General features: G+C 48.0%; 60 protein-coding genes, 2 pseudogenes and 1 riboswitch (2 of these 63 running past the window's edge). Of the genes and pseudogenes, 14 read left to right on the top strand and 48 right to left on the bottom strand.

Annotated features, from left to right (window positions below; all coding sequences use genetic code 11):
* The 7 genes from Q9R23_RS02635 to Q9R23_RS02605 form a co-directional block, all read right to left on the bottom strand.
* Positions 1 to 754 carry the 5' portion of a ThiF family adenylyltransferase gene (locus Q9R23_RS02635; RefSeq protein ID WP_311246368.1) on the bottom strand. The gene continues 254 nt to the left of window position 1, outside the view, so 754 of the gene's 1,008 nt are visible here — the first part of the coding sequence; its start codon is at positions 752 to 754; the stop codon falls past the left edge of the window.
* Positions 751 to 1,515 (bottom strand): thiazole synthase, encoded by a 765-nt coding sequence (locus Q9R23_RS02630; protein WP_311246367.1) that lies wholly within the window; start codon positions 1,513 to 1,515, stop codon positions 751 to 753. The genes Q9R23_RS02635 and Q9R23_RS02630 overlap by 4 nt, the downstream gene beginning before the upstream one ends.
* Positions 1,516 to 1,517: 2 nt before the next feature.
* Positions 1,518 to 1,718 (bottom strand): sulfur carrier protein ThiS, encoded by a 201-nt coding sequence (gene thiS / locus Q9R23_RS02625; RefSeq protein WP_056060674.1) that lies wholly within the window; start codon positions 1,716 to 1,718, stop codon positions 1,518 to 1,520.
* Positions 1,715 to 2,659 (bottom strand): FAD-dependent oxidoreductase, encoded by a 945-nt coding sequence (locus Q9R23_RS02620; RefSeq protein WP_311246366.1) that lies wholly within the window; start codon positions 2,657 to 2,659, stop codon positions 1,715 to 1,717. The genes thiS and Q9R23_RS02620 overlap by 4 nt, the downstream gene beginning before the upstream one ends.
* Positions 2,656 to 3,246: a thiamine phosphate synthase gene (locus tag Q9R23_RS02615; RefSeq protein ID WP_311246365.1), complete on the bottom strand. Its 591-nt coding sequence runs from the start codon at positions 3,244 to 3,246 to the stop codon at positions 2,656 to 2,658. The genes Q9R23_RS02620 and Q9R23_RS02615 overlap by 4 nt, the downstream gene beginning before the upstream one ends.
* Before the next feature lie 85 nt (positions 3,247 to 3,331).
* A riboswitch (TPP riboswitch) is annotated at positions 3,332 to 3,434 on the bottom strand.
* A 56-nt stretch (positions 3,435 to 3,490) separates the two neighbouring features.
* On the bottom strand, positions 3,491 to 4,711 hold the full coding sequence (gene nagZ / locus Q9R23_RS02610; RefSeq protein ID WP_311246364.1) for a beta-N-acetylhexosaminidase: 1,221 nt from the start codon (positions 4,709 to 4,711) through the stop codon (positions 3,491 to 3,493).
* Positions 4,708 to 5,133 (bottom strand): OsmC family protein, encoded by a 426-nt coding sequence (locus Q9R23_RS02605; RefSeq protein WP_023467853.1) that lies wholly within the window; start codon positions 5,131 to 5,133, stop codon positions 4,708 to 4,710. The genes nagZ and Q9R23_RS02605 overlap by 4 nt, the downstream gene beginning before the upstream one ends.
* Before the next feature lie 190 nt (positions 5,134 to 5,323).
* On the opposite strand from Q9R23_RS02605, the gene Q9R23_RS02600 reads away from it, so the two are divergent.
* Together Q9R23_RS02600 and Q9R23_RS02595 are read left to right on the top strand one after the other, a co-directional pair.
* Positions 5,324 to 6,508, top strand: a complete 1,185-nt coding sequence (locus Q9R23_RS02600; protein WP_311246363.1) for an MFS transporter — start codon at positions 5,324 to 5,326, stop codon at positions 6,506 to 6,508.
* 126 nt (positions 6,509 to 6,634) lie between these two features.
* Positions 6,635 to 7,123, top strand: coding sequence for a DoxX family membrane protein (locus Q9R23_RS02595; protein ID WP_311246362.1), 489 nt, complete (start codon positions 6,635 to 6,637; stop codon positions 7,121 to 7,123).
* A gap of 28 nt (positions 7,124 to 7,151) precedes the next feature.
* Here the strand turns inward: Q9R23_RS02595 and Q9R23_RS02590 are convergent, their stop codons facing one another.
* The 8 genes from Q9R23_RS02590 to Q9R23_RS02555 form a co-directional block, all read right to left on the bottom strand.
* Positions 7,152 to 7,445: a hypothetical protein gene (locus Q9R23_RS02590; RefSeq protein WP_311246361.1), complete on the bottom strand. Its 294-nt coding sequence runs from the start codon at positions 7,443 to 7,445 to the stop codon at positions 7,152 to 7,154.
* 78 nt (positions 7,446 to 7,523) lie between these two features.
* Entirely contained in the window at positions 7,524 to 8,615 is a 1,092-nt protein-coding gene (locus tag Q9R23_RS02585; RefSeq protein WP_311246360.1) for a hypothetical protein, read from the bottom strand.
* A gap of 10 nt (positions 8,616 to 8,625) precedes the next feature.
* On the bottom strand, positions 8,626 to 9,441 hold the full coding sequence (locus Q9R23_RS02580; RefSeq protein WP_311246359.1) for a hypothetical protein: 816 nt from the start codon (positions 9,439 to 9,441) through the stop codon (positions 8,626 to 8,628).
* Complete coding sequence (locus tag Q9R23_RS02575) at positions 9,438 to 10,115, bottom strand: ATP-binding cassette domain-containing protein (protein ID WP_311246358.1); 678 nt, start codon at positions 10,113 to 10,115, stop codon at positions 9,438 to 9,440. The genes Q9R23_RS02580 and Q9R23_RS02575 overlap by 4 nt, the downstream gene beginning before the upstream one ends.
* Positions 10,108 to 10,488 (bottom strand): GntR family transcriptional regulator, encoded by a 381-nt coding sequence (locus Q9R23_RS02570; RefSeq protein WP_290755595.1) that lies wholly within the window; start codon positions 10,486 to 10,488, stop codon positions 10,108 to 10,110. Before Q9R23_RS02570 ends, Q9R23_RS02575 begins: the two co-directional genes overlap by 8 nt.
* Before the next feature lie 155 nt (positions 10,489 to 10,643).
* Positions 10,644 to 10,835, bottom strand: a complete 192-nt coding sequence (locus tag Q9R23_RS02565; RefSeq protein WP_231496870.1) for a hypothetical protein — start codon at positions 10,833 to 10,835, stop codon at positions 10,644 to 10,646.
* A gap of 10 nt (positions 10,836 to 10,845) precedes the next feature.
* Positions 10,846 to 11,721, bottom strand: coding sequence for an SDR family oxidoreductase (locus tag Q9R23_RS02560; protein WP_035408573.1), 876 nt, complete (start codon positions 11,719 to 11,721; stop codon positions 10,846 to 10,848).
* Positions 11,722 to 11,808: 87 nt separating this feature from the next.
* Positions 11,809 to 12,270, bottom strand: coding sequence for an NUDIX hydrolase (locus Q9R23_RS02555; protein ID WP_311246357.1), 462 nt, complete (start codon positions 12,268 to 12,270; stop codon positions 11,809 to 11,811).
* A 334-nt stretch (positions 12,271 to 12,604) separates the two neighbouring features.
* On the opposite strand from Q9R23_RS02555, the gene Q9R23_RS02550 reads away from it, so the two are divergent.
* On the top strand, positions 12,605 to 13,345 hold the full coding sequence (locus tag Q9R23_RS02550) for a peptidoglycan DD-metalloendopeptidase family protein (protein WP_311246356.1): 741 nt from the start codon (positions 12,605 to 12,607) through the stop codon (positions 13,343 to 13,345).
* Positions 13,346 to 13,602: 257 nt separating this feature from the next.
* Positions 13,603 to 14,547 (top strand): peptidoglycan DD-metalloendopeptidase family protein, encoded by a 945-nt coding sequence (locus Q9R23_RS02545; protein ID WP_311246355.1) that lies wholly within the window; start codon positions 13,603 to 13,605, stop codon positions 14,545 to 14,547.
* Between the two features lie 42 nt (positions 14,548 to 14,589).
* Here Q9R23_RS02545 and Q9R23_RS02540 read toward each other — a convergent pair whose 3' ends face one another.
* Both Q9R23_RS02540 and brnQ read right to left on the bottom strand, forming a co-directional pair.
* Positions 14,590 to 15,699, bottom strand: a complete 1,110-nt coding sequence (locus Q9R23_RS02540; protein ID WP_311246354.1) for a glycerol dehydrogenase — start codon at positions 15,697 to 15,699, stop codon at positions 14,590 to 14,592.
* A gap of 154 nt (positions 15,700 to 15,853) precedes the next feature.
* Positions 15,854 to 17,194, bottom strand: a complete 1,341-nt coding sequence (gene brnQ, locus Q9R23_RS02535) for a branched-chain amino acid transport system II carrier protein (protein ID WP_311246353.1) — start codon at positions 17,192 to 17,194, stop codon at positions 15,854 to 15,856.
* A 279-nt stretch (positions 17,195 to 17,473) separates the two neighbouring features.
* Here brnQ and Q9R23_RS02530 point away from each other — a divergent pair, with 279 nt between their 5' ends.
* On the top strand, positions 17,474 to 18,406 hold the full coding sequence (locus tag Q9R23_RS02530; protein ID WP_311246352.1) for a DUF2268 domain-containing putative Zn-dependent protease: 933 nt from the start codon (positions 17,474 to 17,476) through the stop codon (positions 18,404 to 18,406).
* 57 nt (positions 18,407 to 18,463) lie between these two features.
* Here Q9R23_RS02530 and Q9R23_RS02525 read toward each other — a convergent pair whose 3' ends face one another.
* The 6 genes and pseudogenes from Q9R23_RS02525 to Q9R23_RS15890 form a co-directional block, all read right to left on the bottom strand.
* Positions 18,464 to 19,654 carry an acetyl-CoA C-acetyltransferase gene (locus Q9R23_RS02525; RefSeq protein ID WP_311246351.1) on the bottom strand — a complete coding sequence of 397 codons (1,191 nt, stop codon included), beginning with the start codon at positions 19,652 to 19,654 and terminating at the stop codon, positions 18,464 to 18,466.
* Positions 19,655 to 19,667: 13 nt separating this feature from the next.
* A complete protein-coding gene (locus Q9R23_RS02520; protein ID WP_311246350.1) occupies positions 19,668 to 20,444 on the bottom strand; it encodes a 3-hydroxybutyrate dehydrogenase in 777 nt (258 codons plus the stop codon).
* Positions 20,445 to 20,449: 5 nt separating this feature from the next.
* A complete protein-coding gene (locus Q9R23_RS02515; protein ID WP_058705089.1) occupies positions 20,450 to 21,112 on the bottom strand; it encodes a 3-oxoacid CoA-transferase subunit B in 663 nt (220 codons plus the stop codon).
* Positions 21,113 to 21,125: 13 nt separating this feature from the next.
* The gene (locus Q9R23_RS02510) at positions 21,126 to 21,827 is read right to left on the bottom strand and encodes a CoA transferase subunit A (RefSeq protein WP_029341303.1); all 702 of its coding nucleotides are present in this window, start codon (positions 21,825 to 21,827) and stop codon (positions 21,126 to 21,128) included.
* Positions 21,828 to 21,852: 25 nt separating this feature from the next.
* Positions 21,853 to 22,560: pseudogene (locus tag Q9R23_RS15895) on the bottom strand (GntP family permease); the annotation flags it as partial.
* 86 nt (positions 22,561 to 22,646) lie between these two features.
* A pseudogene (locus tag Q9R23_RS15890) lies at positions 22,647 to 23,292 on the bottom strand (GntP family permease); the annotation flags it as partial.
* A 239-nt stretch (positions 23,293 to 23,531) separates the two neighbouring features.
* On the opposite strand from Q9R23_RS15890, the gene Q9R23_RS02500 reads away from it, so the two are divergent.
* The 3 genes from Q9R23_RS02500 to Q9R23_RS02490 are packed head-to-tail and all read left to right on the top strand — an operon-like array spanning position 23,532 to position 25,288.
* Positions 23,532 to 24,647 (top strand): GGDEF domain-containing protein, encoded by a 1,116-nt coding sequence (locus Q9R23_RS02500; RefSeq protein ID WP_311246348.1) that lies wholly within the window; start codon positions 23,532 to 23,534, stop codon positions 24,645 to 24,647.
* A gap of 55 nt (positions 24,648 to 24,702) precedes the next feature.
* Positions 24,703 to 24,870: a hypothetical protein gene (locus tag Q9R23_RS02495; protein ID WP_023467823.1), complete on the top strand. Its 168-nt coding sequence runs from the start codon at positions 24,703 to 24,705 to the stop codon at positions 24,868 to 24,870.
* 13 nt (positions 24,871 to 24,883) lie between these two features.
* Positions 24,884 to 25,288 carry a DUF350 domain-containing protein gene (locus tag Q9R23_RS02490; RefSeq protein WP_023467822.1) on the top strand — a complete coding sequence of 135 codons (405 nt, stop codon included), beginning with the start codon at positions 24,884 to 24,886 and terminating at the stop codon, positions 25,286 to 25,288.
* Positions 25,289 to 25,900: 612 nt separating this feature from the next.
* Here Q9R23_RS02490 and Q9R23_RS15885 read toward each other — a convergent pair.
* The 5 genes from Q9R23_RS15885 to trhA all read right to left on the bottom strand — a co-directional run bounded on the left by Q9R23_RS15885 (position 25,901) and on the right by trhA (position 30,138).
* Positions 25,901 to 26,191, bottom strand: coding sequence for a DUF4306 domain-containing protein (locus Q9R23_RS15885; RefSeq protein ID WP_396136346.1), 291 nt, complete (start codon positions 26,189 to 26,191; stop codon positions 25,901 to 25,903).
* Positions 26,192 to 26,622: 431 nt separating this feature from the next.
* Positions 26,623 to 26,883, bottom strand: a complete 261-nt coding sequence (locus Q9R23_RS02485; RefSeq protein WP_311246347.1) for a hypothetical protein — start codon at positions 26,881 to 26,883, stop codon at positions 26,623 to 26,625.
* 21 nt (positions 26,884 to 26,904) lie between these two features.
* Positions 26,905 to 27,603, bottom strand: a complete 699-nt coding sequence (gene rpiA, locus Q9R23_RS02480) for a ribose-5-phosphate isomerase RpiA (RefSeq protein ID WP_311246346.1) — start codon at positions 27,601 to 27,603, stop codon at positions 26,905 to 26,907.
* Positions 27,604 to 27,645: 42 nt separating this feature from the next.
* Complete coding sequence (locus Q9R23_RS02475) at positions 27,646 to 29,370, bottom strand: M3 family oligoendopeptidase (RefSeq protein WP_311246345.1); 1,725 nt, start codon at positions 29,368 to 29,370, stop codon at positions 27,646 to 27,648.
* Positions 29,371 to 29,490: 120 nt separating this feature from the next.
* The gene (trhA, locus tag Q9R23_RS02470; RefSeq protein ID WP_053453003.1) at positions 29,491 to 30,138 is read right to left on the bottom strand and encodes a PAQR family membrane homeostasis protein TrhA; all 648 of its coding nucleotides are present in this window, start codon (positions 30,136 to 30,138) and stop codon (positions 29,491 to 29,493) included.
* Between the two features lie 112 nt (positions 30,139 to 30,250).
* Between trhA and Q9R23_RS02465 the strand changes: the two genes are divergently transcribed.
* Together Q9R23_RS02465 and Q9R23_RS02460 are read left to right on the top strand one after the other, a co-directional pair.
* Positions 30,251 to 30,766 (top strand): DUF1836 domain-containing protein, encoded by a 516-nt coding sequence (locus Q9R23_RS02465; RefSeq protein ID WP_214855441.1) that lies wholly within the window; start codon positions 30,251 to 30,253, stop codon positions 30,764 to 30,766.
* A gap of 54 nt (positions 30,767 to 30,820) precedes the next feature.
* Positions 30,821 to 31,786 (top strand): DUF4003 family protein, encoded by a 966-nt coding sequence (locus tag Q9R23_RS02460; RefSeq protein ID WP_311246344.1) that lies wholly within the window; start codon positions 30,821 to 30,823, stop codon positions 31,784 to 31,786.
* A 78-nt stretch (positions 31,787 to 31,864) separates the two neighbouring features.
* Here the strand turns inward: Q9R23_RS02460 and Q9R23_RS02455 are convergent, their stop codons facing one another.
* The 4 genes from Q9R23_RS02455 to Q9R23_RS02440 form a co-directional block, all read right to left on the bottom strand.
* Positions 31,865 to 32,134, bottom strand: coding sequence for a hypothetical protein (locus tag Q9R23_RS02455; protein WP_035408622.1), 270 nt, complete (start codon positions 32,132 to 32,134; stop codon positions 31,865 to 31,867).
* A gap of 61 nt (positions 32,135 to 32,195) precedes the next feature.
* Entirely contained in the window at positions 32,196 to 33,950 is a 1,755-nt protein-coding gene (locus tag Q9R23_RS02450) for an EAL domain-containing protein (protein ID WP_311246343.1), read from the bottom strand.
* A gap of 32 nt (positions 33,951 to 33,982) precedes the next feature.
* Positions 33,983 to 35,617, bottom strand: coding sequence for a sensor histidine kinase (locus Q9R23_RS02445; protein WP_311246342.1), 1,635 nt, complete (start codon positions 35,615 to 35,617; stop codon positions 33,983 to 33,985).
* An 83-nt stretch (positions 35,618 to 35,700) separates the two neighbouring features.
* Entirely contained in the window at positions 35,701 to 36,132 is a 432-nt protein-coding gene (locus Q9R23_RS02440; RefSeq protein ID WP_214855434.1) for a YaiI/YqxD family protein, read from the bottom strand.
* 124 nt (positions 36,133 to 36,256) lie between these two features.
* Here Q9R23_RS02440 and Q9R23_RS02435 point away from each other — a divergent pair, with 124 nt between their 5' ends.
* Together Q9R23_RS02435 and Q9R23_RS02430 are read left to right on the top strand one after the other, a co-directional pair.
* Complete coding sequence (locus tag Q9R23_RS02435) at positions 36,257 to 38,002, top strand: ABC transporter ATP-binding protein (protein ID WP_214855431.1); 1,746 nt, start codon at positions 36,257 to 36,259, stop codon at positions 38,000 to 38,002.
* Complete coding sequence (locus Q9R23_RS02430) at positions 37,999 to 38,880, top strand: NAD(P)-dependent oxidoreductase (protein WP_311246341.1); 882 nt, start codon at positions 37,999 to 38,001, stop codon at positions 38,878 to 38,880. Before Q9R23_RS02435 ends, Q9R23_RS02430 begins: the two co-directional genes overlap by 4 nt.
* A gap of 52 nt (positions 38,881 to 38,932) precedes the next feature.
* Here Q9R23_RS02430 and Q9R23_RS02425 read toward each other — a convergent pair whose 3' ends face one another.
* The 10 genes from Q9R23_RS02425 to acnA form a co-directional block, all read right to left on the bottom strand.
* Positions 38,933 to 39,562, bottom strand: a complete 630-nt coding sequence (locus Q9R23_RS02425; protein ID WP_035408632.1) for a DUF975 family protein — start codon at positions 39,560 to 39,562, stop codon at positions 38,933 to 38,935.
* A 186-nt stretch (positions 39,563 to 39,748) separates the two neighbouring features.
* A complete protein-coding gene (locus Q9R23_RS02420; protein WP_056060596.1) occupies positions 39,749 to 40,411 on the bottom strand; it encodes a copper homeostasis protein CutC in 663 nt (220 codons plus the stop codon).
* A 25-nt stretch (positions 40,412 to 40,436) separates the two neighbouring features.
* Positions 40,437 to 41,201, bottom strand: a complete 765-nt coding sequence (locus tag Q9R23_RS02415; protein ID WP_056060593.1) for a DeoR/GlpR family DNA-binding transcription regulator — start codon at positions 41,199 to 41,201, stop codon at positions 40,437 to 40,439.
* A 192-nt stretch (positions 41,202 to 41,393) separates the two neighbouring features.
* Positions 41,394 to 42,008 (bottom strand): glycerol-3-phosphate 1-O-acyltransferase PlsY, encoded by a 615-nt coding sequence (gene plsY / locus Q9R23_RS02410; protein ID WP_311246340.1) that lies wholly within the window; start codon positions 42,006 to 42,008, stop codon positions 41,394 to 41,396.
* Positions 42,009 to 42,025: 17 nt separating this feature from the next.
* A complete protein-coding gene (locus Q9R23_RS02405) occupies positions 42,026 to 43,075 on the bottom strand; it encodes a D-alanyl-D-alanine carboxypeptidase family protein (protein ID WP_311246339.1) in 1,050 nt (349 codons plus the stop codon).
* Positions 43,076 to 43,312: 237 nt separating this feature from the next.
* Positions 43,313 to 43,750 carry an acyl-CoA thioesterase gene (locus Q9R23_RS02400; RefSeq protein ID WP_035408645.1) on the bottom strand — a complete coding sequence of 146 codons (438 nt, stop codon included), beginning with the start codon at positions 43,748 to 43,750 and terminating at the stop codon, positions 43,313 to 43,315.
* 12 nt (positions 43,751 to 43,762) lie between these two features.
* A complete protein-coding gene (locus tag Q9R23_RS02395; protein ID WP_214855417.1) occupies positions 43,763 to 46,006 on the bottom strand; it encodes an AAA family ATPase in 2,244 nt (747 codons plus the stop codon).
* A gap of 76 nt (positions 46,007 to 46,082) precedes the next feature.
* Positions 46,083 to 46,790, bottom strand: a complete 708-nt coding sequence (locus tag Q9R23_RS02390; protein ID WP_214855415.1) for a hypothetical protein — start codon at positions 46,788 to 46,790, stop codon at positions 46,083 to 46,085.
* Between the two features lie 190 nt (positions 46,791 to 46,980).
* The gene (locus Q9R23_RS02385; RefSeq protein WP_311246338.1) at positions 46,981 to 47,445 is read right to left on the bottom strand and encodes a DUF3939 domain-containing protein; all 465 of its coding nucleotides are present in this window, start codon (positions 47,443 to 47,445) and stop codon (positions 46,981 to 46,983) included.
* A gap of 57 nt (positions 47,446 to 47,502) precedes the next feature.
* Positions 47,503 to 50,229 (bottom strand): aconitate hydratase AcnA, encoded by a 2,727-nt coding sequence (acnA, locus tag Q9R23_RS02380; protein ID WP_035408655.1) that lies wholly within the window; start codon positions 50,227 to 50,229, stop codon positions 47,503 to 47,505.
* A gap of 257 nt (positions 50,230 to 50,486) precedes the next feature.
* Between acnA and Q9R23_RS02375 the strand changes: the two genes are divergently transcribed.
* Positions 50,487 to 50,981: a hypothetical protein gene (locus Q9R23_RS02375; RefSeq protein WP_311246337.1), complete on the top strand. Its 495-nt coding sequence runs from the start codon at positions 50,487 to 50,489 to the stop codon at positions 50,979 to 50,981.
* A 33-nt stretch (positions 50,982 to 51,014) separates the two neighbouring features.
* Here Q9R23_RS02375 and Q9R23_RS02370 read toward each other — a convergent pair whose 3' ends face one another.
* The 4 genes from Q9R23_RS02370 to Q9R23_RS02355 form a co-directional block, all read right to left on the bottom strand.
* Positions 51,015 to 51,206: a hypothetical protein gene (locus tag Q9R23_RS02370; protein WP_290782093.1), complete on the bottom strand. Its 192-nt coding sequence runs from the start codon at positions 51,204 to 51,206 to the stop codon at positions 51,015 to 51,017.
* 87 nt (positions 51,207 to 51,293) lie between these two features.
* Positions 51,294 to 51,617, bottom strand: a complete 324-nt coding sequence (locus tag Q9R23_RS02365; RefSeq protein WP_290782091.1) for a hypothetical protein — start codon at positions 51,615 to 51,617, stop codon at positions 51,294 to 51,296.
* A gap of 33 nt (positions 51,618 to 51,650) precedes the next feature.
* On the bottom strand, positions 51,651 to 52,835 hold the full coding sequence (locus Q9R23_RS02360; RefSeq protein WP_311246336.1) for an RtcB family protein: 1,185 nt from the start codon (positions 52,833 to 52,835) through the stop codon (positions 51,651 to 51,653).
* A gap of 31 nt (positions 52,836 to 52,866) precedes the next feature.
* The gene (locus Q9R23_RS02355; protein ID WP_290782089.1) at positions 52,867 to 53,688 is read right to left on the bottom strand and encodes a LysR family transcriptional regulator; all 822 of its coding nucleotides are present in this window, start codon (positions 53,686 to 53,688) and stop codon (positions 52,867 to 52,869) included.
* Between the two features lie 107 nt (positions 53,689 to 53,795).
* Here Q9R23_RS02355 and Q9R23_RS02350 point away from each other — a divergent pair, with 107 nt between their 5' ends.
* Entirely contained in the window at positions 53,796 to 55,034 is a 1,239-nt protein-coding gene (locus Q9R23_RS02350) for a purine/pyrimidine permease (RefSeq protein ID WP_214855402.1), read from the top strand.
* 164 nt (positions 55,035 to 55,198) lie between these two features.
* Here the strand turns inward: Q9R23_RS02350 and Q9R23_RS02345 are convergent, their stop codons facing one another.
* Both Q9R23_RS02345 and Q9R23_RS02340 read right to left on the bottom strand, forming a co-directional pair.
* Positions 55,199 to 56,287 carry an MBL fold metallo-hydrolase gene (locus Q9R23_RS02345; RefSeq protein ID WP_311246335.1) on the bottom strand — a complete coding sequence of 363 codons (1,089 nt, stop codon included), beginning with the start codon at positions 56,285 to 56,287 and terminating at the stop codon, positions 55,199 to 55,201.
* Positions 56,288 to 56,406: 119 nt separating this feature from the next.
* Positions 56,407 to 56,540: the 3' portion of a YflT domain-containing protein gene (locus Q9R23_RS02340; RefSeq protein WP_311246334.1), read on the bottom strand. The gene runs 352 nt beyond the window's last position; 134 of the gene's 486 nt are visible here — the last part of the coding sequence; its start codon lies off the right edge, out of view; its stop codon occupies positions 56,407 to 56,409.

Here is a 56,540-nt window from a genome sequence, read left to right as displayed (position 1 = left end):
ATAAATAAGGATAAGACGGCTCGATGCCGCACGAGGGGCACTCTGTTTGCTTCAGTGACTGGACGTTGATTTGTTGGAATGTATTCGACCACACGTCAAAGGCAAGCAGACGTGTCCGCAACGCGTCCGTCTTCCCGCTCAACCACTTCAACGCTTCCGTCACTTGTAGAGAGGCGACCATCTGAACAGCTGGACCGATGATTCCCGCCGTATCACACGTCTCCTGATCACGTGGTAATTGATCGAGCAGACACTGCAGACATGGCGTTTCTCCCGGGCGAACAGTGAAAGTAATCCCGTAACTGCCGATGCAGCCGCCGTAAATCCACGGAATCGAGCGCAACAATGCCATATCGTTCATCAGTAAACGAATATCGAAATGATCCGTCGCATCGATGATGAGATCAATATCATCGAGAAGCCACGTCAGCGCTGCCCGGTCGACATCTAATACATGTGCTTCGATCGTCACCGTCGAATTAATCGCTTCAAGTCGCGCTTTTGCAGCAATCGCCTTCGGTATGCTGTGCCGTGCATCATCCTCCGTATAGAGTTGTTGCCGTTGTAGATTACTCCACTCGACATAATCGCGGTCGACGATTCGGACGACGCCGACACCAGCGCGAACGAGTTGTTCTGCCGATGCTGTTCCGAGTGCCCCCATCCCGATGATCAGTACCTTTGCTGTTGCGAAGCGTGCTTGTCCAGCTTCTCCAATCGGTCGAAATCGAGTTTGACGTGAATAACGTGTCATCGAATCAATCCACTCGTTGGACTACTCGCGACTGCATACTGTTTCTTCTCGATTCTTCCCGCTTCGTAGCCGAAGCGCCCTGCTTCGACGGCTAGTCGCATCGCGTGCGCCATCTTGACTGGATCCTGGGCATGGGCGACAGCGGAGTTCAATAAGACACCATCCGCTCCCAGTTCCATTGCATAGGCAACGTCAGTTGGAGAACCGATGCCAGCGTCGACGATGACAGGCACCGTCGTCTGCTCGATGATGAACTTTAGGTGGAGCGGATTGAGGATGCCTTGCCCAGACCCGATCGGTGACGCAGCCGGCATGATGGCATGACAGCCGAGTTCCTCGAGTCGTCGTGCAAGGACGACGTCGTCCGATGTATACGGTAAGACGATGAACCCATCTTTGAGTAACTCTTCAGAAGCCCGTAACGTCTCGATTGGGTCAGGTAGTAATGTCTTATCGCACCCAATCACTTCAACCTTGACCATGTCGCACATACCGGATGCCCGCGCAAGCTTTGCTAGCCGGACAGCTTCTTCCGCTGTCTTCGCACCAGCCGTGTTCGGTAGTAAATCGTACTTCGTTAAATCAAGCGACTCCAAGAAATTCGATTGTTGTTTGTCGAAGAGATCGAGCCGCCGGACAGCGAACGTCAAGATTTGTGAAGCGGACGCATCGATGGCCTCCTGCTGTACCGTAGCATCCGTATATTTCCCCGTTCCAAGTAATAACCGTGATTCGAATGTCTTTTCTCCAATTTTCAACATCTTTATCCTCCTCCTACGAAATGAACGATTTCGAATGTGTCATTGTTCCGAACGACCGTTTGATCGTAAGCTCCGCGGTCGATGATCTGTCGGTTCTGTTCGACGATGACGAGTTTTTCCCCTAAGCCAAGTTGCGTGAGCATGTCCTCAATCGTCTCAATCTGTTCAATGGTGTGGTCGTTGCCGTTAATCGTAATATTCATCGGACTTCCTCCTTTAGGATCAACCGTAATGTGTTTGCCAAAACTTCCGCTGTCGCCGGTGCGAGTAATATGCCATGCCGATGATGCCCCGTCGCTATAAAGATCCGACGGGATGAATCGGCGACTCCGATATATGGCAAGCCGAACTCTGTTTGTGGTCGTACGCCTGACCAGACTTCTTCGATGACAGCATCACGGATCGGTGGATAGAGACGCTCTGCTGCTTGAAGCAGTGACGTGACTCCTGCGACACTAACACCGATCGTCTCGTCGTGCGGTAGTTCGGTCGCACCGATCAATATCCGTCCGTCCGCTTTCGGTACGAGGTAGACGTCGTCATCAAACAGGATCGAGCGTAACGGCTGACCCGCGAGACGGACCGCCAGACATTCCCCTTTGACACCGTGCGTCGCTATCGAAATACCAGCTGTATCGAGCAAGGCTTGGGACCCGCGTCCGGCAGCAACCGTCACCGTTCGTCCCGTCCACGTTCCCGTGTTCGACTCAACCCTAATGAAATCATTACTCTCCTCGATTCGCGTGACGTCCACCTGTTCTTCGATTGGTATCCCACGATTTCGTAAGGCATGCATCAATGCAGTCGTTAGTCGTCGCGGATCGATTTGACCGACCGATGGAAATAAGTATTCTTGCCCATTTCGTTTCAATAAAAATGGTTGTTCCCGGTAGCCACAATCGATCCCGGTCTCGCGCGTGAGGCGTCGCGCAAGTAACGGATACAGACGGCGACTTCGCGCGGCAAGTGTATGCAATTCTTCTCTCAGCTCGATGTCCGTCGCAAGCATTCCGGCAGCCGCCCGACTCGTCCCTTGTCCGCATGTTCCGCGATCAAGGACAAGAACGGATTCGTTCTGACAAGCGAGACTGTAAGCAAGCGTCAAACCGATGACTCCACAACCGATGATGATGTGATCCGTCATACCCGTACCCCCTGATAACGCTGAATGGCAGCATGCGGGTCCGCTTGACCGAGAATACCGGATAAGACGGCGATTCCGCTTGCACCGGTCACTGCGATCTCAGGAATGCGATCAGGAGTGATCCCGCCGATTGCGATGACTGGTTTCGTCGTGAAAGTGACAACTTGCTTCAAGGCATCGATCCCTCGCGGTGGCACGTTTGGTTTCGACGCTGTCGGATAAATATGACCGTACAGCAATCGATCGGCTCCTTCCGCTTCCGCTGCAAGTGCTTCTGCCAGAGAGTGGACGGATTTCCCGATGATAAGATTCGGAAAGTGACGCCTTACATCGCCGACGCGTAAGGATCGTCGAGTCAACTGCACACCGATACCAGCGACATGGGCGACGTCGACCCGGTCATGAACGGTTAATTGATTAGGCGAATACCCTTTCGCAAGGAGCGCGTCAATCAGTTCTAGCAATTCTGCTGCCGACAAATTCGGTTCTCGAAGATGAAGCTGATCCGTATATGGTTGAAGCGATTGAAAGGTTTCCACTCCATCGCGTGGATTGATGGATCCCGTCGAAATCAGATGTAAACGCATCATGTTCTTCCTTTCGATACGAAAAAGGACCACTCCCGATGTTGAAGGGAGTGGTCCGAAAATGCGCTAAAGCGCTAAGGATATCTAAGGTTTCGAGCCACTTCCCTCCGCTAGTACGAACTAGATCAGGTTCAAAGGGTCCGGATACTTCCGTCTCAGTCTGCTGGGAGACTCCCCTAGTGTCTTTTCGTGTTTAATTGGCTTGCCCCATTAGTCTAGCATGAGTTGCTTTACTTCGCTAGTCCTAGTTGAGCGCTTCCACTTGCTGAATAAGCTCCGATTTCGTCGGTCGCTGTTGCTTCTGGCTGTCGGCATAGGTCTGCTTCAGCTTTAAGATCCGCATCACTTTAGCATCGAGCATCGCAGGCGTCAGCGTTTTTTCTTTAACGGCTTGCATCACTTCGGTGTGGACCTTCGGATAGGCACCTGCTTCCGAAAACATCGCCATATCAGCTCCATTGACAAGTGCCTGGCGTGCCGCTTCCGCGAGACCATATCGTTTCGTGATCGCCCCCATGACAAGGTCATCCGTGATGATGACACCCTTGAATCCGAGTTGTTGACGCAAGAGGTCAGTCAAGATCGGCTTCGAGAGCGAAGATGGATTTTGATCGTCATACGCGGGATAGAGAATATGGGCGACCATCACCATCTCGGCGCCCTCTTGAATCGCTTCTTGGAACGGTAACAGTTCCGTTCGCTTCAGTTCTTCCTTTGATGCTGTCACTTTCGGCAAACCGACATGGGAATCGACACTCGTATTGCCGTGACCGGGAAAATGTTTGACGACCGGAATCGTTCCCGTCTCTTGCATCCCATGCATCAGGGCCGTACCGAGAGTCGCGACGGTCTTCGGATCAGCACTTAACGCACGGTCGCCGATGATTGGATTGTTCGGATTGCTATTGACGTCAAGGACCGGTGCGAAGTCCATGTTGAACCCATAAAATCGTGACAGGTGACCGAGCGTACGTCCGACATCTTCCATTTTTGCAGCATCTGCACCTTGCGCCATCCGTTGACTCGTCGGGAGACGTAATCGTTGATCCGGTACCCGGCTGACCCGTCCGCCCTCTTCATCAACCCCGACGAAGGCATACGGTTTTTGGTTCGTTTCTTGAATGGCACGCGTGAACGTCAAGAGTTGATCTTCTGACGTAATATTCCCACCAAGCAGTAAGACCCCACCGATCGCATGCGTCTGCAACAATTTCCGGTCAGCTGCTGAAAGTTCCGTGCCGGCAACTCCGATATAGAGCAATTGATCGATCTTTTCTGACGTCGACATCGCTTCAAGTTGCTGCTTTAATCGTGCTTGTTGTCGTTCTTCCTTTGTCGGCTCAGGCTTTGATTTCTTCGCCTCCGTCGGTTGCTTCGTTGCTGGTTGTGATGGTTTCGTTGGTTCCGTCGTCTCCTGCGCACACCCTGCAAGCAACAGGCAACCGATCAGTACTACTTTCTTCACAAAGGATCCTCGCTCCGGACACCATTGATGGAATAATAGACGGAAATCTCAGCGTTCAAGGATTGCGAGACCGAACAGTATTTATCTTTTGATAACGAGATGGCACGACGGACCTTATCTTCCGGGAGATCACCTTCAAGCCGGTAATGAATCGAGATCGACGTAAAGCGCCGCGGATGATCCTCTGCCCGTTCCCCTTCGATATCCATTTCGAAATGAGTGATCGTCAAGCGCATCTTCTCTAAAATCGAGACGATGTCGATTCCAGTACAGCCGGCAACGGCATGTAGCAGCAGTTCAGTCGGTCGTGGTGCTTGATTTTCGCCACCGTTCTCCGGTGCTGCATCCATCGCAAGATGATGCCCTGATTCCGTCTGTCCACTAAACCCCATCTGTTTGTTCCATGTCACTGTCGCTTGCATCGTTTCCACTCCTTTGTCAGTAGTCTTCTACTGTAGTATACGCAAAAAATAGCAAGCCTGGAAATTCACACGCTATTTCGAATAATGGTTCTTTTCCCGAATTCTCGCTTTGCGATACCCGACGAAATCGTTTCATGCTATCCTGTTACTCATAGTTTCGCGCGCAAGCGCCAGAATTGAGGAATCATCCATGTCACCTACTACTCGTTTAAGTCGACGCGATTGGCTGTTGATCGCCACGTTGTCGCTCCTGACGTTCGTTCTCGGAACAAGCGAATTCGTCATCGTCGGGATCCTCGCTGAAATCTCCTCAGCTCTTAATATCACGATCGCAACAGCCGGTACGCTCGTCTCGGCATTTGCCATCTCCTTTGCGATTGGTACACCGATTGTCATGTCGCTGACCGGTCACTTGGAACGGCGTCGCCTGATTCTACGTCTGTTACTCGTTTGGGTCTTACTGAACCTTGCCAGTAGTTTTGCTCCAAGTTACGAAGTATTGCTCGCCACCCGCAACCTGACAGCCATCCTGACCGGTGTCTTGATCTCGCTCGCAATGGTCGTCGCAAGCGATGGCGTACCTGTCGCGAAGCGCGGTGTCGCCGTTTCGTTCATTTTTGGTGGTTTTACACTCGCGAACGTACTTGGTGTTCCGATCGGTACGTTCATCGGTCAACACGCTGGCTTCGCAGCCACGTTTTGGCTGACGACAGTCATGGGAATGATTGCGGTCCACGCTGTGTGGAAGATCGTTCCCGTCCAGCAATCGACGGGCTCCGGTTCAATCAAGGAGCAGCTTGGATTGCTCGCTAATCCACGGATCCTGATTGCCTTCTTCATTCCGTCGTTCGGCTTCGGAGCAACTTACGTCGTCTACACGTACCTCGTGCCGATCCTGCAAACGGAACTCGGCATCGCGAAGACATGGATTAGTCCGATCCTGCTCGCTTATGGTGTCGTCTCGATCTTCAGTAACATCCTTGCCGGCAAGATTGCTAGTAAAAATCCGATGGGACGCTTACGGTTCGTCTTCGTCGTGCAAGCAATCGTCCTTGCTGCATTATATTTCACGACAGTATCCCTTTCACTTGGTCTGTTTAACATCGCCTTGATGTCATTGATGTCGATTCTACTAACGACTTCGACACAAATCTACTTGATTGACCTCGCCGAAAAGTTCAATCCGGAAGCAAAAGGACTCGCCGCTTCCTTGATGCCGGTTGCGAGTAATGTCGGGATTGCCTTCGGTTCGGCACTCGGTGGCATCGTTTATGCGAACGGTCCGATGATGAACACGGCACTGGTCGGTGGGCTTGTTGCGCTTGTCGCTGCTTTATTAACTGCAATCAGTCATCGTCTCGATCAGCGGTCATGAACGGCTACCTTATCCTTTTTTGTAACAGGTCGATGACGGTTCGATGACGTTATGATGATAGTCCCCATCTTACTGCTGATTTTTCAGTATGATGGGGACTATGTTGTAGTAGAGGAGTGTCTGAAAGTGAAAGCATTACACATCATCGGCATCAGTTTATTGACGATCATCCGGCTCTGGCTTGGAATTCAGTGGTTCATCGCCGGGATCGGCAAGTACATCAATGGCTTTGATGCAAAACCGTTTCTTGAAGGGGCGCTAACGAAAGCGATAGGCGAAGACGCACTCGTCAGTTCGTGGTACGCGACGTGGATCGAGCAACTCGCCTTACCAAACGTCGGGCTGATCAACGTCTTGATTCCGTTCGCAGAACTCGTCGTCGGGATCTTGTTTATTCTCAGTCTATTGACGGTTCCTGCACTGGTCGTCGGGAGCATCATGAATCTCAATTACTTACTTGCTGGAACGATTGCGTTAAACCCGTTGTTCTTAGCAGCCTCAATCGTCTTACTTGCTGCAGGACGCTACGCGTATCAAATCGGTATTGATCACTGGATCATGCGCTGGTATCGTTCGTCGCAACAACCACATCCCCTCGACCGGATTCCGGTCTAACGAAAAAACTCTCCCAAACGCGGGAGAGTTATTTTTTTTGTTGCTCGAGAATCGTCTGCTGTGTCGGAACCCCGCCGACTGGGACTGTCCGCTCGAGGAACAGATAAGGTTTGCCATCGACTTCAAAGCGACGGTCACCGAGATAACGCGCTGAACGTCCATCCGTTGCAAGCTTTTGTTCGATGGCTGCGACATGTTCGTCGAGTGAATAAAACCGATCGTCAAACGTCAGCGTGATATTTTTCTTACGGTATCCTAGTAAGAAATTGTAGTAGAACCAATACAGAGCACCTGCGAAGATGACAAAAATCAAGAATTGCATGTGAGTTCCCCCCTTGTATAGTCTTTATACGTTGGAAGAAAACGGAAGGTTTCAGTGATTGAATGAAATTTCTATAACTTACTTCAATCGCATATCACTTAGTGATAACTTAATCTTTGGATTTTTATTCGTAATGTTTCCTTCATATTCAATATTTGCTGATGTCGGATTGAAAACCAATACTCTGTAATCATCATTTTTTAGCTGATAAGAAAAATAAATGCGTCCATTTTCCAAAATAGAGACCGGGAATCCACCTCCATCCGGGAATTTTTTACGATCAGGAAGTGGAACTTGATGTACTGTATATTTTTCCGACTCCATATCGAACGTATTCCAGCTTAACTGTGTCTCATCATTTTCATTTATCGTCACGATTAATTTGCCTTCATTTAAAATTCGAGTGTTAAAATCTTCTCCTTCCAGTTGTTTTAATCGTTTCGTCTTTTTTCCGTCTGTCATAAGCAGACGCTGCTGTTCAGTATCGGGGTTATTCTTAGGAAAATATGTTTGAGAAAAAAGTAGTTGTCCTTTATAGAACGACTCAATGTATTCATTCCTCTTTAATTTGATTGGTAGTTGTTGTTTACGTACGCTATTATTTTTTAAGTCAATGACATAAATAAAGCTTCTTTGGGTCTGCTCATCCATCGAATTGCGCTCCACATAAAGTAGATCTTCTGTTCGTTGAAAGGGTGAGTAGGCGTACTTTTTATTATTAACTTCTGAGGGAGTGCTCAATTGTTTTGTAGTCAATTTTTTAGTTTTAAGATCCCAGTATTGCAACTCCCAACTACCGTCTTCTCGACCTTTTAATCCGTAAGTTACGGAATCTTGCATGAGAGTATACGTTTCCTCTTGCATGAACTGTTTAAATGACCGTGGTGCTTCATCATTTATATAAACACGGTCGAGATACATATTATTTAGATAAGATGATTTTGATTCAGAGACTTGTCCATCTTTAATCGAGACTGAGAAGTCTGTTGGTTGACGCACTACATCGATTAAGTTGATTTGTAGATTTTGAAGAGTGCTTTGCTTCGGGCTACCGCTCTTTGTTTCAACTACTAATTCAGGTTTTTCTAAATTTAAGACGTATCCTACATAAAAAGCTAGTGATACGACACTGATTAGTATAAAACCAATGAAATATTTATATGACCGCATATTATCCCCTTTAGACCGAGATTTTCCATTTCAGAAGTCGCAAACTTCTCCAACAAGCATAAATCATGTAGACAAAGACAAATCCGATGAATAAAGCGTCTTTTTCTGAACTTAGTAATAAATGTGTTTGATCCAAAAAATAAATACAGACGAACGCATACGATACAAAAATTGTCGTTTCAATCGCGACTCGAATCAATCCTTTTACTTTTCGATGTGACCGCTCCAACAAAACGAGCAAAAAGATTAAGCAGACAATCATTGTAGAAATAAGGATGATAAAAATCATATTAGTTAAATTCGTCGTATAAAATTCTTCCAATGAACTACTGAATATATTCGTATTAGAACTTTTTTGATACTCCGCTTGGATTGACCAATCAAATAAATAAGATCCAGCCTTAAGAAAACACCATTGCAAACCAATAAAGCTAACCATGACCAGAAATACAGCAGTTAATTTTGAAAAGAAAATGCTATATCTTCGCCCTGGAAGCATTAATAGTCGATAGATGTATTTTGTTTCCCCAAGCCAATCACGATACCAAATTTGAAATGCGTAAATCACAACGAATACAATTCCTATCAAAGTCATAAATACGAAAAAAGATGTCGTATCTGCATAATCTAGCTTTCCGATTTGTTGAAGTGCCTCTGATAATGTTGCACGATTATTTTCCATGAAATTCTTGATATTTTGCTCATGAAGCATCACTTGCGCAACGACCGACACCAGCTCAATTGCTACCATTGCAAGCACGACGATCACATAAAGCTTAAAACTCCGCTTAATCTCTTCATTCGTCAATTGTATGTATTGTTTCATCGCTGATAGACCTCCCGCATCCGGTCCTGAACCGACTTCCCGTACAGTTCTCGCATCTCTTCTGTCTCATGTTCATCGATGATTCGACCGTCCTGTAAGAAGACGACCCGGTCGATCAAATGCTCGATTTCCTGAATTTCGTGTGTCGTCATCAGGATACCGCGCCCTTCCATGAAGTGGCTTGAGAATAATCCTGCAATCTGTTCTTTCGTAAACAAATCAATTCCGGCGAACGGTTCGTCGAGTAATAAGTACGGACGATCGAGAGCAAATTCAAGAATTAAGCTGACCTTCGCCTGGTTTCCTTTTGATAAGTCGGTAATCTTATCTGTTGAAAGTAGCTGGAAAATTCGCATCAATTCATTCGCAGTCTCCTGGTTCCAATCGGAATAATAATCCGCCATATATGTCAGCGCGTCACCGACCGTCATGTAGCCGGGCATCGTCTGAATATCTGGAACGAAGGCGACCTTATTTCGGTTGATCTCGCCATCGACGAGAACCGTTCCTGCGTTGACTGGAACAAGTCCTGCGATTGCCTTCAGGATCGTCGATTTCCCCTCACCGTTCAAACCGATCAGACATGTCAATTGATCCATTGGAACGGAAAACGAGACGCCTTGAAGGACTGGTTTTTTTCCGTACTTCTTTTGTAAGCCATGGACTTCAAGCATCGACCTTCCTCCGTTCCGTTTCCTGATAGACGGTCTCAACTTTCGAGACGACCTCATCAAGTGGAATTTGAATCGCCTTGACGGCATCGATGAATTCAGAGACTGCTTCTTCAAGCATCTCAGCACGTACTTTTTGGACGACTTGTGGATCGCGTGTAATCTTACTCGGGACATTCCGTTCTGTCGTAATCAATTGCTGCTCCTCCATCTCTTTGTATGCTTTTTGTGCGGTATTCGGATTGATTCCGAGCTGTGCGGCGATTTCGCGGCGGGACGGGATCTCTTGCCCGCTTTGCAATTCCTCGGTCGCGATTCGTTGTTTGAACCAACGGACGACCTGCAGGTACACCGGACTTCTTTGGTCGAACTGCATCGGTAGACCTCCCTTTCCTGTTCAATGTATTAAAACATTAATACACTTCTCTTCTGTATCATACTCATCATACAGTTTGTCTGTCAAGCTGGTTTGTCTTCTTCATCACGAAAAAGTCACCATCCGATTCTTGGATGGTGACTACGGTCAGCTTATTAATAGGGATTTGGATCTTCCTGCGGTGTATCGGGAATCTCAGTTGGTTCCGGGAACGTATCCGGTTCCGGTTGACGGACAGGATCTTCCTGTGGTGTATCTGGTACCTCGCTCGGTGGTGCTTGCGGAACTTCGTCCGGTTGATGATCCGGTTCACGTTCAGGCACTTCATTCGGATTTTTCTTCATCATGTTTTCCCCCTTAAGACGTGATGTAATCGCCGCCGTTGATATGAATCGTCTGACCCGTGATGTAACTCGAATCACGAGAAGCCAAATAGACATAAGCCGGTGCATTTTCTGACGGTTGTCCCCGACGCTTCATTAACGTGTCTTCCCCATGCGACTCGACTTTCTCCTTCGAGAACGTCGCTGGAATGAGAGGCGTCCAAATCGGTCCCGGTGCGACGGCATTAACGCGAATTCCTTTCTCGATCAAGCTTGAAGCAAGCGAGCGCGTCAATGTCGTAATAGCGCCTTTCGTCGCTGAGTAGTCGATCAGCGACGGTGCTCCACGATACGCTGTCACCGATGATGTATTGATGATTGCATCTTCTTTATGCAAATGTGGAAGCGCAGCCTGAATCAAATAGAACATCGAAAAGACATTCGTCTCGAATGTTTCCTTCAATTGATCTGGTGTGATCGCAAGGAAATCATCTTGCGGGAATTGTTTTCCGGCATTGTTAACGAGAATGTTCAATTGACCGAATTCTGCAATGACGGTATCGATGATCGCTTGCGCATTTTCCGGTTGACTGACATCTTTCGCGATTTTTAAGGCTTTGACCCCGTAGCCTTCAATCAACGATTTCGTCTTTTCTGCGTCTTTTCCCTCATTTAGGTATACGATTGCGACGTTTGCCCCTTCTTTCGCATAAGCGACAGCAACGGCTCGACCGATTCCACTGTCTCCACCTGTGATCAGTGCAACCTTTCCCGTCAGTTTTCCTGAACCGACATAATCCGGATCATCGTAGATCGGTTCCGGTTTCATGGCGTACTCGACACCGGGTTGTTGTTCCTGCGTCTGCCCTCGTGCTTCTTGATGCATCGCTTCGAACTGCTCTTCTCTCATGAACGATCAGCTCCCTTATCATTGTGGAATGAACTACCTGATTAACCATTCCCTTGCGATACATCTATAAACGTTTTTCTGAAAAAGTCAGATGTCATTCGTCAATAGCGGTGGAAATACATTGGTTTGAAGCATTTTTGATAATTCGCTTGGATACAATGTATATTGATCCAGTTTATCGAATGGAACGAACCGGTACGTCAATTCTTCACCTTCAGGACCGTAAAAGTCTTCCGTTGAAAGTGGTAGTGGTTCTCGACATGTTACTTCATAAAACATCCCCAGTTCATGAAACTGATGGTCTGCGTAATTAAAGAAATTTTCATGCAGGAAACGGAAGACCGGTGGCTCGATTGACTGTCCTAATTCTTCTAATAATTCACGTTCAATCGCTTTGGCACCACTTTCACCAAATTGTACCCGTCCTCCCGGTAATGACCAAAAATCATCTTCTCCTTGCCGATGAATCAAGAGATGTTCATCTTGAATCAACAGCGCCACTGCGCGAATGTTAAGCTTTTTTTGATTTACTGCAAACGTCAAATCCATCTCATTACCTACTCTCTTTTTATTAGACTCCCATACTTTCTCATCATTTCCCACGATTGCGTTTTGTCATCAAATTCATCTCGTTGTAACACGGATTCATCTTGATTTTAAGGGATTCTGAGATTGAATATGTATTCAATGTTACAACATTTGTTATTAGAATATATCTAAGCAATCGAATTGAAATACAAACGTCTGACTTTTCAATGCTATACTCTCGTTAGTCAAATGACGACAGCATCATCTACTTCAATTCACCACACTTTACACCACACACATTCTATATACATGTCATTTCCGACAAGATCTCGATTTACATCAAGGAGGAACATTCATGAAAAGAACAATCACGACACTTGCAATGAGCGCGCTCGTTGTTTCAGGTTTTGCAGCTACGGGTACAGGTAAGGTTGACGCAGCTACGAAATCTACGTACAAAGTAAAAATCAAAGCAGACGGACTCCGCGTTCGCACTGGCCCATCTCTTAAATACCGGATCGTCGACGGCGTCAATTCGGGACAGACTTTCAAATACTTGGGTCATCGCGGAAACTGGACAAAAATTCTTCATAAAGGACATAAGCGTTACGTCTACTCAGGTTATGTGAAAAAATATCGCGTTTCTGGTCATACAGCGAAGAAAGCCTCATTCTCGACTTCATCAAATGGCTTCTCGCGTCCGACAAGCGGTCCAGTAACACAAGGTTATGGAAAAACTAGCGGCATCTTCGGCTACACGTTCCATAACGGTATCGACTTCGGAGCACCTACTGGAACACCAGTTAAAGCAGCCGCTGCCGGAAAAGTCATCAAGTCGTCATATCAGGGAGCATATGGAAACCATGTCATGGTCAAACATAAAGTGCACGGTATTTCGTACACAACGGTATACGCTCACTTAAGCAAACGCTCTGTCTTCGTCGGTCAATCGATCCCGAAAGGCGCAACGATCGGTGCAGTCGGCAGTACAGGTAACTCGTTTGGGTCTCACTTACACTTCGAGATCCACCGCGGAAACTACGTCTACAGCGGTTCTTCTGCAGCAAGCAGTGTCAACCCACTCGCTTTCTTATAAGCATTTCAAGGTACCTCATTGGGGTACCTTTTTTGTTATTCATATGGCATTTCATATTATCCAATTCCATCCAATCTTGTCAAAGGAATTCATCAACAATTGGTAAATAGATAAAATTAAGTCTTTTTAATATAATTTATTGAAATAATATCGAAATGTGAATGTAACAATTAAACATTTTCGTAAATGTTATACTCATCTATGAAATTTACATAACGGTTTGGTCACACAGATTACATACTCAGGAGGAATGAATCATGCATGGTTTGTGGAAAGGTGTCTCAGCGACAGCGATCGCTGTGGCAAGTGTTGCTTCGTTTGCCATCCCACGTGCGGATGCTGCAACGACGTTCTATAAGGTGAAAGTCATGGAGGACGGTTTGCGTGCTCGAACGGGTCCTTCGACATCATACGGTACGATCACGAGCTTTGAAAAAGGTGATACATATAAGTATCTCGGACGGACAGGCAACTGGACGAAAATTCTGTACGGTTCAAAAAAAGTCTATGTTTCTTCTACATATGTTAAAAAATATTCTGTAACACGTATCTATAAGATTAAAGTCAATGTCGACAACCTTCGTGTTCGTAGCAGCAGTTCGACGAGCAGTACAGTCGTCGGAAGTGTCGATAAAGGCGAAACGTTCCGCTACCTCGGTCGTACAGGCGATTGGATCAAATTCTTATACGGTGGAGATAAACGATTCGTTCATGCGGACTATGTCTCGAAATACGCTGTTTTGACACTGACGAATAGCAGTGGCGCATCAAAAGCGTCAACGTCGACATCAAAGAACTTCGCGACGCCAACGAGTGGTCCGATCACACAAGGTTATGGACCTTCTAGTGGTGCTTATGGTTACACATTCCATAACGGGATCGATTATGGTGCAGCAAAAGGTACACCAGTCTATGCGACAGCAAGCGGTAAAGTCATTACGTCTCAGCTCAAAGGCGCGTACGGCAACTATGTCATGGTTTCACATACGATCAACGGATCGCCGTTCATCAGTCTGTATGCACATATGAATAGCCGCTCGGTCTCGGTCGGTCAAACCGTCACGCAAGGTCAAAAAATCGGAACAGTTGGCGAGACAGGTAACGCTTTCGGAACACATTTACATTTTGAACTCCATAAAGGATCGTACGTCTACAGCGCAACTTCTGCCGGTAGCAGTGTCAATCCACTCGATTATCTGTAAAATGAAAATACCCCTCGCCGTCTCGGCAAGGGGTATTTTTTCTTATTGTTTTCGTTTTGCTTGATACGCTTTTGAATAGCGATCGGCTGCGATGATCGCATCAGCGACTTCGTCCGCCGTAACGTTGAATCCGCTGTGGATCGTCTCACCTTCAGCAGTTGCTGCTTCTCCGACTTTGACGATATCTTCTCGCGACGCATCCTTTAGCTTGACGTCCTCGAGTGTCACCGGTAAACCAAGATCCATGTAAAGCGCGATATAGCGTTCGATTTCTTCTTGTGGATGTTCTTCGAGCGCCAACTGGACAAGTGTACCAAAGGCGACCTTTTCTCCATGCGTCAGGTGGTGAATCTCACCGTCAAGTGCCGTAAAGCCATTATGAATCGCATGCGCCGCTGCTAGTCCCCCACTTTCAAAGCCGAGCCCACTTAACAGGGTATTCGCTTCGACGACGGCTTCGAGTGCTGGGGTGACGACCTGTGCCTGAACGGATTCATACGCCAGACGCCCGTGCTCGAACAAGACTTCCTCGCAACGTTTGGCAATCGCTTGTGCCGCAATCGTCGGTCGTCCTCCTGCCATCGTCTGTCCACCAAAGGCGACGACACTTCGGACTTCGACCCATGTCGCGAGAGCATCGGCAATTCCGGACGAAAAGAAACGCGCCGGCGCTTGGGCAATCAGTTTCGTATCGACGAGAACAAGATCGGGATTCTTCTTATAGAAACGATAACTTTCGAAAATCCCTTCGTCGGAATAGATGACGGACAGAGCACTCGTCGGTGCATCGGTCGAAGCAAGGGTCGGTACGATGACGACGGACACGTTCAGCTCATCCGAGACGGCTTTTGCTGTGTCGAGCGTCTTTCCACCCCCAACCCCCATGACGAAACGAACATCCGCCGCTTTTGCTTGCTCAGCGATTCGTTTTACTTCATGCCGTGAGGCTTCACCACTAAACTCTGCCTTCTCGATGCCGACGTTTTCGCCGGACAGCGACTGCTCGACACGTTCCTTTACGATTTTCCAGACGACATCGTCCGCGATGACGAGCGCTTTTTCACCGAACGGGCTCACATATGTACCGAGCCGGTCAATGACATCCTTTCCTTGGACATACTTCGAGGGACTAATGAAGACACGTTCTGACATGTTTCAACATCCTTTCTGTAAGAGACACGATGGTCAATGATATACAGTAGAGGAATTACCGTTTCCGCTTATGCTTAAACCCACAATCGAGTGAACAAAAAAAGCGGACTTTGATCATACGATCAAAAATCCGCTTTCCTTTATACATGACAACTTAAGCCACACGTGACGACGATCGTGTCTGTGCTGTTTTCTTACCAACGATTGCCCCGATCACCCCACCAATGATGGCTGGAACGACCCATCCGAGACTGACGGAAGTAAACGGTAATACCGCGTCGAACACTTTCGTGACGGCTGAGACGTTAATCCCTGCTGTCTTTAATCCATCAAACAAGCTGACAACGAATGTCATCCACAGCGCCCCTTGATAAACGGCTGGTTTGCCTTTAAAGAGTGGATGCAAGAACGTTAAGAAGATCAGACAGATCGCGAGTGGATAAAGCGTCATCAAGACTGGTTTTGAGACGGCGAGTAATTGATTCAGACCGATGTTCGCGACGAGTGCGCTGAAGACTGATAGACCAATCGTCCATTTGACGTACGAGATTTTTGGCACGAGTGCCGAGAAAAACGCGGCACACGCCGTGATCAAGCCGACACTTGTCGTCATACAAGCGACTGTGATCATCAGACCAAGCAAAATCGCCCCATACTCACCGAAGTAATGATCCGACACAGCCGACAAGATCTCTGCTCCGTTCGCCAGTTGTCCGATTTCCGAGACACTCGAAGCACCCATGAAGGCAAGCGCCGAGTATGTGATTGCAAGCAAGGCTGCGGCAATCAACGAGGCTTTCGTACAAATCAGCAGCAACTGCCGCTTCGAAGTGACACCTTTTTCCTTGATCGCTGCGATGATGATGATACCGAAGACGAAGGCACCGAGCGCATCGAGTGTCATATATCCTTCTTGGAAACCGTTAAAGAAGGCATTCGTCTGATATGTCTTCAAAGGATTCTGAAAACTTCCGATTGGATGCAAGACGGCAACGACAATCAACAGACCGATGAACGTGATTTTAATCGGTGTCAGTACCTTCCCGACGACATCGACGATCTTTGTTGGGTTTAAGGACAATAGACAAGCAATCGTGTAAAACAAAATCGTGAAGATCAGTAACGGCAAATGGCTCGTCGATTCACTGAAGAACGGCTTGATTCCGATCTCATACGAGACCGTTCCGGCACGTGGAATCGCGAAGAATGGTCCGATCGCAAGATAGAGGATGACCGAGAACCCGATTCCGAAAGCAGGATGAACACGTGACGCCATCGCTTGTAGATCGCGTTCCCCTGAAAACGCGAATGCGAGAATCGCAAGCAACGGTAGACCGACACCGGTGACAAGGAATCCGGCATTGGCAACCCAGACATGTTCCCCTGCGAGCTGTCCGAGCATCGGCGGAAAGATGAGATTTCCTGCCCCGAAGAACAAGGCGAAGAGCATCATGCCGATGACGATGATAAATGATGTTGGAACAGTTTTAGACATAATAAACCCCCACTGATGATTTCCGACTTCATCCGCTCCCTAAGCAGATGAAGTACTTCGTTCGAAAGAATACCATACGTTTGAGACCTCGTGCTAGGAGTTTATCTGGAGAATATTCTGAAAATTACGCAGAAAGTTTGGCGGAACTACGGTCTACGGATTTTGTTACTGCTGTGCGTCGAAGCATGAAACCGGATTCATAAGTTCATTTGACGTAGTAGGAAAATGATATTCTTTAGAGAAAGTAAATATATGGATAATTAAACAGGAGGTATTTTCATGAAATCGATTTATCTTCTTAGCGCCACCCTTTTACTTGCCAGTTGTTCTCCCGCTGCCGAAAAACCAAAGACGTATGACATTACGTTTACGCATGAGAAACAAAAGATTCAAATCGTTCCTTTGTATAAGGCGTATGACGATTACATTCAAGCGGTTTCGAAACATCCAGAGGACAATGAGGAACTATTTAAAAAATATGTATTGGGAGCTAAAAATAAGATCATCAAAAAAGAACAGCTTCAAGCTAATTTTGATTCTTCACTTTTAGAGCATCCATCTGAGAACATCGAAGACTTAAGACAGATGAATACATATCTAAAAAAGCATCATCAGCGCATCATGAAACAGATCAAGTCCAGTCTCCTGACTTCGATGAAACAACTTCCACGGGATGAGAAGCTCGTCGTCTTCGTCTCCCCGACGACACCAAATACTCACGATGGTGCCAAACGTTATGGTGGTGTCAGCGGTGTCGCTCAAGGAAACAATTCGATGACTCTGTTCTTCTTGAAGGATTTTTCGAAAACATCATTACGCAATACGACAGCGCATGAGTACCATCATACTATTGCTCTCAATGAACCAAGCCGCACGACGGTGCTTGATCATATCATCTTTGAAGGGGAGGCAGAATTTTTTGCCCACAAGCTCTATCCAATGGAGTCATCGGAATCAATCATCCCATTGTTAAATCACACCTTAGAGCATGTGATTTCGGAGTTGAATGCGGAACGATTGACGACGGATGATCTGTTCTTTGGAAATTACGAAAAACAAATTCCATCGTTCACGAAATACAGACTCGGCTACATGATCGTCTCCGACTTCGTGAAACAACATCCAGAGATCTCCTTGAAGGAATGGTCACGGATGTCCTCTGTGCAAATTCTTGAAAAAAGCAGTTACAAAGACATTTTAACGATTCGCTAAAAACAATAAAGCACGAGACAACGGGAGCAAACATCTCCTTTGTCTCATGCTTTATTGTTAACCTTCGTATTTTTTGACGATCGTCGCTACCCCTTGACCGCCCCCGACGCATAACGTCGCAAGACCATGCGTCTCACCCGTTCGCTCGAGTTCATGGATCAACGTAACGAGAATCCGCGCCCCACTCGCACCGATTGGATGACCGAGCGCGATTGCACCGCCGTTGCGGTTGAGCTTCTCATGCGGGAACTGTAGCTCTGCATCGACCGCGAGAGATTGTGCCGCGAATGCTTCGTTCGATTCGATGACATCGATCTCCTCAAGCGTCAGTCTCGCTTTATCGAGTGCCTTTTGGACCGCTTGGACGGGACCGATTCCCATGATGCTCGGGTCAACACCGGACGTTCCGTTCGCAACGATCTCAACGAGTGGTGTCACGCCGAGTTCTTTTGCCTTTGTCGCGGACATGATGACGAGCGCGGCAGCCCCGTCATTGATGCCAGATGCATTGCCTGCCGTGACCGTTCCGTCCTTCTTGAATGCCGGTCGCAAACGACTGAGTGTTTCGACAGATGTTCCGGCACGCGGAAACTCATCTTGCTCAAAACGGATCGGGTCGCCTTTTCGTTGTGGAATCAGAACCGGCGTGATTTCCGAGACGAACCGTTCTTCCGCCAACGCCGTCTGCGCTTTTTGCTGACTCGTCGCCGCGAACTGATCCTGGGCTTCGCGGGAAAGTTCATAGGCGTCTGCCAAATTTTCTGCCGTGATTCCCATGTGATAGTCATTAAACGCACACTCAAGTCCATCCTGGATGATCGTATCGACAAGCCGTTGGTCACCCATCTTCAGTCCAGACCGTGCGCCCGATAAGACATAAGGCGCTTGGCTCATGTTCTCCATCCCACCGGCAACGATGACATCGGCTTCGCCCGACTTGATCGCCTGATACGCGAGATGGACGGCTGAGAGACCGGATCCGCAGACCTTATTGACGGTCATCGCGGGGCATGTCTCCGGTAATCCGGCAGCGAGTGCCGCTTGCCGTGCTGGATTTTGACCAAGTCCTGCTGAGAGGACGTTACCAAAAAAGACTTCGTCGACGTGATTCCCAGCGACACCTGCTTTTTCAAGTGCCGCACGGATGACTGTCGCACCGAGTTCCGTTGCTTTGACGTCCTTCAAACTCCCATTGAAATTTCCGATCGCCGTGCGCGTCGCACTGACGATGACGACTGCTTCACTCATCTGCTCCATCTCCTTATTGAATCGTGTATCCACCATCAAGGACGTTCGCTTGTCCAGTGATGCCTTTTGCTTTGCGGCTCGCAAGGAACAATGCATAATCTGCAATCTCCTCGACAGCAAGCAGACGTTTTTGCGGAACGAGCGGATAGATGACTTCTTCAAGTACCTTCTCAAGCTCGACGTGTCGCGTTTTCGCTAAGTCTTCCATTTGATTACGAACGAGGGGAGTATCAACGTAACCCGGACAAATCGCGTTGACGGTGATCCCGTGTTCCGCTCCTTCAAGGGCTGCGACCTTCGTTAAACCGAGCAATCCATGCTTCGCCGAGTTATACGCTGCTTTACCGGCAAAACCGATCAAGCCATTGATCGATGCCATATTGAGAATGCGGCCATATCCTTGTTCCTTCATGATTGGAAAAGCATGTTTGATAGCGATGAACGGCGCCGTCAACATGATCTTGATCATCAATTCGAACTTCTCTGTCGGAAACTCTTCAATTGGTGAGACGTGTTGAAGACCCGCGTTATTGATCAAGACGTCAAGTCGACCAAACTGTTCGACCGTCTGCTTCAAGACGGCTTCGACCTGTGCTTCATCGGTGACGTTGAGCGTCATGCCGACCGCTTCATGACCAGCTCCGCGAATAGCTGCCGCCGCCTCTTCTGCTGCTTCCGCGCGAACGTCCGTTACGACGACCTTCGCTCCTGCCGCAGCAAACGCCTTTGAGATTTCTAGACCAATTCCGCTCCCTGCACCTGTGACGAGTACGATATCTCCTTGGACCATCTGCTTCACTCCCCTACCGTCACGCGCTCGAGTTCCGGACTGACCGTGAATCGTGCTTCCGTGACTTGTTTGACGTCTTCGACCGTATGACCATTCAGCGTCTCGATCAAGATCATCCCGTCCGGTGTGAAATCAAAGACGGCCCGGTCCGTGATCAGACGATTAACGACAGCGCGTCCTGTCAACGGCAAGGTACACGCCTGTTTGACTTTCGATTCGCCGTGTTTGTTGACATGCTCCATGATGATGACGACGCGTTTCGCTCCGTTGACGAGGTCCATCGCCCCGCCCATGCCTTTGACCATCTTGCCCGGAATCATCCAGTTCGCGAGGTCACCGTTTTGATCGACCTCCATCCCACCAAGAATCGCGAGGTCGATGTGCCCGCCGCGAATCATCGCGAACGATTCGGCACTGTCGAAGTAAGAAGCTCCAGATTGTGCCGTGACCGTTTCTTTGCCGGCATTGATTTCGTCGGCATCGACTTCATGATCAAGCGGATACGGTCCGATGCCAAGCAGTCCATTTTCGGATTGCAGCATGACATGCATATCGTCCGGAATCGCATTGGCGATCAATGTCGGAATCCCGATCCCGAGATTGACGTACATCCCATCTTCAACTTCCTGAAGTGCGCGTTCAATGATGATCTCTCGTGTCGTTTTCATATCCGTCTCCTCCTCAAGCTTCCCGGACAGTCCGGCGTTCGATGCGTTTTTCATAATCCGTTCCGACGACGATGCGCTGAACGTAGACAGCAGGTGTGTGGATCTCATTCGGATCGAGTTCACCGACTTCGACCAGTTCTTCGACTTCGACGATCGTTACTTTTCCGGCTGTCGCGACGATCGGGTTAAAATTGCGTGACGTCTTTCGGAAAACGAGATTCCCGAGTCGATCTGCTTTCCATGCCTTGACGATCGCAAAATCGCCGACGATTCCTTCTTCGAGCAGATACGTCTTCCCGTCGAACTCTTTTTGTTCCTTTCCTTCAGCAATCGGTGTTCCGACGCCTGTTGGTGTATAGAAACCAGGAATACCAGCACCACCGGCACGGATACGTTCCGCTAGCGTACCTTGGGGAACGAGATCGACTTCGATCTCGCCACTGAGGTACTGTTGTTCAAACGTCTTATTTTCCCCGACATACGACGAAATCATCTTCTTGATTTGTCGCGTCTGCAAGAGGAGACCAAGTCCAAAATCATCGACACCACAGTTATTACTGACGACCGTCAAATCCTTGACGCCCTTCTCTTGCAACGCGGTAATGGATTTTTCCGGGATTCCGCAGAGTCCGAAGCCCCCTACGACTAGCGTCGCCCCGTCAAAGATGTCTGCTGTCGCTTCCGCGAATGATGCGTATACTTTCCCCTGTTTCATCTGATGATGCCCCCTTTAAAAATCCTTAGTACAAGCCAGTCAAGCTATACAATCCGATCATCAAGAAGACCGTCACTGTCTTGAGGATCGTAATCATGAAGATGTCCTTATACGACTGACGGTGCGTCAGTCCCGTGACCGCTAGCAACGTGATGACGGCACCGTTATGCGGTAACGTATCCATCCCACCGGACGCCATCGAGATGACGCGGTGCATGACTTCCGGTGGTACGCCACCCGATGTGATGGCTTGCGTATATTTATCCGACATCGCACTTAACGCAATCCCCATTCCACCCGATGCGGAACCGGTGACGCCGGCAAGCGTCGTCGTCGTGACGGCTCCGTTGACGAGCGGGTTCGTAAACGTCTCCGAGATCCCGCTTGAGACGGACTTAAATCCTGGGAGTGCCGCGATGACGCCACCGAAGCCATACTCAGCACCTGTATTCATGACCGCTAGGAGCGCACCACCGATACTGACGTTCAAACCAGCTTGGAAATTCGTCTTGATCTTCGGGAAGTCATACAGCATCGCTGCGAGAATTCCGATCAACAACGCCATTTGGACGGACCAGATCGCAAGAACAGCGGGTGTCTCGATCTTTCCGAATGCTTCTAGACCGATTGCTGAAAAATCGAATCCTTCCGGATACCATTTTGGAATCGAGAGTGTAAAGACTTTGTTCATGACGGCAACAAGGACGAGTGGGACAAAGGCAAGGACTTGGCGATAGACTGGTTGACGATCCGTCTCGAGCGTCATTTCTGGTTCGTTCTTTAACTCCATTTGCGGTGCAGTACTTGCCGCTGTCGCTTCGAATCCAGCGTACCCTTCACCCGCTTGATGCGCTTTTTTCTTGCGTGACTCGAGATACCACATGCCGACGACTAAGATGAACAAGCCACCGACTGAACCCATGATCGGCGCAGCATAGATATCTGTTTTGAAGAACGTCGTCGGAATGACGTTTTGAATCTGAGGCGTTCCTGGTAAGGCATCCATCGTGAACGTGAACGCACCAAGTGCGATCGTTCCCGGAATAAGTCGTTTCGGGATGTTTGCTTCGCGGAACAAGTTCGCAGCGAACGGATAGACAGCAAATACGACAACGAATAAGCTGACACCGCTATATGTAAGAATGGCGCCGAGTAAGACGATGGCAAGGATAGCGCGCTTCGCACCGATCATACGAATGATTGTCTTTGCGATCGACTCCGCGATACCGGACATCTCAACGACTTTTCCGAAAATCGCTCCGAGGAGGAAGACCGGGAAGTATGCTTTGATGAAGCCGACCATCTTTTCCATGAAAATATTCGAGAAGAAGGGTAACACCCAGTCCGGGTTCGTCAGTAAGACGGCGAACAAGGCACAGATTGGTGCAAATAGGATGACCGAAAAACCACGATAGGCAACGAACATCAATAAGGATAAGGCAAGTAGAATGATGACGAGTTCCATAAGTAGATCTCCTTCAAATTTAGTAAGCGCTTTCATATCGCTTCTTCATCATTTAACAATGCAGCGTCGAGGAGGTCAATCAAATTCCCTAAAACCATAAGTACAGCTTATAGAAATCATAATTTCACATTATAGACACAATTACATCAGATAGATTATTTTTTCAAGAAACAGGAGTTAGTCCTTTTATGGCGTATGTCTTTTAAGTAACGTACTTTATTTGAAAGGATGGACAGTTCATGAAAAGCATCCTTTTTGACGTCTTGCATAACGTGACGCTATTAATGGCTGGTTTCTATCTGCTCGGAAAATTATCACCGCTTCCGATCACGCGTGACTCCCCGCGGCTGACGCGCGTATTGTACGGTCTTGCTCTAAGTGTCATCACGTTACTACTCATGCAGATGACGATTGAAGCAGCACCTGGCGTCACGGTTGATTTGCGTCATATTCCGGTCGTCGTCGCTGCCTACTTTGGTGGCCCCATCCCGACAACGATTGTGACGATCGCGATCATCATCTATCGTTTCAGTTTAGGAACGAATCTAGCAGCCTTCACCGCATTCGGTTTCATCGTCGCCGTTGCCTTAGGAACGAGCTTAATTGTTCGCGAAATGCCACCTTATGCAAAACGAACATTCACACTCGTGACGCTCTACGCGACGGCTTTACACGCTCTTGTCTTATGGATCGTCTTACCGAAACAGATTCTTCTACTTGAAGTGATGGCAGTCGTCATTCCTGCATCGTTCGTCAGTAGTTGGCTCGCCCTAGTGATCATCCGCGATATTCGGTTGACCAAACAATCATTACGGATGCTTCGGCAAAAAGCACAACTCGACTTTTTGACAGGATTGAACAATTCACGCGCCTTCAATGAATACTTCACGGATGTCAAACAGCGATTGATTCTAAATAAACAGTCGGTCGTGTTGTTGACGATCGACATTGATCATTTTAAACAGGTCAACGATACGTATGGACATGAAGCGGGTGACGAGGTGCTACGGCAGTTCGCCAATCGACTGCGCGATGGAGTGGCAGAAAGCGGGTATTTATCCCGTAACGGCGGTGAGGAGTTTTCAGTCCTGTTCGAGGGTGTTCCGCTTGCTGAAGTTCTGCCTTTAGCAGAGCAATTACGCGAACGGATCGCTTCTAGTCCGTTCCGACTAGCGACGACAGAGCTACCGCTCACAGCATCGTTTGGTTTAGCCGCGTACGATGAGACGACACTACAAATCGACGATCTTCTACCGGATGCGGATGCTGCCCTCTATCAGGCAAAGCAACAAGGACGGAATCAAGTCGTCCTGTTTTCTCCTAATGCAGAATCTGCCGTCAGCTTTCAAGAATAACGATGGACGCCACCTCTGAAATCCGCTACCTTTAAAGAAGAGGTAGGTGATTGGCATGAAGTTAGCAAAAGGTCCCTATATCCTGATCGGCCTCATTTTAGGTCTCTTGTTCGGATTCATTGGTGACAACTTCTATTTGTATGTATCAGCAGGTATTCTCGTCGGAGCACTGCTTGAATTGTATGTTGCATACGAACAACGCAAGAAAAATAAAAAATCATGATGGAGGTACCAGCATGACATTCAGTGATCTATTCCTTTCAACGCTCTCGTATATCGGAGTCGCGACCGTACTCCTTGCAATCGGTGTCGTCCTGTTCGAGGTGACGACGAAATCAAAGGAACTCGAACTCATCCGTAACGGGAAGAAAGCGGCCGTCTACGCCTTCGGTGGACGTATTCTTGGTCTTGCCATCGTTCTCTATTCGAGTATTTCGAACTCCGTCAGCATTCTCGATATGGTGTTATGGGGTGCACTCGCGATCGTCTTACAAATCGTCTTGTTCTATCTCGCGGATTTACTAATCCCCCGTTTGAGCATGACGAAAGAGATTGATGCGAACAACGAAGCAGTCGGCTTGTTGCTCCTCTTCTTATCGATTTCGATCGGTTTGATCATTGCTGGGTCGCTTACATATTAAAACGCATGAAAACAGCCCTGGATCATTAGGATCCAGGGCTGTTTAAATTAAAACTCCACTTCGTAATAAGGTATCGCTGCTATTACGATTACTTCAAGAACGAAGCCAAAATGATCATATGATGTATAGCATAAATATCCAAATTACTTTTCCTTTGCTTCTCAACAACTACTCTCCGAATCTGTCTTATTATCTTTAAATTCGTGTTATTCGTCTCTTTTTATTTTTGAGTTACGAACTTTTCTCTAGTCAAAACCTGATTCTTGTCGATTCTTTAATTAAAGTTCTTTGTTTGTAGTGTTACGCACTATTTCGAAAAATGTCTTTTTGTAATTCCAATTTATTACGTTCAATTTGGTGTGGATAGATTTGATGACTAAGACTGAAGGGACTATGAACTACAAAGAAGATGATAACTACTATTTAAAAACTCACTTGTGATAATACCTAATTATCACAAGTGAACCAAAAGGAAATCTACTCCAAATATCATTGTTATGACAAATCGAATAGAACAATCCGAACATCGGAGAGAGAATAGTAGAAACACCGTGAACGGTCTCGTTCATTCCGTTTCTTCCTCACTTCTATATGAAGCCATCGCTTGAGTATTCAATTCTTTTTCTTCACTTTTTGATAAATGAAGTAACCCATGAACCCAACTATGTAGAGTCCTGAAGCGACGCATACATAAGCGAGAGGTTGTGTCTTCAAACTGATGAGAAAGATGTCTATAGGATAAATGTCGCTACAATAGGATACATCTTGAGGCGTAAAAATAAAACGCGGCTTACATTCTTCTTGAGGCAAAATGCTAATCTTGCTTGTCATGAAAAACGAACCGATGTATGAAATCAAGAAAACGGGGATGCTAACAGCCCACAACGTAATCCATCTCTTCATCATGTCTCTCCTTCCTATTTTCTTGATTGTATCATCCCCTTTCTTGATTCACCCTCATTTAGAAATTATTAACTTTTAAGTAATTAAAATATACGTTTCTTTATAGAAGTATCTTTCTATTCATCCTATCAAGGCGAGACGTAATTCGCCGAAAGTTAATTTTAGAAGTTTTTATGTACCGAATATACTCAGTTTTTTTTGTAAGAGTCTCCTAAAACTCGTCCACAGATTACGTGATCATTGAAGATAAGCAAATAAATACAGAAAAAATAGGTATCCACGATTTGCTTGGTACCTATTTGTATCGATTAAGTAAAGAAGTAAGACACTTCTAAAACATTCCACGTGGAACGATAAGCTTTTTCTCTCGTCGATTACCTCTAGGTCAAACAGCCTTGATTCATTGAATTCAAGGCTGTTTTCATGTTCTTTTATTTTTCAAGCTCCTCTAGCTCCGTCCGCGAACGTGGGAAACCATTCGCTTGCCACTCGGCTCGATAAATCGAATCGAGCTTCGTCAATCCGACCTCATCCGGGTCTTTCCCAGCATCTGGACTCGGATCCTGATCGAGATGCGCTAAATAATCACGTAGCGCATCGGTCTGTGTGCCCTGTTCCCGCTTCCTGAACAACAGTAGACTCGCACCGGCAATGACACCTGCTCCGAATAAATACCGTTTTTTCAATCTCATACGGTTCCCTTCTTTCTTTCCTTAAACCAAACCACCACCGTCACGCAGTCGCGGATGCGCGATACGTTTGACCTTTCCCTCTTCGACCGTCAGCACATGATCGGGCTGTCGCTCGAAGTAACCGGTCTCAAGCACCCCTGACCAGCTCTTCACTTCTTTTGCGAATACTCGGACGTCCGAGATGGCTGATACATCGACGTCAAGAATCACGTGACCTCCATCTGTAACGAAGGGACGATCGTCTTTCACGCGTAGCGTTGCTAAGACATGCTTATCACGCAACCGTTGCCGCACATACGGTAACGCAAACGGATCCAGTTCGACCGGTAACGGTCCGCTTAAATGATGAACGAACTTCGAAGAATCGGTCAGATAGAGCAATTCCCGACTCATCAGTGCGACAATTTTCTCGCGAAATAGTGCACCGCCACCACCTTTGATTGTTTGGAAGTGTCCGTCAATCTGATCGATCCCATCGATCGTCACATCGATTTCCATTCCCTCTTCCAAGTCGATCAACGGAATGTGTAACTGTTCCGCGAGTCGGACCGTCGCAAGCGACGTTGCCACGCCTTGAATCTGTAGTCCCGCCTGCACAAGTGGACCAAGCGCCTCGATGAACCGTTCCGTCGTCGAACCCGTCCCAAGACCTACTATCATCCCATCTTTCACGTAAGTTAGTGCTGCCTCAGCGACTAATTGTTTCTCCTGTTCATACATCCGCATCCCTCCCTACATTTCTGTTCCCGTTTCGATTCGTCTTCAATCGACGGAGAGAGAGGACTCCGTTAACGTCAGATACTGCTTAATCGCCTGGACGAGCGGTTGCTGAGCTTCGACCCAAAACGCGACAGATGTCGGATCAGCATCGAGATGACGTTTAACGATCTCATCGATCGTCGCTTGACCGGAATCATGCATGACCGCTTCAAAGACTGCCGAAAATTGACTCGGATCCGCTTGAACCGTCTGATACAGACTATTGCTGAGCAAATAACCGATCGTGTAGGGAATGTTGTAGAACGCAAGATTCGGATTGAACAAGTGACTGATGTACATCCATTTATAGCGCGCCGGTTCAGGCAATACCGGACCATAGGCTAACCGTTCTTCCTCTTGCAGGAGTTCACTTAACCGTTCGGCACTGACCGTCCCTTGCTGACGTTCCGCATAAAAACGTTGCTCGAACCGGAACATTCCGGGAACGATGCTGGCATATTTTAGGCCCTCTCGAATCTTGACTTCTAGAAGAGCAAGTACTTCCTCCCGCTCCGTCGTCTCTTTGATGGCAGCATCGAGGACGAGATTCTCCATGAACGTTGAAGCCGTCTCCGCAATGCTCGTTCCTTTGACTTGGTTTAAATACGGTTCATCTTGCAGTACATAATTATGATAGGCATGACCAAATTCATGGGCAAGTGTCGCGACGTCTGGATAACTGTCACGGTACGTCATGAAAATCCGGCTCTCTTTGGCAATCGGAAAGGCAGCGCAGAATCCGCCTTCCGCTTTTCCAGGACGATTCTCCGCATCGACCCATCCCTTGTTAAACACGTTTTCAGCAAAAGCACCGAGCTGTGGATTCAACTGTTTGAATTGTTTGCTTACGATTGCCTGTGCCGTCTCAAACGGAACATGCCGCGCAGAGCGGTACGTGCTCGTCTCAAAATCATGCCATTCTCCCGTCACCCGCTCTGCCTGGACAATCTTGCGGGCATAATAGGCGTGAAAGAGGTCGCGGTGCTGATCGAGTGCTTCGATCATCGCTTGTAAGCTCGCTTCTGAGATTCGGTTCTGCTCAAGCAACTCTGTCAATGGTTGCTCCCAGTTCCGCATCTTGTAGGATTGCAATCTGAAGCCGGAGATCCGGTTCAAGATCGTCGCAAACAAATCAGCTTCTTTGGCACAAGCGGCGTCAACTGCAGTTGCTGCCGCTAGACGAGCCGAACGACCAGGCGCGAACATCGCTTCATGCAATCCTTGACCGATCGTGACTTGCTTCCCGTTCAAGTCGACCCGTAACGCCATGAAGCGCTGATCGTAGAGTTGTCCCCAGCCCTGAAATCCATCCACACCGAGATCCTGTAACAATTGTTCTTGAACCAGTGGTGCACGACGGGACTGGATGTCACGGCGTTCGTTTAAGAAAAAGGCGTACGGTGAATCCGTAACGAGCGCTTCCCACTCTTCTTGTGACAGTACTGCGATCTTTGTATCGAGTACTGCCACTTCGCTGCGTACCATCGCTTGGACGACTTCGATCTCTTCAAGCAATGGATGGACTTCTACGCGCGTGACATCTTCAGCGTACAGACAATAAATGAAATCGCTCCATTCTTCGACGTCGCGCGCGACTTGCTGATAACGCTCGACCTGTTCTGCCACATCAATCGGCCGATTCGACAATGCTGTTTGTATGGAAGCGATGCCTGCTTTGACATCATCAATCGTATAGAGTGTTTCTAATTGCCATCGTGTGTGTTGCATGTGATTTCCCCCTTTTCGTGATCTTTCCGTTCTTTCATTCGGGAGGACACTCGACTTCTCCTGTATTTTCCATATAGATACAAAAAAACTCCTTCAGTCATTGACTAAAGGAGGACATCATCACAACACGAAGAAGTAGACACATAGGAAATGCGCTAGACTACCGAGTAGTACGAAGATGTGGAAGATTTCATGGAATCCGAGATGTTTAAACGATAAGACACGCGGCTTGAGTCCATAGATGATGCCACCGATTGTATAGAAGATACCACCAAGGAACAATAGACCGATGCCGAGCGGTGATAAGACTTGCGCGAGTGGTGTGATCGCAAATACCATGATCCAGCCCATTCCGATGTAGAGCGTCGTCGATAACCAGCGTGGACTGTTGAACCAGACTAATTTGAAGGTAATTCCGGAAACAGCAATCAACATGACGATGCTAAACAAGACCCAACCCGTCGGACCATTCAGACTGACAAGACAAAACGGTGCGTAGGAACCGGCAATCAACAAATAAATCATCGAGTGATCCAATCGTCGCCAGATCGCAATCGCCCGGTCGCTCGCAAGGACCATATGATACGTTGCCGAAACAGCATAGAGTGCCATCATGCTGACCCCAAAAATAATCGCTGCGACGATGGCAAGTGATGCTCCACGTTCTAACGATGCTTTAATGACGAGTGCGAGTAATCCGACAAAAGCAAAGACAGCCCCTCCCAGATGTGTTAATCCATTAATCGGTTCTCTCATATAAGCTTTCACTTTCGTTCCTCCTCTGATATGTAGTTTTGAATACTACATGGCGTTATATACATATTCTATCATATGATGAAGAAGTAGAAAGTCCTATTTTAACGATTTTGGAGGTTTTTTTATGACACGTTCTGACGACACGAGACATGATCGTCAATTACAGCTTGCAGATATCCCGAACATTGATCTTTATATGGATCAAGTCATCCAACTGTTTGAGCGGACATTCGAGGAAACGACGCGGAATACGGATGAGACAATCTTGACGAAGACGATGATCAACAATTATGCCAAAAAGAAATTATTTTTTCCGGTCACGAATAAAAAGTATACGAAGGAGCACTTGATTTTAATTAGCTTGATTTATCAGTTGAAAAGTTCGTTTTCGATCAATGATATCAAGACGATCCTTACGCCCTTGAACGAAGGCATCGAACAGAATCAACTCGATCTTGAAGACTTTTATCGCACTTACCTTGAACTGACAGAACGAAATACAGCCCGTTTCGTCACCGAACAAGATGCTCTTACCGCCTCGACGACCGATCCACTGGAACAGATTTTAGCGCTGGCTCATATGAGTAATCTGTACCGGCGTGCAGCGGAACAATTGATCGATACCCAACTAAAAAAATAAGATAACGCTTTCACTGCGTGATACACTATAAGAAAAAACAGAGGAGGAACAGTCATGGAGATGGCGACGACTTTCTTGCGACAACTGAATCATATCGCCCCAGAATTCAGAACGTATCAGGACGGTATTCTCATCGAATTGGCATTCGACCGGACGATCGGAACGGAGCAGGTTTCCGCAAGTGTATTGCTTGAGACAGCAGATGACTTAAAAATACGCTTGCGTACACAAACCACCCAGGCATTATTGCTTGCTTCGAAGATTCATGCCTTTGACGCCCACACACCGAGCCGCATCGCCGAGATGATGTCGCTTCACGGCTATTTTAAATCGCATCGCTTGTCGCATCCCTTGAATGCCTACTCTACTGCCCTGTTCATCAGCCGTCTTACTCCACAGGACGCGGTACTTGAACGAACGGTACAATTATACACACGCCTCAAAAAACAACATCGGTTCATCGTGTCACCGCTATTGATCTCTTTCGTCTATTTTCACGCTACGACACGCGGTGAGTTAGACGAACTCGCCTCGCGTATCGAAACGGTCTATCAACGACTCAAACGACGGTTCGGACGCGCTCAACAGACGTATGTCGTCGCCTTGATATTCGCTTTATTGCCTGAAGACGATTGGGATCGCTATATCGCACAAGTGGAGTCATCCCGTAAGATACATCGTAAGCATCGTGTCCCGCTGTCATTCCACGGCATGCTTGCGTTACTCGGTGATCCCAATATTCATGCTTCGGCACTCCAACAGATGGCAGAGGCGTTACGCTCCGATTTACATTTTAAATACCGGAAAGACTTAGTCTATTTGACAGCAATCCGATTGTATTTAAGTCAACAAACGATCCTGCAACAGCTCTTCCCATCTTCGATTCTCCCACCGGACGGCACCGACGCGATTCCGTTCTTACTCTTCCCTGTTGATTTGACCGACACGTCCCATGCGACAGACGGCGGGATCGACGGAGGATTTGATGGTGGTGGTGACGGCGGTAGGGGTGGCGAGTAATCTTTTACTCCATCAAAAAAAGGCAATCGATATCCAGCATTTCTGCCGGACATCGATTGCCCTTTATTTTAGTCATTCTTAACCTTGTTGGTTCTCTTCATCGGATGGCTCGACATCGCCATCTTCATCAGAAGCGTGCGACAAATCGGGTGCCTCTTCACTTGAAGCTTCGTCATCTGGTCGTTCTGTTTTCTCAGCTTCTTGATCTTGATGCTTCGTTTCTTTTTCATCCTTCGATTTTTCCGGAACCTCCGTATTGTCTTGCGGGTCACGTCCGGCAATCTCATCCTTCGTCATCCGGTTTCCTGAAGTAATCGGGTCCGTCTCTTTATCATGTTGATCAGCCATTTGGCATCCCCCTTAAAATGTACTTGTTCCACATTTTAATGTATTCCCGACTGAAGAACGGTTAAACCTCAGCACGCCCTCGAACAATGTCCTCGATGAGTAATTGTTCAATCGGCTGAGGGTGATGGACCTCGTAGCCTTGCACATAAAGTTGCTCATCCAACACTTGAATCTGTTGCAATTGCGACGCGGTCTCGACTTCCTGAATCACGAGCGCGATGTTTAACGTCGACGTCAAGGAATGAACAGAGCGAATCATCGAACGCTCTAACTGATTTTGAACGAGTCGACGTGTAAAGATTGGATCGAGCTTGACTGCTTGGACCGGTAAACGCAATAACGAATTAAGTGACGCGTAGTGACTACCGAAATGATCGACCGTCAGACGGTAGCCTGCTTGGCGCAGCTGCTCCAAACGTTTCATTGCAAAACGACGACGCGTCTGCAATACTTCCTCCCGGATTTCAAGAATGAGTCGTTCGCCCGGGAAATACGATTCTTCTGTCAGTCTAAGTAATTCTGAAAAGAGTTGATCCGACTCGAACTGGCTTGCCGATAGATTGACGGCGACGGAAATCTTACGTCCAAATGTCTCCTCCAAGCGCCGTTGATCCAGGATTGCCTGACGGATCGTAAATCGACCGATGTCTGGGAAAATCTCCATCTTCTCGGCAATCGGAATAAAATCCGTCGGACTGACGAACCCAAGCACAGGATGATTCCAGCGTAGAAGCGCTTCAACCGCGACGTAGCGTTCTTGTTTCGCATCAACGATCCATTGATAGTAGAGCTCGAATTGTCCCCGTTCTAGTGCATGCGAAAGCTCTGATTCAAGAACTGATGCAAATGGATGCTGTTCCGCCTTCCGATTTGGATTAACAAATGAGGTTCGCTGTTTCCCCTCGTGTTTGACTTGTTGCATCAAGGCTTCTGCTGCATAGATTTGTATCTGGCGACTTGCCATATCACCGGTCAGAAGACTGACGCCAGATGATGCCGTCACCTGAATCGGTTCGGCTGCAACACCAACGATCGGTTGCTCAATCGCTTCCGTGACGATGCGAGCGTAATCTTCCGCATATTGTTCGAATTCCTGTTCCTGTTCAAGTGCTGCTAAGACGACGAATTCATTCCCATCCATTCGACCGACGACATGATTCGGTAAAGGAACATATTTCAGCCGATTCGCGATTTCGCGTAGCACTTCGTTCCCTGCCCGGTATCCATGCGTCGCATTGATCGCATGGAAACGATCGAGGTTCAACACCATTAAGAAAGCAGGATGAATCGTCACACTTGAGATCAGTCGATTCATGTACCGTTCGTTATAGACATCTGTTAGCGCATCCTTGATGACATACGTTTCGACGTTGATCGATTTACTAATGATATCCGCATACCGCTCGACGAGCGCGATATCCTGCTCCTTGAAGTCGAATGGTTGATCATCAAAGGCACATAATGTCCCGATTTTTTCATTTTCAGCATTTTTGATCGCTACTCCCAAAAAGCTACCGTTCCCAAGAGCTTTCGTGACCGGATGATTGACGGTCAATGGATCGTTGAGCAATTCATTGATCGAGAGCTTCCCGTCCGTCTCATCGACGACCAGCTTACAGAGGACATGTTGGAAGACATGGGTCGAGCCTTCTTCGATCAACTGACGTTCTTGATTGATTGCCTTGACGACAAAGTTGCTATATGAATCATTTAATGCAAAAAACAACGTGTTGACGCCAATCCGTTCACTAAGTTTTTCAAGAATCTCTTCGACGAGCGGATGCAATGCTTCATAACGAATGTGTGAATTATTCACCGTGTCTTCCTCCTTTCTGAGTCTGTAGTCGGTCATGCGTCGAGCGGGAGTTGAATGATGAAGGTACTGCCCTCTCCTTCCGTTGATTGGACGGAGATAGCTCCACCATGATCAAGCACGATCATCCGACAAATCGCGAGTCCTAAGCCCGTTCCACCGATTTTACGTGTATCCGAGTTATCTGCTCGGTAAAACTTATCAAAGATGTAAGGAAGCGATTTTTCTGGAATACCAAGCCCTTCATCTGAAATCTCAATTCGTAATTGATCTGACTGGTTTGATCCTTTGATCCGAATCTCGCCGCCTTCGGGCGAATATTTAATCGCGTTCATGATCAAGTTCGTAAACAGTTGTTTCATCTTCTCACTGCTGGCTGAAATCGTATAGGATCCCGGACTAAATTGGACACTGATGCGATGTGCGAGACTCGCAAGATCGAACATCGGCTTCATCTCGAACATCAATTGTTTTAAATCAAGTAATTCTTTTTGTGTTCCATGTGTCGAGTCTTCCCCTTTTTGAATTTCCAGGATGTCATTGATCAATTCCGCCAATCGAACGGTTTCCGAATGAATCGTCTGCAAATAGCGTTTCTGCCGCTTCGGATCGACTTCTCGTTTCATCAATAACTCCGTGAAGCCCATGATCGAAGAAAGCGGTGTCCGCAACTCGTGCGAAACGATCGAGACGAACTCTGCCTGCTTAAGATCGAGCTCCTTGTCTTTCGTCACGTCACGTAAGACAAGCATCATCCCCCATTCAACGTTCGCAATTGCAATCCGCTCAGCATAGGCACTGAGCAACAAGTTCCCCCGGAATGCCGATAACTCGATCGTTTCTCCCGGAATATCCCCGTTCATCAGTTGACCGATGTAATCATGAAGTGCTTCCGGCTGATCGACATGTTCAAACAGAGACGTCGCCCGTTCATACGCGTGACGGAACCCTTGCGCCTGATTGACGAGCTTTGGTGGAAACATATTCAATAAGGCCTGGTTCGCATAAATCTGCTCCCCACTACTCTCGATATATAGGACAGCTTCCCGAATCGAATCAAGTAGCTGATACGTCTTGATTTTTTCATGCTCCATTTGATGGAACAGGAGATGGCGTTCAAGCGTCATCCCAAGTTTTCGTGATAGATCAAGTAAATCCCCGACTTGTTCTAAATTGAACTGGGCGAAGTGATGGCGGATGTATAGCAGTCCGACGACTTGTCCGTTGCTTGGAGACTGTACGGGAATTGCTGACTCGAACTGGTCGCCGAGTGGCAATTGGACCGATTTACGCATGACGAATGCGCGACGCAAGACCGAATATTGATCGAGATCTTTTTCGATCAGCTCCATATCGTCGATCCCTTGTGCGACGAAATGATTTAACTGCTCCCGCCGGTACAAGAGGATAGCTCCTTCTTCTACCTCAAGCAGTTGCAACAAGATCATCAAGACAGTCTCGCAGGCTGCTTCAACATTTTGTGTCGCCAACGCTTCCATGATTTCATTGCGTTGCTTCAATTTCACTTCGACTTTTCGTAAATCCTGTTGTAATCGATTGATTTCACGTTGATCGAGTGATGTGAGTCGTGCCTCAGTTGATTCCGGAACCGTTCCTTGGCGCAATCGGTAAGGGCGATCCTTCGAGTGGTCGCGTAAAATTCGTTTCAACGTGTATCCTCCTTTCTGATTTCGTTCATGCTTCAAATTATATCACGGTCCGTACCGTATCAACAGTTCCAACACTACCTTCCTTACATGCTGGTTAGCACTAATGTACGAAATGATTCTTCAAAGGAACGGTCCGCATCGCGCGTCCGTTTTTTCGGTCCTTTCGTACGCCCGCCTGCTCGTCGGATTTGTTGTCCGACATGGCGAGTGTGGAGCAATAGATCGATATTGTCGTTCGTGAACTGGCGACCATTTTGATCGATTGCGAGTCCGCCTCGTGCTAAGATGAGTGCTGCCAAACCAAAATCCTGGGTCACAACGAGATCGCCACGTTTCATCCGATTGACGATCGCATAGTCGACGGCATCTGGTCCTTGTCCGACGGTAATCGTCGTCGCTCCTTCTCGGATCACCTGGTGTGCCGTATCACAAACTAAAAAGACGTCACGTCCCTGTCGGTGTCGAATGACGAGATCGACAACGGGACATCCGTCCGCATCTACGAAAATAGACATTTGAATCCTCCCTTATTGTTTCCACTATCAGTGTCACAAATCGAAAGATTTTTTGTCAAGTCGCGCTTCCCATTTGACCGTCTCTTCGTTCTTCAGGACAATAGAAAAGAGAGGATGTGTTGAAATGAACGCTGCGACGTTCCAATCTTTTTACCTGTTATTGAAAAAAACGAAACCACCGGTCGGTTTATTATCTGCCGCTGTTTCCGTCTCTGTCATCCAAGCGCTGGCTGCGCTCGCCATTCCTTGGTTCTTAAAGACGTTGATTGATGGTTTTACTGTCGATCGACTGACACCACAATTGATCAGTCTATTTGTAATCGTTTTCGTCGTTCAAGTCGTCGCGAACGCTTTATCGATCTATTGGTTACAGATCGTCGGTCAACGGATCGTCGCCAATTTACGAACGCTTCTATGGAAGCGTCTGTTAACGCTATCGATTCCGTTCTATGATGAGACAAAATCCGGTGAGCTCGTCTCACGACTTAATAGTGACGCAACGACACTCCAGCAATTGCTATCGGAACAACTCGTTCGTTTGCTGACGTCACTCGTCTCAATCATCGGAGCAATCACGATCCTATTCTTCCTCGATTGGCAAATGACGCTTGTCATGGTCATCGCTGTCCCCGTGACCTTGTTGATCATCATTCCGCTCGTCCGCAAACTACACAAGATTTCTCGTGAGACTCAGAAGGAACTTGCAGGATTATCCGGTTTTTTTGCCGAGATGCTCGGTGAGGTCCGACTCGTCAAATCACAAGCAACAGAAGACTATGAGCTGGGGCGAGGAAAAACTCGGATTGAGAACTTATACGGGTATGGTGTAAAGGAAGGACGAATTCAAGCCCTCTTGTTGCCGATCTTTAACGTCACTCTAACGACGATGTTGATCCTGATCATCGGTTTTGGTGCCTACCGCGTTTCGACGAACCAGATCACGGCGGGTGAACTCGTCGCCTTTTCGCTCTATTTGTTCCAAATCATGACTCCGCTCGTGACGATGACTGAATTCATCACGAAGTTACAGAAAGCACGCGGTGCGACAGAGCGAATCATCGAGCTTCTCGATGAATCACCAGAAGCAGCTGGAACGCTTGTAGCATCTCGTCCGTTTACGGACGTGACGGTCGAACACTTGTCATTTGGATACAATGAGACGTCGATCTTACAGAATGTCAGCTTTACGTTACCACGCGGCAAGACGACAGCGATCGTCGGTCCGAGCGGCTCTGGTAAAACGACATTATTTGCGTTACTTGAGCGATTTTATCAACCGACGTCAGGACAAATCCGACTCGGAGATCAACCCATTTCTGATTTGACGTTATCGTCTTGGCGACAGGCAATCGGATATGTCGCGCAGGATTCCCCCGTCTTATCAGGAACGATTCGTGACAATCTCGTCTACGGTCTGACAGATGACATCAGTGAAGACAAAATCCGTGCGGCTGCACGGATGGCGAATGCCGATACGTTTATCGAACGATTCCCGGAAGGTTATGCGACTGAGATTGGAGAACGGGGTGTCAAACTGTCCGGTGGTCAACGCCAACGAATTGCGATTGCACGTGCACTCCTCCGTGATCCGGAAATTCTGTTGCTTGACGAAGCGACATCCAGTCTCGACTCCGAGTCGGAACGTGTCGTTCAAGAAGCACTCGAGCGATTAATGGTCGGACGGACAACGTTTGTCATCGCCCATCGTCTCGCGACGGTCCGTCATGCCGATCAAATCATCGTTCTTGAAGATGGTCAGATTTCAGGTATCGGGACACATGATCGACTTGTCGTCGACAATCCATTGTATAATAAGCTCGTAACGCAACAATTCATCGGCACGGAACGTGCAAGGGGGAATCACGTATGAAGACAGTCGGTTTCATCGGATTAGGTGTCATGGGACAAGGCATGGTCCGCAATCTGCGTAAGGCAGGTTTTACAGTCAAAGGATACAATCGCACGAAAGAGAAAGGACTCGTCCTTGAAGCAGATGGTGTCGAAATCGTCGATACGATTCAAGATGTCGTCACGGATGTCGACGTCGTCATCTCGATCGTCGGTTATCCGCAAGACGTCAAGCAGATCTACTTCGAAGACGGCATACTCGATCATGCGACACCAGGAACGATTCTGATTGATATGACGACGTCTAGTCCGGCTCTTGCTGAACGAATCGCGCAGGAAGCGACAGCACGCGGTCTTCAGGCACTTGACGCACCTGTCACGGGCGGTGATCTCGGTGCGAAGAACGGAACACTCGCGATTCTCGTCGGTGGTGAAGAAGCGGCTTTCGCACAAGCGAAGCCATTATTCGAGGCGATGGGGAAATCGATTTCACTCTTCGGTGGTCCTGGTAAAGGACAATCGGCGAAGCTCGCGAACCAAATCGCAATCGCCGGATCGATGATTGGAACAGCGGAGATGTTGTTGTTCGTCACACGATCCGGAATCGATCCGACACAGTTCATCGAGACGATCAAATCTGGTTCTGCCGGTAGCTGGAGTCTTGAGAACTTGATTCCGCGCGTCATCGCCGAAAACTACTCACCTGGTTTCTTCGTCAAACACTTCATCAAGGATATGCGCCTTGCCCTCGAACGCGGCGCTGAGATGGGTATCGCGACACCTGGTCTTGCACTCACGAAAGGCTTATATGAACAACTTGCTGAGCTGGGTCACGCCGATTCCGGTACACAAGCGCTTTATCTATTGCTCGCTGAGCGTTCACGCGCTTCGGTGGAATAAGCAAAAGCCTGTACGCTACGTCTACTGACGTAATGTACAGGCTTTTTTACGTTCATCCCTTAACGGAACGGGTTGGTTTCAAGCGTTCATAGAAGTGTGCCATCGTCGTATCGAAGTATGGCGTCAAGAAGATGACACCCACTGTACTGAGTAGTGCGAGGATCCCCCAGCCGATGAAACTCAAGTAAAGCATGATCAGTTCACGCTTATGCCCTTTCATCATCCGGCGGCTTTCACCAAGTACTTGCCAAAACGATAATTCCGGTCGATCGACTAAAATATACGGAACGAGACGATATGCTAGGTAGAAGTATAGTGCCGGTAAGATCAGAAATGATCCAACATAGACCAATACCGTTACGATCGCATATGCGGCAATCGTCCGGAAAGCACGTCGAAACGAAGAGAACCCTTCGAACAGTGTTCCGATTCCGGCAGACTCCCCGCGGGTGAAACGTAAGTAAGCAATCGTTCGACCAACCGTCACTGGAGCCAGGACGATCGTGACGACCATGTTCAGTGCGATGAATCGAACCATACTATCAATGTCATCTTGATCAAATGACATCCGGCTTGCAGCGAGCGCAAAAATAAGGAAGTAGATGATCGAGATGCTTAATCCGACCAACCATTGTCCTTTTAACGTACCAAGAGCAGCTTGTTTCAATTGTTTAGGGTTCATGTCGTACTCCTTTATATCCACTATTTCCACTTTTGATTTTAGCCCAGTTCCTTTGAAAAACCTAGTTCTCCCACTCTGCTTTTCATCTGCTTGAAGCGAATCGTCGAAAAGTCGTCACGAGCGCATGAAAAAAATCCATTCCCCTCATCTCAACAGATCAGAAAAATGGATTGATTCACTCGATGATCATCCTAGGAGTCGTGTCAACGCCTCAACGCGTTCTTTTTGAATAGCACCGTCTTGTAAGACCGCCGATCCTACATGCAGCTCGGATGCCTTCGTTGCTTCAAGAAGTGCCTCTGCATTTTCAAGTGTGATGCCGGATCCTGGTAAGATGATCAAGTCCGGATAGTCTGCAATCAAACGTGCGATCGTCTCTTTACCTTCTAGTGCCGTCGCTTGACCACCTGACGTCAAGATCCGGTCGACTTCCGGAAAATCAGCGAGTACTTCTGCCGCTTCAAAAATATCACGACTACTGTCGATTGCTCGGTGGAACGTCAATGACAGTTCCCCTTTATGTTTGATGATGCGACCGAGGAAACCTTCGTCGACACGACCGTCTGCTGTCAATGAGCCGACGACGATCCCGGCTGCACCGAGTTCACGGATCAAGTCAATATCCGTGATGATTGTCTCCTCATCTGATTTCGAGTAGACGAACGATTTGCTATGTGGTCGCACGAGGACGTGAACCGGAATCTCGACCGTCGAGACGACTTGACGAATCAGTCCGTAGCTCGGCGTCAATCCCCCTTCGGATAATGCGGAAACGAGTTCGATCCGGTCCGCTCCGGCTTGTTCTGCTGCGACCGCTTCTTCTACGGTCGATGCAATGATTTCTAACATGATACATCCCTCCCGCATCAGTGTATCATGAGACGACCATCCAGTTCACGCGTTCGTTGAACAGTTTCATCTCCCATGATGGCGGATAGGAAGCTGGGCTGAGGACGATTTTCGCGCGCCGGAACTCTGCCACCTTATATTTTCGGTTTCCTTGGAACTCGTCATTGGCTAAGAAAGCGTAGACATCTTTTGTGCAACTAATGACCGCTTTTTGGATAAGTGACGATTCGATATCATCACTGACGAAGCCTCGCTCAATCTCAGCACCATCAAACGATAGGAAACAGGCATCAAAAGCATAGGCATCCAGCGCTTGCAATACCTCGACCCCGACCGTCTGTCCGTATGCATCGACTGTTCCGCCTAACAATCGAATTTCCCCAGTGAACGGTCCCGTCTTACGGCACTGCTCCAAATGACTGGCGACGATTAGTGAATTCGTGACAATCGTCGCGTTTCCCGTTAAATAAGGTAACAAATGCTCGACCGGTTCTCCCCGTCCGAGAAAGATACAGGAATAGTCACTGAGCCACCCTTTCGCATAGCGCGCTAAACGGCGGGACAGCTGATCCGTTCGCCGTGAGATCGGCGTCTCCCGTTTTCCTCCTTGATAGATAGCACCGCCATAGACACGCTTCAATTGACGTTCGCGTTCCAACTCTTCTAAGTAGCGTCGTACCGTTTCTCCCGAGACATCGAGACGTTCGATCAAATCCTTCGTCATGACTTTCCCTTCCTCTTCCAGCCATTCCATGATGCGTGATTTCCGCTCTTCTCCTAACAACGACACGTGCGCTTCCCCCTTTACAGACCAGTTCTAGTTCTAGTGTAGCGAACGTCTGTAAAGATCTTGTAAATCCGATGTAAATAAACGTGTAGTTCCTATGAAATGTCGTTGAATTCGTCCGTTATCCGACTCTTTCATCAAACGAAAGACGCGCCTGCCTCTCAATGAGTGAGAGGCAGACGCGTCATTAGTCGTTCATTCAGACGATTTCTTTGCAAAGAGTGGAATCTTAGACTCTGTTCCTTGGCGAATCCGTTGGATGTTATCACGGTGCTTGAAGATGACGAACAACGCAAGAACCGTAAAGAACGTCGGAACGATCCAATCGTTCGTCAAGACGCCGATCGTGATCGACAAGACAATCCCGACACTTGCTGCGACGATCGAACTGAGCGAGACCATCCGGCTCAGGCGAAGTGTCGTCAAAAAGGATACGAGCAGAAAGATGAAGAGAATCGGGCTCGTCACGAGCAACATCCCACCAGACGTCGCGACTGCCTTTCCGCCCTTGAACTTTGCGAAAATCGGATAGATATGACCGACGACAGCAGCTAATCCAGCAAACAGCGGATGCACATCCGCGCCCATTAAGATCGGAACAAGGCTCGCGACGGCTCCTTTTCCAAGATCACCGATCAAGACGATGATTCCTGCCTTTTTCCCCAAGACACGGAACGTATTCGTCGTTCCGAGATTCCCGCTACCTTGTTGACGAATATCGATTCCGTGTCCCCATTTCCCAACAAGTAATGCGAACGGAATCGAACCAAGCAGATAGCCAAGAACCAAAATCCCTATGATTTCAATCATAGTCAACCTCCAACCTCTTAGTGACCGACTTTCATATATTCCTCAAGAGTCTGTCCGTTATTTTTAATTTGTGTCGCGACATCGACTCCGACATAACGAATGTGCCATGGCTCATACGTATAACCCGTCCGTGACTGGAAACCACGGTCGTAACGAACGATGAAGCCGAACTTCGCTGCGTTATTCGCGATCCATTTTCCTTCTTTCGTATCACCAAGAGCGGCTGTTAATCCATTACCTACACTTGGTGACGAAATATCAAAAGTGAGACCTGTCTGGTGTTCACTGTGACCAGGGCGTGCTGAATATTGATCAGCAGCTGCCTTGCCGTCACGTGCGACATAATTATTATACAATACTTTTTGACGTGCGCCGGAACGGAATCCGCTGACAGCGTTCAATGTCACGCCTTCTTTTTTAGCAGCAGCGAACATCTTTTCCATCTGTTTCGCAGCTGGTGCTCGCATGTAGCTTTGTTCAAGTACACCCGAATAGGAGAAGCTGACGTTTGGAACGACGAGATCCGACGGCTTGTAGTCGATTGGCAAGCTATACTTCTTGTTGACGACGACGAGCATTCCAAGCGAAAGATCGGCTTTGGCATCTGCTGATTTATCGACGTCTGGCGTCTCATCTTCTGGTTTCGATGGTTTTTCCTGCTCTGGATCCTGAGACGAACTATCCGGTTTATCCGTCGATTCGTCCTTTTTGTCTTCTGTTTTGTTCTCTGCTGCAGGTGTATCATCTTTCTTTTCTGTTTCATCCTTCGTTGCCTCATCCGAAGATCCTTGGTCCTCTTGTGTCGTCTCATCGGATGATTTGTCTTCAGATGACTTGTCTTCTTGTTTTGCATCTTCTGACGTATCGTCTTTCGTTGTTTCATCTGTTTTGTTTGTTTCTTCTTTGTTCGTGTCTTTTGCTGTGTCTTCTTTTTTCGTTTCGTCTTTTGATTGTGTTGTCTCATCTGATTTCTGTTCAGTTTTCGTCGTATCGTCCGCTTGTTGATCCCCAGGATTACATCCTGCAAGGAGAAGCGCTAACGTACTAACGGTTACGATTTTTTTCATGAGTAAGACCCCTCTTCTTTTTATGCTTCTCTATGTTACCGCTAATTGTTCCATCCGTCGAGCCTACTTCCAACAGATGGACTAAGACCCTACCTTACTTCAGCTTCTTTATTTTCGCAAATGATTCTGACTTTGTCATCGGTCGTTAGTACCAAGTGCTAAATTTTACTGTTCAGGGTGCAAATAAAAAAAGCGGAACCGATTCAATAAAATCGATCCCGCTATTGTTGTACATCTTCACGCTTCCGTTAAGAGTGCTGCGTCCGTCTCACTCATCTTCTCGTAGATATCGTGCCAGTTCGGGAACACCTTCGGCAAACGAATCGGTCGGAAGTTTTCCTTCTTGACGACGACATGTGTCGTCTTTGCCGATACCGCAAGTTTTCCGTCCGGGTGCTTGACGGTATAACCATAAATCGTCCGTAAGCCATCGTAATGATCAATCCAGACCGTGACGACCGCCGTATCACCGTACGTCAACGAGCGCTTATAATCGAGATTGACATTCGTAACCGGGGAGACATAACCCGCATCTTCCATCTCCTTGTAATTAAGACCCAAGGACTGGATTAACTCTGTCCGTGCCAGTTCCAGATAGACGAGATAGTTCGAATGATAGACGATGCCCATCATGTCCGTCTCGGCGTAGCGAACAGGTATTTCAATCGTGTGCATGTAGCTTCCCCCTTAAAAATCCTCTTTTTCAAGATAGGACCATTCTGAACCGGATAAGCTAACTTTGTCAATTAATCGCATCGATTGTTTCGCGATCGCCTGTTCGACAATCGTGATCGCCGCCCGTGCGTTTCCGTTCGGAACGACATCGATTTTCTCAGTAAGCGTCTGTCGCGCGTCCTCCGTCAGCTCATATCCGAATCGTGCCGCATATCCTTCAATGATTTGAATCAACTCGTCTGGCGAATAATTTGGGAAGTGGAACGACCGCTTGAAGCGCGACTTCAATCCCGGATTACTCGCGAGCAAGGCGTTCATTTGTTGCTCGTAACCTGCAAGAACAACAACGAGATTGTCTTGATGTTTCGTCATCTCATCCACAAGCGTATCGATGGCTTCCTTCCCGAAGTCATTTGCTCCACCGTTTAACGCATAGGCTTCATCAATGAATAAGACACCACCCAGCGCGTCTCGAATCGCGTCGCGTGTCTTTTGCGCGGTCTGTCCGACATATCCGGAGACGAGGTCCGCTCGGCTGACGACTTTCAAGTGTCCGCGTTTTAAATAGCCGCATTGTCGTAAGACATCGGCATAAAGCTGAGCGACAGTCGTCTTACCGGTTCCACTATTGCCGCTAAAGACCGCATGCAGTTCGACCGGTAATACCTTATAACCGGCTTCACGACGGCGTTTTTGCATTGATAATAAGGCTTCGATCTGTTTCAATTCATCCTTTAGATCAGACAATCCGACGAGCGAAGCGATCCGTTCTTCCACCGTCGCGTCCGGTTCTTGCACCATCTCGAAATCTTCTTGTTCGAGTAAGGCAAAGTCTTCGTGACTGGCACTCTCTCCAAGGCTTGCTCCCTTCTTGAAGATCGCATCAAGCACGATATTGCGAACCGCCCGTCCGTTTCCGAAACTCGCGTCGACGCGCTCCCGCTCGAGCCGACCGAGCAACGCCCGCTCTGCTTGTTCCGTCAAGACGTAATCATTTGCCGTCGCAATCGAGCGTCCGATCGCGAGCAGCTCTTGATCCGTATAGTCTGCAAGCAGATAATGATTCGATTCCGGGAAACGGCTTCGTAATCCGGGATTTGCCTTCAGGAAATCACGCATCTCTTCCGGATAACCAGCGAGGACGACTGCAAACCGTCCCGCATATTCCCCACTCGTCATCGCAGCGACGAGCGTATCGATCGCTGCCTGTCCATAATCGTTCCCACTTTGTCCAGCACGCTTTAAGGCGTAGGCTTCATCGATGAAGAGCACACCTCCGACAGCTTCCCGGACCTTGCTCATGACTTGTTCTTCCGTTTGTCCGACGAAAGCACCGACGAGCGACGAACGATCCGTCTCGACGACTTCCGGGCGCTCGAGTAGTCCGAGTTCATGGTAGATCTTCGCCATCAAACGGGCAAGCGTCGTTTTCCCGGTCCCCGGGTTCCCCATGAAGATCATGTGTAGCGATGGTTGATCACTTGAACGATAGCCGTCTTCCGACCGTTTTTGTTGGTACTTCAAAAACCGATACATGTGGTGGACCCGTTGTTTAATGTCTTCGAGACCAATCATCGCGTCGAGTTCCTCGAGTGCTGATCGTTCAACTTGTTTGCTTTCGACGGGAAGTAAGGCAACGACACGCTTAAGATCCTGAATCGTCGTCGTTTTCAATTCCGTCATCTCACGGAATGCTTCTCGGGAATAGAAGCGTTCTTGTAAGCTGTCGACGAACGTCTGCGCCGTCTGCTCGAGCGTTGCACTCGAACGTAACAATGCCGTTCCAGCATCGAACAGTTCCGTCCAGCGTTCGGCATCTAGCCGACGAAGTCGTTCTGTCAGTTCGACGATTTGATCCGTCTCCTCGACGATTTGGCTCGCTTGGAGAATCAGTTCCTTTGTCGCAGATCGTTTCGCGTTCGCATTGTCCGTCTCACGGATCGTCGGGAACGTATGCGCGACGAGACGCTGATACGTACTTTGTAGTTGTTGCTCCGTTAATAACTGCTCAAGACGTGCTGGCAAGCGACCATGCTGACGGATTTCTTGCATCCAGCTCTCAGCTAAGGCGTCCAGTCGTCCTGTCATGATATAGCGATGCTCGACAAGTAACGCTAAGATACGGACGAGTGCTTCCGTTTCTCCAAGTAGCCGACTACTTTGGGCATAACGTAGCGCAAGCACCTCCTCAACTTTCGCGCCCTCTTCCCACGCCTTGATTTGATTAAACATCTCCTCTTTCGAGAATGCTTCCATGTTGAACCTCCTGCGTCTCGAAAAAACCGACTTTGTCCGCTACCGTTTCGTAGCGTCATCGCCGGTCGTTTCTTGTTTATTTTGCTTTTAGCCATTCCTTATCGAACGTATCAATTGTCTCAAAACTCTTCATCTTGACAGAGTAGAACAATTTACCATTATTGCGTGATTCGGCACCGAGGACTTTCGAACGGTCAGATGCGACATAATACGTCGCTTGTTCCTGGTTGTTTTCTTTATCGAAGATCGATGGATACTGTTTGATCCATTCTTCAGGAACCGTGCTCGATGGTTCTTTTTTCACGTAAACGTCCGCAGCCATCCCTGCAATGTCTGCTTCTCCCTCGACTTGTCCAAAGTCTCCTTTTTTAATGAAGGCGAGAATCTGTTCATTGAATCCTCGAGAGAGGAATGGACGCGGCGCACTGACGCTTTTGCCTGCTTTCGTCTCATTGACTAACTTCCCTGTCGCATCATACTCACGGAACATTGTGCCGTTCCAGATCGCAAGCGATCCTTTTGACGGTCCGTCTACGACTTCTGTCCGAAAATGCCCTTTGTCGTCAAACACGACTTCATATGTCCGGGCTTCGAGCTCATCTTTTTTCGTTGCGAGTTTCTTCTCGACATATTGAATGCGTGTCATCGTATAAAACGGTTTGACCGTTGCGGCTTTTTCATCGCTAGCGGTCTGCGTCTTGTTCAAGAGATAAAAATTGTAGGCAAGGAGGATCGCCATTGCCACGATTGCTACTGCAATCCACGTGCTCGTTCGTTTCGTCATGCCATGTACACCTTCCTAGCTCAAGTCTCTATTCCCTATCATCGTATCGGTTTTAAAGGGGAAATACAAAGGGTTTGTCCAAGATTTCACGATTTCTGAGTAAATTCGTCAGACTTTTGAACAAATCAGAAAACGTTCAGGACGACAAAAAAAGGCGAACCGAATGAATTCGGTCCACCCTTGATTACGTTTACGCTTTCTTCGGCGTCAACGAGACGATCATCGACTCATCGACCAAGTAATAACTATGATGTGGCATTTCACGTAAATAGCCATCCTGAAACAACATCGCACAGTCGACTTGAAACGTTTTGCTATACGGTTTTAACGGAAGTTTTTTCACCCGGTCAAAATAGCGATCGACAGCAACCTGGACATGATCCATCTCATAGACGAGTTCCCGGTCTTTTGCTTCCATGATGGTGAATGTCTCACGCGACATGTAAAACACTTGTGTCGAGCGTGCTTTCAAATACGGCTCCAGCTGTTTCAGGTCGATCCGCTGCTCATTATCTAGAAGCACTGTCCGATTCGTCCCTTTCGGTAGTTCAGATTCAAACGCATGCGTCGCTTGTTTGACTTCATCAAGCGTCACGTCACGCATCGGCAACGGTCGATCTTCCTTCGGTTGAAACCACTTCTTGAATCGATTCATCGAATTCCTCCTCTCGTCAAAAAAAGGTGGGGTTTCCCCCACCTTTGATTAGACAACTTATGCTTGTTGGAGACGCTCACGAAGGACCATTGGAAGGATCCCGCCGTGACGGTAGTAATCGATGTCGACTTCTGAGTCGAAACGAGCAATCGCTTCGAATTCAGTGACTTTTCCGTCTGCCGCTGTTGCCGTGACTTTAACGATGTCACGTGGACGAACAGACTCATCGATTGCGATACTGATCGCTTCTTCACCTGTTAGACCAAGTGTTTCAGCTGTTGTGCCTGCCACGTATTGAAGTGGAAGAACACCCATCATGACGAGGTTTGAACGGTGGATCCGCTCGAAGCTCTCCGCGATGACGGCTTTAACGCCGAGCAAGTTCGTTCCTTTTGCTGCCCAGTCACGTGAAGAACCCATACCGTAATCTTTACCAGCGAGGATGACGAGACCTGTGCCATCTTCTTTGTACTTCATCGCAGCATCGTACATCGCCATCGTTTCGCCTGTTGGCCAGTACGTCGTGAAGCCACCTTCTGTACCTGGTGCGACTTGGTTACGGATGCGGATGTTCGCGAACGTTCCGCGCATCATGATTTCGTGGTTACCACGACGTGAACCGTATGAGTTGAAGTCTTTTGGTGCAACCCCTTTGTTGACGAGGTATTGACCGGCTGGCGTCGTTTTTGAGAATGAACCAGCTGGTGAGATGTGGTCCGTCGTGACCGAGTCAGCGAACTTACCGAAGACACGGAGTCCGTTGAGGGCTTCGACTTGACCCGCTTCCTTCGCGAGGTTCTCGAAGAACGGTGGGTTTTGGATGTACGTCGACTCACCATCGAAGTCGTACTGATCCCCTGTTGGCACGTCAAGGTTGTTCCAACGTTCGTTTCCTGTGAAGACTGAATCGTATTCTGCGCGGAAGCTTTCTGGTGTGACGACCGTGTTGATGATCGTTTGGATCTCATCACGTGAAGGCCAGATGTCAGCGAAGAAGACTTCTTGTCCGTCTTTGCCTGTCCCGAGTGACGCGTTCATGATATCGACGTCGACTGTTCCTGCAAGGGCATACGCGACGACGAGTGGCGGTGAAGCCAAGTAGTTCGCTTTGACGAGCGGGTGGACACGACCTTCGAAGTTACGGTTTCCTGAGAGGACAGACGAAACGAGCAAGTCTGAACCAAGGATCGCATCTTCGACAGCGCGGTCGAGTGGACCAGAGTTCCCGATACATGTCGTACAGCCGTAACCGACCGTGTTGAAGCCGAGTTCGTCAAGGTACGTTTGGAGTCCTGATTTCTCGAGGTAATCCGTAACGACCTTCGATCCTGGCGCAAGTGATGTCTTGACGTATTTCGGAACCGAAAGACCGAGTTCGATCGCTTTTTTCGCGACGAGTCCCGCACCGATCATGACGTAAGGATTTGAAGTGTTCGTACAGCTCGTGATCGCAGCAATCGCCACATCACCAGTACGCATCTCAACCGCTTCGTCTTCGAACTGAACGACTGCGACTTTGTTCGCTTCTTCTTCTGCAAGACCAAATCCAGCGTTTCCTTGTGGAGCCGTCAACGCTTTTTTGAATGATGTATGGACATCCGTCAAATCAATCCGGTCTTGTGGACGTTTTGGTCCAGCAAGCGCAGGAACGATCGTCGAAAGATCGAGTTCGACCGTTTTCGTGAATGTTGGATCTTCGTTTTGTGGCGTGTAGAACAAACCGTTTGCTTTCGAGTAGTTCTCGACTTTTTCGATCAATGCTTCATCGCGACCTGTCAGACGAAGGTACGTCAATGTCTCTGTATCAACTGGGAAGAATCCACATGTCGCGCCGTATTCTGGAGCCATGTTCGCGATTGTTGCCCGGTCAGAAAGTGACATCAAGTGGAGTGATGGACCGAAGAACTCGACGAATTTACCAACGACGTTCTCTTGACGGAGCATTTCCGTTACACGGAGCGCGACGTCTGTTGCTGTCGTTCCTGGGTGCATCTCACCTGTGATGCGAACACCGATGACTTCAGGTACTGGGAAGAATGACGGCTGTCCGAGCATGCCCGCTTCCGCTTCAATCCCACCGACTCCCCAACCGAGGACGCCGAGACCGTTGATCATCGTCGTGTGTGAGTCTGTTCCGACGAGTGTGTCCGGATAGACATCAACTGTACCGTCTGCTGTTTCCTTTTCAAGGACGACAGATGCCAAGTACTCGAGGTTGACTTGGTGAACGATTCCTGTTGCTGGTGGTACGGCACGGTAGTTATCAAATGCTGACGTTGCCCAGCGAAGCAATTTGTAACGCTCTTCGTTACGCTCGAATTCAAGATCCATGTTTTCTGCAAGTGCTCCAGCAAAACCGTAAGCATCGACTTGAACCGAGTGGTCAACGACGAGGTCGACTGGTACTTCTGGGTTGATGACCGATGGGTCTCCACCGAGATCTTGCATCGCTTTACGAAGTGATGCGAGGTCAACGACCGTTGGAACACCTGTGAAGTCTTGAAGGATGACGCGTGACGGTTTGAACGGAACGTCGACATCATTCGAAACTTGAGCTGTTCCCCATTTCGCCAAGTTCTCGACGTGTTCACGTGTGATCGAACGACCATCTTGTTGACGAAGTACTGACTCGAGTAAGACACGAATCGAATATGGAAGGCGTTTGACTTCCGTCAATCCGAGTTCTTCCAATTTTTCAAGACTGTAGTACTGATAATTCTTACCGTTTGCTTCAAACGAACGGCGTGCGCCAAAGACATCTTGCGACACATCTGTTTGCTTCATGGTGATTCCCCCTTTAAGTGTTCACGACATCAAGCCCCTGATACCGCTTACTTGTACAGTTCTATCATAGTATAATATGGATTCCGTTACAATTTGAAAGAACAAAAGACTTTCGATAAGTTTTACTTATTGCCGATATTAGAAAATTATTCTGTTGTCCTGTTCTTGCTATATTTCCAGTCATGCGTTTTCATTTAGAATGTTCAGGGTACTTAAAAAGTGTAGTATGATATCCGATTATTGTGGAGGCGTTTATTATGGCGAAATATAAAAGCGATGCAACGCACGTTATTACGACAATCATTTTTAGTGATTTAGAAAAAGCAAAAACAGGCTTTGCGATGATTAAGGATCTCGAGGCAATCAAGGAAATCGACATGGATCAGATGGTTCTCGCAAAACGTGACGAAGCAGAGGGCTTCTCTTTCATCGATGCCATTGACTTCACGCAACAGGACCAATCCTTCAAAGGCTCATTGATCGGCATGGCGATCGGTGTCGTCGGAGGTCCGTTCGGTATGCTCGTCGGTTCCGTTGCTGGTTATTTGATCGGTGCGAACCGGGATGAAAAGAACGAACGGGAATCGTTTGATTTATTCAACCGGACGCTGAATCAGATTGATCCCGACCATTACGGTGTCATCTTGATCAGTGAAGTCAACGAAGATTCAGAAGCCGTCAATGCGATCGCCGCTGAACTCGGAGCGACGATTCGCCGGACAGGTGAGACATTACCGGATGGTGCAGTCTAATCAAATCAAAGTTGTCTTCTTTACGTTCTCGTTTTAAACGGGAACGTTTTTTAATTCGTGAATCACCTGTTTTGCTGCCTCCTGCGTCGTGTCAGGATCGACTTTATATAAAGCATTTTGTTGCACGGATATGAGGATGTTTTTGTAGCTGATGATGATAAGATCAGACTGATTCGATAGCTTTTGATTCAGCCCTTTGTAGCCATCACTTGATTGATACTGCATCACGTCATTGCCTATGTATCGATCTATATAAGTAAGATGGATCGCTAACCGCGTATCTTGTTTTTGATTTTCAAAATAAAGTGTCTCTTATGTCGACGGTGTGTCTATCGTTCCGTCAACGGTTAACCAACGTCTCTTCCCAAAACTCAATGATCGATCTACAGCCGTGAAATCTGAACCTATCGTACTTGCCTGCAACTGAAATTGATCCATCTTCAGGTGTTCATCCATGTACTTGAACAGCTTTTCATACTGAACAGGATGTAAGATAGGATGTTTTGTCTTCTGATTCGTATGAGTAGTAGTTTTGACTTCTACTTTTTTCTGTTCCGTCGTGACCGCCTCATCCGTACATCCTACACTTAAAAATACACTCGAAAATAGGATCGCCATGTTTCTCTTATAGCGCATACACTATCCTCCCCTTTTGAAAACACCCTGACATCACTTTGCCTTAAAGTTGTATAGCGGTTTAATGATCTCGACGACATCGACCGTTTCTTTCGTATTGCGAATGATTTCGTCCATCGGTTTATAGACGAAAGGCGACTCGTCACGCGTCGACGCGACGACAGAACTTGACCAGACATCGGTCATCGTCTTTTCGAATGCATCGAGTTCAACTGTTTTGAACGCTTTAGATCGTGACATGATGCGTCCTGCTCCGTGTGGCGCGGAATAATTCCAATCCGGGTTTCCTTTTCCGACGACGATCAAGGAGCCATCGCGCATGTTCATCGGAATGATTGCCCGCTCGCCGGCTTTCGCAGAGATGGCACCTTTTCTTAAAATCATCGCATCAAGATCAATGTAGTTGTGGATCGTATCGAACTGATCTACTACCGTCCATCCCATCGCCTCGAAAATGACTTCGGTCATCGCTTGACGGTTTAATGCTGCGTATCGTTGGGCGATCTTAAGATCATGGAGGTAACGCTCCATCGTTTCTCCGGAAACAGATGCTAAATCTTTGTTAAACGTAGATCGTTTTTCCTTCAATTGCTGCAAGGTCGCCTGAATATCCGATTCGCGCCCCTGCTGCTTTAATTCCTCAATGATTTGACCCGCATCAAATTGGAAGCGTGCCGTCTCGGCTTCTGCCTGATAATGTTCAGCGATCGTCTTCCCAAGGTTGCGACTGCCGGAATGAATCACGAGATAGCGCTGTCCTGCTGCATCCTGGTTCAGTTCGATGAAATGATTCCCTCCACCAAGCGTACCGATTGATAATCGTGCCCGTGTCTCGTTAAACGGTGCAAGTACTTGATCAAACGGTACCTGTTCTGACAATGGATGGGCTTGCTGGCGTACCGACATGCCACTTGGAACGAGACGCTGAATCGTCGCGTCAAGTTTCGCATAATCGATTGGTTCTTGTTCAGCAAGTCGTGTACATAACATGCCGCAACCGATATCGACACCGACGAGATTCGGTACGACCTCGTCCGTCACATGCATCGTCGTTCCGATGACGGATCCTTTTCCAGCGTGACAATCCGGCATGATCCGAACGCGACTATCTGTCGCAAATTGTTCCTCCAACATGGCTGTTACTTGCTTAATCGTCAGTTCGTCGACGTTGTCCGTGAAAATCTTTGCTTCCCCATATGTGCCTTGAATCATTTTCATACGATCGTTCCTTTCTTTCCTGTCCATTTAATTAATCTACTGTTTCTTGCATGATTTCAATGAATTGTTTTGTCAATGTCGTCGGTCCCGTCTCCGTCAACCAGACGAAGGCTGTCGTACTTGCTGCACCTGACAGGTATGTCTGATGCAGTCCTGCCGTGTCCAGTTCCCGCAACGTACTCTCCGGCAATACGGTCACAGCCTTCCCTTTCCGAACGAGTCCGATTAGTGTCAAGACGTCAGAACACGTCTCTTGCGATACGACACCGAGCCGTTGACTTAATGTCTGAAAGACACCAAGCCCTTCCTGACTTGGAATGATGAGATCCGCTGTCGGATGATCAGGATGCCAGACTTGATGAAACAGTTCTTCCTCCATCCATTCAATCGAGACGCCTTGCGCATCAATCGGCAAACGGACCAACGCTGCATCAAGCGACCGCTCTTTTAACCGTTCGATGAGCGCACTCGATTCTCCTTGGTGAACTTGTAAGATAATACCAGGATGTCGTCGTTTCATCTGTTCGATCCAGTCAACAAGCCGACTGGCTGATAACGTGTTGACACCAATCCGCAAAATTCCTGTTCGTCCGGCTTCGATGTCGCTTAATTCCATTCGTGTCTCCTGCTCAAACTGTAGCAATGAAACCGCCCGTTCATATAAGCGGTTGCCGCTTGGTGTGATCCGGATTCCGCGCCCTGCCCGCTCGATTAGGCGAACGCTTAACTCTTCTTCCATTCGTCGGATTTGTTGCGTCAAGGCAGGTTGTGCCATCCGTAAGCGCTCCGCTGCCCGCGTGACGGATTGTTCCTCGACGACCGCACAAAAATAGCGATACTGGCGTAAATCCATATTCATCATCTCTTTCATATGTTTTCATGTATAAAGATATATGAATCATAACATCAATCATATGCTATGATGCAGGAATATCTGAAGTTTAAGAAAGGAGCTTTTTCATGAAACAAACGACTTCTACCTTACAGTGGATCGTCTTTTTACTCGCGAACACGATTGCTTTACCAATCGTCGTCGCCAGTCTGTTCGACCTCTCATCAGTCGAAACAGCTGCTCTTGTCCAACGGTCGTTCTTTGTAGGCGGGATTGCCTGTTTCCTACACGGAGCCTTCGGCCACCGGCTTCCGATCGTATCGGGACCTGCCGGATCATGGGTCAGCATCTTCGTCGTCATCGCCGCACTACCGGTCGATTCAAAAACGGCCTTTACGATCGCGATGGCAGCCGTCGTCATTGCCGGTATCGTCCTCATCATCCTTGGTTTGACAGGATGGACGAAGTACTTATTACCCGTCTTCACACCGCTCGTCAGCGGAACGTTTTTGCTCTTATTATGTATTCAATTGACAGGCGTCATGCTTGGTGCCGTCCTCGCCGTCGAGGCAACACGGCTCGCCGGGATCATTACGTTCTTACTTGTGCTCGGACTCAGCCAATTCGGACCGAGTCGCTTACGTCCGTTCGCCTTGATGATCGGGATCATCGTCGGTTGGCTTGTCAGCCGTCCGTCACTTCCTACGTCGTCTAGTTTGTTCGCACCACCGCAAGCGTTACCGTTTGGATGGCCACAGTTTGACGGCAGTGCATTCCTTGTCGCGATTCCGTTCGCGATCTTGCTTGTCGTCAATTTAATTGCCGCTTTAAGTGCCGTCGAAGCAACGCTTCAAAAACAAGGACGTCTGCATCAAGGGTTATCCATCGAAGGCGTCATTCATTTACTCGCCGCTACTTTCTCGACGCTTGTACCGGTGCCTTTACCCATTACGAGCGGGTTCATCGCGCAAACAGGAAGCCGGAAACGTCGTCCGTTCTTGATTGCCTCGCTCGTCATCGCACTGATTGGTTTCTTCCCAAGCTTGATCGGGATCATCGCGACCTTACCGCGGAGCGTTGCGAGTGCCGCGTTGCTTGCGACATTGCCGCACATGTTCCTGATTGCTTGGCAGTCTGCTGAAAGTAACATGGAGAACAGTCGCCGCCGCCATGCGTTTGCGATCAGTGCCGTCATCGGCATCAGTATCTTGTTACAATCAACCGTCATCGCTGAAGTCCTGCCTTTGACGCTTCGTCCGTTCCTCAGTAATGGATTACTCGTCGGAACGATGCTTGTGCTCGGTTTCGAGATCATCGAAAAAGTACGTTCTCGTCGCGCGAAACAAGCGGATCGATTGGCAAGCTAAATGGTATTGTACGACCGGACGATTTCATCGTTCTCGCTTTCCTGTAAGAGTCGAGGATGAACATCTCGTCTGTTTATTCATCTAAAAAAGTAGCCTTTTCGATGTGATTCGAAAAGGCTACTTTTTTATCATTTCATTCAATTAAAATCAAAAAGCTATTTTACTCAACGCACTTCCCGCCACCATTTCCGTGTCGTGCTCTCGGGTGTCACACTCTCCCCAATCATTGGTGTCAGAACCGGAATCTCATCGCGTTTTGCTTCCTTGAGCAACCGTTCGACCGGTTCGAACCACGCATGAAACGCGAGGATGAAGGCAGACCAGTGAATCGGCATCAGGACACGACCTTTGACATCACGATGAGCTTGAACCGTTTGTTCCGGTAACATATGCGAGTTGGACCAACGGACATCATACTGCCCACATTCCATCATCGTCAGATCAAACGGACCATATTGTTCACCAATTGCTTTGAAATGCGGACCATACCCACTATCGCCACTAAAGAAGACCTTTTGCGAGCCTTCGATGACCCATGATGCCCATAGCGTCGAAAATTGATCAAAACCATTTCGTCCTGAATAATGGCGCGATGGAGCCGCTGTCAGCTTAATGCCACCGACTTGCGTCGATTCATGCCAGTCGAGTTCCGTGATTCGCTCCGCCGAGACGCCCCATCCACGGAGACGACTCCCAACACCGAGCGGCACGATGAAGCGACCGACTCGATTTTTTAAGGCAAGGACGGATGGATAGTCCAGATGATCATAATGGTCGTGTGAATAGACGACGACATCAATCAACGGAAGGCGTTCAAGGTCAACTTTCTGTGTCGTTTGAAACCGTCCCCCTCCCAGTTTCGGGAATGGCGACGGTGCGCGACCGAGCATCGGATCAAAGAAAATCGTTTGTCCATCGAGTTCAAGTAAAAACGCCGAATGTCCAAACCATGTCACACGTGGTACCTCACTATCGTCTTGCCGTCGCTGATATGGAAGCGTCGGCAGCGCTTTGACAGGACGCAGATTTGGAATGTTTCGTCCGTAGTCCTTTAAAATACTTTTCATCGAGTCCCATTCCATTTTCAACTGGAAGTCCATCTCATTTTTGAATTTCCCGTCAACAAAGCGATCTGATCGTTCAAAACTCAGTCGTTCCGCACGGCTTGGTCGATTTCCGAACACCGGGTATCGGTTGATGAACCAGGCAGTCGCGAGACCAATGCCTGCCAAAGCTGTCATTATTTTTTTCATGTATTATCACCTCTTCGATGCTCTCAGTATAGCACCTCGATTCCTCACATATCCTCCCCAGCGACTTCGGATACGAAAAAAAGTGAAGATCACCAATATGGCGTCTTCACTTCTAGGTATTAGTCGATATCGTCGGCTTTCCATTTCGCCCGGTCGCTCTTCTCACTTTCCTCACGGTGATTGGCTTCATAGGCGTTGTTTCCTGGATTTTCGACTTTATTATCATCGTGCCGATGATCGTGGTCATGGTTAT

This window comes from Exiguobacterium sp. BRG2, assembly GCF_031844245.1.
Lineage (GTDB): Bacteria > Bacillota > Bacilli > Exiguobacteriales > Exiguobacteriaceae > Exiguobacterium_A.
The sequence above is the reverse complement of the archived record's forward strand: the minus strand, read 5'-3'. Positions and strand labels throughout refer to the sequence as shown.

Bases quoted from the DNA above. Each gene is read 5' to 3' on its own strand.
- Q9R23_RS02630 (WP_311246367.1), bottom strand. From the start codon at position 1,515: ATGTTGAAAATTGGAGAAAAGACATTCGAATCACGGTTATTACTTGGA.
- Q9R23_RS02485 (WP_311246347.1), bottom strand. From the start codon at position 26,883: ATGAGATTGAAAAAACGGTATTTATTCGGAGCAGGTGTCATTGCCGGT.
- brnQ (WP_311246353.1), bottom strand. From the start codon at position 17,194: ATGTCTAAAACTGTTCCAACATCATTTATCATCGTCATCGGCATGATG.
- Q9R23_RS02360 (WP_311246336.1), bottom strand. From the start codon at position 52,835: ATGAAAATGATTCAAGGCACATATGGGGAAGCAAAGATTTTCACGGAC.
- Q9R23_RS02590 (WP_311246361.1), bottom strand. From the start codon at position 7,445: ATGCAATTCTTGATTTTTGTCATCTTCGCAGGTGCTCTGTATTGGTTC.
- Q9R23_RS02550 (WP_311246356.1), top strand. From the start codon at position 12,605: ATGAAAAGAACAATCACGACACTTGCAATGAGCGCGCTCGTTGTTTCA.
- Q9R23_RS02345 (WP_311246335.1), bottom strand. From the start codon at position 56,287: ATGAAAAAAATAATGACAGCTTTGGCAGGCATTGGTCTCGCGACTGCC.
- Q9R23_RS02455 (WP_035408622.1), bottom strand. From the start codon at position 32,134: ATGGCTGATCAACATGATAAAGAGACGGACCCGATTACTTCAGGAAAC.
- Q9R23_RS02565 (WP_231496870.1), bottom strand. From the start codon at position 10,835: ATGATGAAGAAAAATCCGAATGAAGTGCCTGAACGTGAACCGGATCAT.
- Q9R23_RS02620 (WP_311246366.1), bottom strand. From the start codon at position 2,659: ATGACGGATCACATCATCATCGGTTGTGGAGTCATCGGTTTGACGCTT.
- Q9R23_RS02355 (WP_290782089.1), bottom strand. From the start codon at position 53,688: ATGGATTTACGCCAGTATCGCTATTTTTGTGCGGTCGTCGAGGAACAA.
- Q9R23_RS02570 (WP_290755595.1), bottom strand. From the start codon at position 10,488: ATGCAGTTCGACCAAAGAAGTCCGGTGTACCTGCAGGTCGTCCGTTGG.
- acnA (WP_035408655.1), bottom strand. From the start codon at position 50,229: ATGAAGCAAACAGATGTGTCGCAAGATGTCTTTGGCGCACGCCGTTCG.
- Q9R23_RS02435 (WP_214855431.1), top strand. From the start codon at position 36,257: ATGAACGCTGCGACGTTCCAATCTTTTTACCTGTTATTGAAAAAAACG.
- Q9R23_RS02440 (WP_214855434.1), bottom strand. From the start codon at position 36,132: ATGTCTATTTTCGTAGATGCGGACGGATGTCCCGTTGTCGATCTCGTC.
- Q9R23_RS02555 (WP_311246357.1), bottom strand. From the start codon at position 12,270: ATGGATTTGACGTTTGCAGTAAATCAAAAAAAGCTTAACATTCGCGCA.
- Q9R23_RS02615 (WP_311246365.1), bottom strand. From the start codon at position 3,246: ATGCGTTTACATCTGATTTCGACGGGATCCATCAATCCACGCGATGGA.
- thiS (WP_056060674.1), bottom strand. From the start codon at position 1,718: ATGAATATTACGATTAACGGCAACGACCACACCATTGAACAGATTGAG.
- Q9R23_RS02385 (WP_311246338.1), bottom strand. From the start codon at position 47,445: ATGAATCGATTCAAGAAGTGGTTTCAACCGAAGGAAGATCGACCGTTG.
- Q9R23_RS02420 (WP_056060596.1), bottom strand. From the start codon at position 40,411: ATGTTAGAAATCATTGCATCGACCGTAGAAGAAGCGGTCGCAGCAGAA.
- Q9R23_RS02585 (WP_311246360.1), bottom strand. From the start codon at position 8,615: ATGCGGTCATATAAATATTTCATTGGTTTTATACTAATCAGTGTCGTA.
- Q9R23_RS02530 (WP_311246352.1), top strand. From the start codon at position 17,474: ATGAAATCGATTTATCTTCTTAGCGCCACCCTTTTACTTGCCAGTTGT.
- Q9R23_RS02430 (WP_311246341.1), top strand. From the start codon at position 37,999: ATGAAGACAGTCGGTTTCATCGGATTAGGTGTCATGGGACAAGGCATG.
- Q9R23_RS02350 (WP_214855402.1), top strand. From the start codon at position 53,796: ATGAAACAAACGACTTCTACCTTACAGTGGATCGTCTTTTTACTCGCG.
- Q9R23_RS02375 (WP_311246337.1), top strand. From the start codon at position 50,487: ATGGCGAAATATAAAAGCGATGCAACGCACGTTATTACGACAATCATT.
- Q9R23_RS02425 (WP_035408632.1), bottom strand. From the start codon at position 39,562: ATGAACCCTAAACAATTGAAACAAGCTGCTCTTGGTACGTTAAAAGGA.
- Q9R23_RS02495 (WP_023467823.1), top strand. From the start codon at position 24,703: ATGAAGTTAGCAAAAGGTCCCTATATCCTGATCGGCCTCATTTTAGGT.
- Q9R23_RS02520 (WP_311246350.1), bottom strand. From the start codon at position 20,444: ATGGTCCAAGGAGATATCGTACTCGTCACAGGTGCAGGGAGCGGAATT.
- Q9R23_RS02465 (WP_214855441.1), top strand. From the start codon at position 30,251: ATGACACGTTCTGACGACACGAGACATGATCGTCAATTACAGCTTGCA.
- Q9R23_RS02515 (WP_058705089.1), bottom strand. From the start codon at position 21,112: ATGAAAACGACACGAGAGATCATCATTGAACGCGCACTTCAGGAAGTT.
- Q9R23_RS02365 (WP_290782091.1), bottom strand. From the start codon at position 51,617: ATGCGCTATAAGAGAAACATGGCGATCCTATTTTCGAGTGTATTTTTA.
- Q9R23_RS02605 (WP_023467853.1), bottom strand. From the start codon at position 5,133: ATGCAAGCGACAGTGACATGGAACAAACAGATGGGGTTTAGTGGACAG.
- plsY (WP_311246340.1), bottom strand. From the start codon at position 42,008: ATGATTGAAATCATAGGGATTTTGGTTCTTGGCTATCTGCTTGGTTCG.
- Q9R23_RS02600 (WP_311246363.1), top strand. From the start codon at position 5,324: ATGTCACCTACTACTCGTTTAAGTCGACGCGATTGGCTGTTGATCGCC.
- Q9R23_RS02395 (WP_214855417.1), bottom strand. From the start codon at position 46,006: ATGGAAGCATTCTCGAAAGAGGAGATGTTTAATCAAATCAAGGCGTGG.
- Q9R23_RS02400 (WP_035408645.1), bottom strand. From the start codon at position 43,750: ATGCACACGATTGAAATACCTGTTCGCTACGCCGAGACGGACATGATG.
- Q9R23_RS02390 (WP_214855415.1), bottom strand. From the start codon at position 46,790: ATGACGAAACGAACGAGCACGTGGATTGCAGTAGCAATCGTGGCAATG.
- Q9R23_RS02510 (WP_029341303.1), bottom strand. From the start codon at position 21,827: ATGAAACAGGGGAAAGTATACGCATCATTCGCGGAAGCGACAGCAGAC.
- Q9R23_RS02370 (WP_290782093.1), bottom strand. From the start codon at position 51,206: ATGCAGTATCAATCAAGTGATGGCTACAAAGGGCTGAATCAAAAGCTA.
- rpiA (WP_311246346.1), bottom strand. From the start codon at position 27,603: ATGTATGAACAGGAGAAACAATTAGTCGCTGAGGCAGCACTAACTTAC.
- Q9R23_RS02575 (WP_311246358.1), bottom strand. From the start codon at position 10,115: ATGCTTGAAGTCCATGGCTTACAAAAGAAGTACGGAAAAAAACCAGTC.
- Q9R23_RS02460 (WP_311246344.1), top strand. From the start codon at position 30,821: ATGGAGATGGCGACGACTTTCTTGCGACAACTGAATCATATCGCCCCA.
- Q9R23_RS02525 (WP_311246351.1), bottom strand. From the start codon at position 19,654: ATGAGTGAAGCAGTCGTCATCGTCAGTGCGACGCGCACGGCGATCGGA.
- Q9R23_RS02475 (WP_311246345.1), bottom strand. From the start codon at position 29,370: ATGCAACACACACGATGGCAATTAGAAACACTCTATACGATTGATGAT.
- Q9R23_RS15885 (WP_396136346.1), bottom strand. From the start codon at position 26,191: ATGAAGAGATGGATTACGTTGTGGGCTGTTAGCATCCCCGTTTTCTTG.
- Q9R23_RS02545 (WP_311246355.1), top strand. From the start codon at position 13,603: ATGCATGGTTTGTGGAAAGGTGTCTCAGCGACAGCGATCGCTGTGGCA.
- Q9R23_RS02540 (WP_311246354.1), bottom strand. From the start codon at position 15,699: ATGTCAGAACGTGTCTTCATTAGTCCCTCGAAGTATGTCCAAGGAAAG.
- Q9R23_RS02490 (WP_023467822.1), top strand. From the start codon at position 24,884: ATGACATTCAGTGATCTATTCCTTTCAACGCTCTCGTATATCGGAGTC.
- Q9R23_RS02405 (WP_311246339.1), bottom strand. From the start codon at position 43,075: ATGAAAAAAATCGTAACCGTTAGTACGTTAGCGCTTCTCCTTGCAGGA.
- Q9R23_RS02500 (WP_311246348.1), top strand. From the start codon at position 23,532: ATGAAAAGCATCCTTTTTGACGTCTTGCATAACGTGACGCTATTAATG.
- Q9R23_RS02560 (WP_035408573.1), bottom strand. From the start codon at position 11,721: ATGAGAGAAGAGCAGTTCGAAGCGATGCATCAAGAAGCACGAGGGCAG.
- Q9R23_RS02580 (WP_311246359.1), bottom strand. From the start codon at position 9,441: ATGAAACAATACATACAATTGACGAATGAAGAGATTAAGCGGAGTTTT.